This is a genomic window from Salinispora sp. H7-4, from assembly GCF_013416675.1.
GTDB classification, from domain to species: Bacteria; Actinomycetota; Actinomycetes; order Mycobacteriales; family Micromonosporaceae; genus Micromonospora; species Micromonospora vitiensis.
The window spans coordinates 5,395-52,752 of record NZ_JABZED010000049.1 but is presented as its reverse complement, the minus strand read 5'-3'; the positions used below and the strand labels follow the sequence as shown (position 1 = coordinate 52,752).

At 69.0% G+C, this 47,358-nt stretch carries 33 protein-coding genes and 4 pseudogenes; 14 read left to right on the top strand and 23 right to left on the bottom strand.

Features of this window, described 5'->3' with window-relative positions; genetic code table 11:
* From H0524_RS18300 to H0524_RS25020, 3 genes and pseudogenes are all read left to right on the top strand, one after another.
* Window positions 1-164: pseudogene (locus H0524_RS18300) on the top strand (branched-chain amino acid ABC transporter substrate-binding protein); the annotation flags it as partial.
* A 242-nt stretch (window positions 165-406) separates the two neighbouring features.
* A pseudogene (locus H0524_RS18295) lies at window positions 407-1,618 on the top strand (IS3 family transposase).
* Window positions 1,615-2,124, top strand: coding sequence for a hypothetical protein (locus H0524_RS25020; protein ID WP_255436056.1), 510 nt, complete (start codon window positions 1,615-1,617; stop codon window positions 2,122-2,124). The pseudogene H0524_RS18295 and the gene H0524_RS25020 overlap by 4 nt, the downstream one beginning before the upstream one ends.
* 278 nt (window positions 2,125-2,402) lie before the next feature.
* On the opposite strand, the gene H0524_RS18285 is transcribed toward H0524_RS25020, so the two are convergent.
* From H0524_RS18285 to H0524_RS18275, 3 genes are all read right to left on the bottom strand, one after another.
* On the bottom strand, window positions 2,403-4,604 hold the full coding sequence (locus tag H0524_RS18285; protein WP_180199743.1) for a tachylectin-related carbohydrate-binding protein: 2,202 nt from the start codon (window positions 4,602-4,604) through the stop codon (window positions 2,403-2,405).
* A gap of 199 nt (window positions 4,605-4,803) precedes the next feature.
* Window positions 4,804-5,574 (bottom strand): hypothetical protein, encoded by a 771-nt coding sequence (locus H0524_RS18280; RefSeq protein WP_180199742.1) that lies wholly within the window; start codon window positions 5,572-5,574, stop codon window positions 4,804-4,806.
* Between the two features lie 56 nt (window positions 5,575-5,630).
* Window positions 5,631-9,125 carry an ALF repeat-containing protein gene (locus tag H0524_RS18275; RefSeq protein WP_180199741.1) on the bottom strand — a complete coding sequence of 1,165 codons (3,495 nt, stop codon included), beginning with the start codon at window positions 9,123-9,125 and terminating at the stop codon, window positions 5,631-5,633.
* 704 nt (window positions 9,126-9,829) lie between these two features.
* Here H0524_RS18275 and H0524_RS18270 point away from each other — a divergent pair.
* Window positions 9,830-10,315, top strand: coding sequence for a hypothetical protein (locus H0524_RS18270; protein ID WP_180199740.1), 486 nt, complete (start codon window positions 9,830-9,832; stop codon window positions 10,313-10,315).
* Between the two features lie 449 nt (window positions 10,316-10,764).
* Entirely contained in the window at window positions 10,765-10,944 is a 180-nt protein-coding gene (locus H0524_RS18265) for a transposase (RefSeq protein ID WP_180199739.1), read from the top strand.
* A 675-nt stretch (window positions 10,945-11,619) separates the two neighbouring features.
* Here the strand turns inward: H0524_RS18265 and H0524_RS18260 are convergent.
* The 3 genes and pseudogenes from H0524_RS18260 to H0524_RS18250 all read right to left on the bottom strand — a co-directional run bounded on the left by H0524_RS18260 (window position 11,620) and on the right by H0524_RS18250 (window position 14,841).
* Complete coding sequence (locus H0524_RS18260; protein WP_180199738.1) at window positions 11,620-13,257, bottom strand: FAD-binding oxidoreductase; 1,638 nt, start codon at window positions 13,255-13,257, stop codon at window positions 11,620-11,622.
* Window positions 13,258-13,383: 126 nt separating this feature from the next.
* Window positions 13,384-14,066 (bottom strand): annotated as a pseudogene (locus tag H0524_RS18255) (DedA family protein).
* Between the two features lie 94 nt (window positions 14,067-14,160).
* A complete protein-coding gene (locus tag H0524_RS18250) occupies window positions 14,161-14,841 on the bottom strand; it encodes a methyltransferase (protein WP_180199736.1) in 681 nt (226 codons plus the stop codon).
* 185 nt (window positions 14,842-15,026) lie between these two features.
* Between H0524_RS18250 and H0524_RS18245 the strand changes: the two genes are divergently transcribed.
* Window positions 15,027-15,230, top strand: a complete 204-nt coding sequence (locus H0524_RS18245) for a cold-shock protein (protein WP_018727301.1) — start codon at window positions 15,027-15,029, stop codon at window positions 15,228-15,230.
* Between the two features lie 788 nt (window positions 15,231-16,018).
* Window positions 16,019-17,878, top strand: coding sequence for a trypsin-like serine protease (locus tag H0524_RS18240; RefSeq protein WP_375372012.1), 1,860 nt, complete (start codon window positions 16,019-16,021; stop codon window positions 17,876-17,878).
* A 109-nt stretch (window positions 17,879-17,987) separates the two neighbouring features.
* Here H0524_RS18240 and H0524_RS18235 read toward each other — a convergent pair whose 3' ends face one another.
* Complete coding sequence (locus tag H0524_RS18235) at window positions 17,988-19,643, bottom strand: CocE/NonD family hydrolase (RefSeq protein WP_180199734.1); 1,656 nt, start codon at window positions 19,641-19,643, stop codon at window positions 17,988-17,990.
* 4 nt (window positions 19,644-19,647) lie between these two features.
* A complete protein-coding gene (locus H0524_RS18230; protein ID WP_018727299.1) occupies window positions 19,648-20,175 on the bottom strand; it encodes a MarR family transcriptional regulator in 528 nt (175 codons plus the stop codon).
* A gap of 143 nt (window positions 20,176-20,318) precedes the next feature.
* Here H0524_RS18230 and H0524_RS18225 point away from each other — a divergent pair, with 143 nt between their 5' ends.
* Window positions 20,319-22,445 (top strand): MMPL family transporter, encoded by a 2,127-nt coding sequence (locus H0524_RS18225; protein ID WP_180199733.1) that lies wholly within the window; start codon window positions 20,319-20,321, stop codon window positions 22,443-22,445.
* A gap of 45 nt (window positions 22,446-22,490) precedes the next feature.
* Here H0524_RS18225 and H0524_RS18220 read toward each other — a convergent pair whose 3' ends face one another.
* Entirely contained in the window at window positions 22,491-23,330 is an 840-nt protein-coding gene (locus H0524_RS18220; RefSeq protein ID WP_180199732.1) for a lytic transglycosylase domain-containing protein, read from the bottom strand.
* 52 nt (window positions 23,331-23,382) lie between these two features.
* Complete coding sequence (locus H0524_RS18215; protein ID WP_180199731.1) at window positions 23,383-24,798, bottom strand: DedA family protein; 1,416 nt, start codon at window positions 24,796-24,798, stop codon at window positions 23,383-23,385.
* 142 nt (window positions 24,799-24,940) lie between these two features.
* Here H0524_RS18215 and typA point away from each other — a divergent pair, with 142 nt between their 5' ends.
* Both typA and H0524_RS18205 read left to right on the top strand, forming a co-directional pair.
* A complete protein-coding gene (typA, locus tag H0524_RS18210; RefSeq protein WP_180199730.1) occupies window positions 24,941-26,809 on the top strand; it encodes a translational GTPase TypA in 1,869 nt (622 codons plus the stop codon).
* Window positions 26,810-26,871: 62 nt separating this feature from the next.
* A complete protein-coding gene (locus tag H0524_RS18205; protein WP_180199729.1) occupies window positions 26,872-27,720 on the top strand; it encodes a serine hydrolase in 849 nt (282 codons plus the stop codon).
* A 51-nt stretch (window positions 27,721-27,771) separates the two neighbouring features.
* Here H0524_RS18205 and H0524_RS18200 read toward each other — a convergent pair whose 3' ends face one another.
* Together H0524_RS18200 and H0524_RS18195 are read right to left on the bottom strand one after the other, a co-directional pair.
* The gene (locus H0524_RS18200; RefSeq protein WP_180199728.1) at window positions 27,772-28,569 is read right to left on the bottom strand and encodes a tyrosine-protein phosphatase; all 798 of its coding nucleotides are present in this window, start codon (window positions 28,567-28,569) and stop codon (window positions 27,772-27,774) included.
* Window positions 28,570-28,712: 143 nt separating this feature from the next.
* Window positions 28,713-29,711, bottom strand: coding sequence for a TerC family protein (locus tag H0524_RS18195; protein WP_180199727.1), 999 nt, complete (start codon window positions 29,709-29,711; stop codon window positions 28,713-28,715).
* A gap of 470 nt (window positions 29,712-30,181) precedes the next feature.
* On the opposite strand from H0524_RS18195, the gene H0524_RS18190 reads away from it, so the two are divergent.
* Window positions 30,182-30,481, top strand: a complete 300-nt coding sequence (locus H0524_RS18190) for an antibiotic biosynthesis monooxygenase (RefSeq protein ID WP_180199726.1) — start codon at window positions 30,182-30,184, stop codon at window positions 30,479-30,481.
* Between the two features lie 301 nt (window positions 30,482-30,782).
* Here the strand turns inward: H0524_RS18190 and uvrB are convergent, their stop codons facing one another.
* The gene (gene uvrB / locus H0524_RS18185) at window positions 30,783-32,885 is read right to left on the bottom strand and encodes an excinuclease ABC subunit UvrB (RefSeq protein ID WP_180199725.1); all 2,103 of its coding nucleotides are present in this window, start codon (window positions 32,883-32,885) and stop codon (window positions 30,783-30,785) included.
* Window positions 32,886-33,178: 293 nt separating this feature from the next.
* On the opposite strand from uvrB, the gene H0524_RS18180 reads away from it, so the two are divergent.
* Window positions 33,179-34,624, top strand: a complete 1,446-nt coding sequence (locus tag H0524_RS18180; RefSeq protein ID WP_180199724.1) for a hypothetical protein — start codon at window positions 33,179-33,181, stop codon at window positions 34,622-34,624.
* A 58-nt stretch (window positions 34,625-34,682) separates the two neighbouring features.
* On the opposite strand, the gene coaE is transcribed toward H0524_RS18180, so the two are convergent.
* The 3 genes from coaE to H0524_RS18165 all read right to left on the bottom strand — a co-directional run bounded on the left by coaE (window position 34,683) and on the right by H0524_RS18165 (window position 38,469).
* Window positions 34,683-35,693, bottom strand: coding sequence for a dephospho-CoA kinase (gene coaE / locus H0524_RS18175; protein ID WP_180199723.1), 1,011 nt, complete (start codon window positions 35,691-35,693; stop codon window positions 34,683-34,685).
* Between the two features lie 166 nt (window positions 35,694-35,859).
* The gene (rpsA, locus tag H0524_RS18170; protein WP_180199722.1) at window positions 35,860-37,440 is read right to left on the bottom strand and encodes a 30S ribosomal protein S1; all 1,581 of its coding nucleotides are present in this window, start codon (window positions 37,438-37,440) and stop codon (window positions 35,860-35,862) included.
* A 219-nt stretch (window positions 37,441-37,659) separates the two neighbouring features.
* The gene (locus tag H0524_RS18165; protein WP_180199721.1) at window positions 37,660-38,469 is read right to left on the bottom strand and encodes a class I SAM-dependent methyltransferase; all 810 of its coding nucleotides are present in this window, start codon (window positions 38,467-38,469) and stop codon (window positions 37,660-37,662) included.
* A 180-nt stretch (window positions 38,470-38,649) separates the two neighbouring features.
* Between H0524_RS18165 and H0524_RS18160 the strand changes: the two genes are divergently transcribed.
* Window positions 38,650-39,228 carry a dihydrofolate reductase family protein gene (locus H0524_RS18160; RefSeq protein WP_180199720.1) on the top strand — a complete coding sequence of 193 codons (579 nt, stop codon included), beginning with the start codon at window positions 38,650-38,652 and terminating at the stop codon, window positions 39,226-39,228.
* On the opposite strand, the gene H0524_RS18155 is transcribed toward H0524_RS18160, so the two are convergent.
* Entirely contained in the window at window positions 39,225-39,920 is a 696-nt protein-coding gene (locus H0524_RS18155; protein WP_180199719.1) for a helix-turn-helix domain-containing protein, read from the bottom strand. The two genes, H0524_RS18160 and H0524_RS18155, sit on opposite strands and share 4 nt — an antisense overlap.
* A gap of 144 nt (window positions 39,921-40,064) precedes the next feature.
* Between H0524_RS18155 and H0524_RS18150 the strand changes: the two genes are divergently transcribed.
* Window positions 40,065-40,496: a DUF3140 domain-containing protein gene (locus H0524_RS18150; protein WP_180199718.1), complete on the top strand. Its 432-nt coding sequence runs from the start codon at window positions 40,065-40,067 to the stop codon at window positions 40,494-40,496.
* A gap of 7 nt (window positions 40,497-40,503) precedes the next feature.
* Here H0524_RS18150 and polA read toward each other — a convergent pair whose 3' ends face one another.
* The 6 genes and pseudogenes from polA to H0524_RS18120 form a co-directional block, all read right to left on the bottom strand.
* A complete protein-coding gene (polA, locus tag H0524_RS18145; protein ID WP_180199717.1) occupies window positions 40,504-43,203 on the bottom strand; it encodes a DNA polymerase I in 2,700 nt (899 codons plus the stop codon).
* A 170-nt stretch (window positions 43,204-43,373) separates the two neighbouring features.
* Window positions 43,374-44,084, bottom strand: a complete 711-nt coding sequence (locus H0524_RS18140) for an ABC transporter ATP-binding protein (protein WP_018727281.1) — start codon at window positions 44,082-44,084, stop codon at window positions 43,374-43,376.
* The gene (locus H0524_RS18135; RefSeq protein WP_180199716.1) at window positions 44,074-44,997 is read right to left on the bottom strand and encodes an ABC transporter ATP-binding protein; all 924 of its coding nucleotides are present in this window, start codon (window positions 44,995-44,997) and stop codon (window positions 44,074-44,076) included. Before H0524_RS18135 ends, H0524_RS18140 begins: the two co-directional genes overlap by 11 nt.
* Entirely contained in the window at window positions 44,987-46,156 is a 1,170-nt protein-coding gene (locus tag H0524_RS18130; RefSeq protein ID WP_033666026.1) for a branched-chain amino acid ABC transporter permease, read from the bottom strand. Before H0524_RS18130 ends, H0524_RS18135 begins: the two co-directional genes overlap by 11 nt.
* Complete coding sequence (locus tag H0524_RS18125) at window positions 46,153-47,127, bottom strand: branched-chain amino acid ABC transporter permease (protein WP_026322764.1); 975 nt, start codon at window positions 47,125-47,127, stop codon at window positions 46,153-46,155. The genes H0524_RS18130 and H0524_RS18125 overlap by 4 nt, the downstream gene beginning before the upstream one ends.
* A 67-nt stretch (window positions 47,128-47,194) precedes the next feature.
* Window positions 47,195-47,358, bottom strand: a pseudogene (locus H0524_RS18120) (branched-chain amino acid ABC transporter substrate-binding protein); the annotation flags it as partial.

Below are 47,358 nucleotides of genomic sequence, written 5' to 3'. Positions count from 1 at the left end.
GTGCGGATCTGCTGGCATGGGTCGACTCGTACGACAAGGAGGGGGTTTCGAAGTCCCTCAAGTTCGATGAGAACGGTGACGTGGACGAGTCCCGGGTGGTGACGTGGGCCTACGAGATCAAGGACGGTGAGCTCACGGCCCAGCAGGAGATCAAGCTAAGCTGAGCCAGGATGACCGTCGCGCGGCCGGGGCTTTCCCCGGCCGCGCGATCAGGTCGGCCCTGACGATCGGCCAGCACCGCGGCGACGCGGGTGGGGGCAAACAAACAGTGCAGCTTCTCGAGCCGTTGCGGCACAAGGAACTTCGGGCGGCGTGGCTGGGACATACGATCAACATTGGGGTCTGCTGCACCGATAGGTGACATCTGAGTTGGCTTGCCCTGTGGGCGGGCTGGAAGGATGTTGCTGTGCCCAAGCCCTACCCCCGAGAGTTCCGTGATGACGTCGTGCGGGTGGCCGTGACCGCGAGCCAGGCGTGACGGTCGAGCAGATCGCGAAGGACTTCGGGGTCCACCCGATGACGTTGTTCAAGTGGCTGCGTCAGGCTGACGTTGACGCGGGAGTCAAACCGGGCATCAGCGGCGGCGAGTCAGCCGAGCTACGCGAGGCCCGCAAGCGGATCCGCCTGTTGGAGCAGGAGAACGAGGTTCTGCGTCGGGCCGCTGCTTACTTGTCGCAGGCGCATCTGCCGGGAAAAGGCTCTACCCGCTCGTGAGCGAGCTGGCCGCCGACGGGATCCCGTCGCGGTGACGTGCCGGGTATTGAACATCGCTCGTCGGCCCTACTACCGGTGGCTCGGTCGGCCCGTCGGTGACGCCGAACTCGTCGCCGCTCATCGCGCGAACGCCCTGGTCGATGCCCACCGCGATGACCCGGAGTTTGGGTACCGGTTCCTGGTCGATGAGACCCGCGCCGCCGGCCAGGCGATGGCGGAGCGCACCGGGTGGAAGATCTGCTCGGACAATGGCTGGTGGAGCGCCTTCGGTAAGCGCAAGAAGCGCGGCAAGGGTGGCACGGTCGGTCCACCGGTTCACGACGACCTCGTGCAACGGGACTTCACCGCCGACGGCCCGAACCGGTTGTGGCTGGCCGACATCACCGAACACCGCACCGGCGAGGGCAAGCTCTACCTGTGCGCGATCAAGGACGTGTGGTCGAGGCGGATCGTCGGCTACTCCATCGACTCACGGATGAAGTCCCGCCTGGCCGTCAACGCGGTGCACAACGCCGTAGCCCGACGCGGCCGGGTGGCCGGCTGCGTGCTGCACACCGACCGGTTGAACCCAGGCAGTCTCGCAGCCGAAAGTTCGTCCACGCCCTGCACCAGCATCACATGACCGGATCGATGGGCAGAGTCGGCGCCGCCGGCGACAACGCCGCCAGCATGGGAGGTCAACGTCGACGTTGCGGAGGTTGTGCGTATGGAATCGTTCTTCGGGTTGCTGCAGAACAACGTCCTCGACCGGCGTAGCTGGGCCACCCGGCAGCAGCTCAGGACCGCGATCGTGACCTGGATCGAGCGGACCTACCACCGCCGCCGACGACGACACTCTCTGTCCCGGTTGACCCCTATCGAGTACGAGACCATCATGACCCCACCGGCCAGTCAGGCCGCGTGACTGAAACTGTCACCTATCGGTGCAGCAGACCCTTTGGCGACGCGGTATTCGGGGTCGCTACCGCACTGTTCCTGCTACCGCGACCCGATGCCACCCGCGCCATCAGTCTGGTGCTGGCGATGGTCGCCCTGGGCGGCGTGGCGCCTGTTCTCGTCGGTGGTGTCCTCGTGGACCGCCGCCGCCGTACCGTCATGATCATAATCTCTGATCTGATCCGGCTTGCGGCCCTCGCGGCGATTCTGCTTGCCGACCCAGCGGCTCCGCTGCCCACCTTACTCACCGCAGCGCTCGTCATGGACCGTCATCTGGGCAGGCAACGCGCTGCGTGCGATAGTCGAATCCCATCACGGCAGCAAGCCCACCCGAGCAAGGATTCTATTACTGACGGTTACACGATTCTGTTGTGCACGATGTGGAGGATGACCAGCGCGACCGCGCTCATATTAACCACACGTGCCCGGCACCTAGATCACGGCCGGGCAGCCGCTGCCGCCGACCTTGTTTAACGAGTTACCTGTTAGAGATACACGACCATGCTAACCGGACAAAACAAGGCGGCACTTGCATCTACCACCAGACGCGAGACCCTACTGCACTGAGGGCTCGACATATTGGAAATCAGCTAACCATTGAAGCTACTACTGGCCGACATCGATTCTGATGCCGGCCAGTAGCTGAGATTGCTTCAGTAGTGTCGTCAGCCCCAAACCCTGCGATTGCACTGCTCAGGCTTTCTGTTGCAATGCTCTCTAAAAAGGGGCACCGCCACGGGCGGTGTGCCGGGTTACCAGCGGCGGGTGTTGTCGGGCCAGGAGTTGTACGGTTGGGCGGAGAGGATGGGGTCCCAGCCGCTGCTCGTGGTGCCGGTTGGGGTGTACGGGGTGATGTCGGTGCCGCTGCCGTTGAACGGGGATGTGTCCAGGTAGCCGGTCACCACGCCGTTGCCGTCGCGTCGGTAGTAGAGGCCGCCGCCGGGTGAGAACAGTGCGGTGGCATTGCCCCAGCCGCTGGTGGCGAGGTCTGCCCGGCTCCAGTCGTTGGTGCCGACGGCGGTGTAGGCGATGAGGGCGCCGGCGTTGGTGGTTGCCAGCAGGCGTCCCTCACCGGTGGCTGCCAGGGTGGGTACGCCGAAGCCGCTGCTGACGATGGTCGTTCCGTTGATCAGGTCGGTGGCCGGGTTCGCGGGTTTGGCCTTGGTCACGGTGTATCGCAGCCACTTGCCGCCGGCGCGGCCGAACAGGGAGCCGTGCCCGTCGTAGACCAGCAGGTCGTGGGTCCAGCCGCCACCGAGACGCTCGGCGGTGCGGGTGAAGGTCAGCGGTTGGGTGCCGGTGATGTCGACCCGGTGCAGGCTACCGGTCTCGGTGGTGACCAGCAGCGTGTCCGAGTTGAGAGTTGCCAGCGCTTTCGGCGTGAACCCGAGGGTCTGTTCCGACACGGTGCTGGCCACCTTCGCCCCGGTGACCGGGTCCAGCGCGGTGTAGGAGATCCGACCGTCTGAGTTCACCCCGTACACCGACACCAGTCCGGTCCACGGCCGCGCCGACAGCAGTATCTGGTCCCAGCCGCTGCTGCTGACCGGATCGTTCGGGAAAGACTGGATGTCACTGCCGCTACCGTCGAACGGATTCACGTCGCGGTAGCGGTCCAACCGACCGCTCGAGGTCCGCGCGTAGTAGTGGCCACCACCGGGCGAGAGCAACTGCGTCGGGGCCGACCAACCACTGGCGGCCAGATCGTCCCTGGACCACGCCTCGGCACCGCTACCGTGAATCGTGTACGACAGCAGCCGGCCGCCCGAGGCGTTACCCAGGATCCGTCCCGCACCCGGCGACGTGATGGCCCTCAACCCGAACCCGGTACCGATCACGGTGCCCCGGCTGATGTGCTCCGCGCTACTCGGCTTCTCGGTGGTCAACGTCCGACGGCGAAGCTCACCGTTGTCGAGGATGCCGTACAACGACCCGTACCCGTCATAGGTCAGCCGGTCATACGGAGACCACCCGCTCATCACCCAGGTGGCAGTGAAGGTCAACGGATCCGTTCCGGTGACATCCACCCGATGCATCTTGCCATCAGGATCGGTGACCAGAATGGTGTCCTCGTTCAGCGTGGCCATCGCCTTCGGAGCAAAACCGAGGCTGGCAGCCGACTCCCGGTCCGCCCGCAGTTCACCGGTAGCCGAATCGATCACACTGTAGGTCAACCGACCATCGTCCAACACACCGAAAATCTGCACGTCAGCGGTCTGCTCACCGATCCACGCGCCAAGGTCGTCAACCCGGGTCGCGGTCGCCCCGTCCCGGGTCTCCGTCTCCCCCAGACAGCCCTTCTGCCACGAGGTACTACTAACGGCCACCAGTACGGGCGCACCCGCAACATCGCGGAACACCGGCCCCCCGGCATCCCCCTTACACACCGTCGCCCCAGCCGACGCCCCCACCACACCAACAGTGGCCGCAGCGACATCCTCAACAGTGAACGCCGCAGCATGCAGACGATCCGGCACCCACTCGGTGGCCGTACGGCCATACCCCGCGACCATCACCGTCTCACTGACCCCGGGAGCAGTGTCGGCAAGCCCCACCGGAGCAACATCGGTAACCGGCGCGGACAGACGCGCCAAGACCAGGTTCCGATCCGGATGCGGCACCACCGCCACCACCGCACGCTCCTGACCCGCCGTCCCCGTCAGGTCAGTACGACCAATCACCGCACTAGTAGGTTTCCCCGGCGCCCCCCGAACCACCGGCCCAACACCATCACTGACACAGCTCTTCGCCGTCAACAACCAATCCTGAGCGACCAGCACACCCGTACACGCCCGATCACCACCAAACACCACCCTGGCAGTGAACCCATACGCCCCATCCGGAACCGGATCAGAACCACCAACAGCCCGAGCAACACCACCACCCAACACACCAGCAGCAAGCACAGCCCCGGTCAGGGCCGCACCCCAACGACGCAAAACATGAACTGACAAGATATTTCCTTACGGAAGAGTCGTGACATGAACCGGCGGGAAGCCTGCCGGCATACACCTCTGTATCGGCGCCAACGTGGCAAGATATCGGGTAAACACGCATCCTGGCACTGCTGGATCTCAAACAGCAGCACGCCTCAAAACGAGATGCCGGATTCTTCAGAGCTCCACTTCATAGATATCGACAAATCACCGGGCATTAGTCCAAAAAGTCAGGAGCATCCATCTCCTGGATCTCGATGATGCCGGGCCAGTATCGGTCGACCGGGTCGCTGCCACGGCGTAGCCAGAGGGTCGTGCCGTCGACGGTCGTCGCAGTCTCGATGACGTGGTCGGCATCTGCCTCGATGCGGCTGGTTTCGACGTGGCCCAGGCCGAGGCGCTCCACCTCGGCCTGCAGGTCAGCGTGGATGACATACAACAGAGCGGCCCGGCCCGGATCCACACAGGCGCCGGCGGGCTCGACACGGGCCAGCCACGGCTCGAGCGCCTCCACGGTCCCGGTGATGGTGGTCGCTTGGACGGTGACGAAAAGCCGGCCGACGACGTCGGTCTCGGCCGGCTCGATCTCCAAGGTGCGGTCGGGGAGGAGACCGATGCCGTGGGTAGCACCTTCCCAGCCCATCTGCTGGTCGGCCCGGTCGATCACCAGCCGGGTGGCCGGCAGGCCAGACGGGGGGCCCAAGGTCTCCGCGTAGCGGACGTTCGGCGAGTAGACGAAGTCCTGTTCACGCCAGCCGAAGCGGTGCAGCAGCGGGCCTGCCATGGCGTGCATGGCACGCGCCTCGCTCGCCGCGACGAGAGAACCCGACAACAGCAGGTCCGCACGTTCGTCGTCGACATCGAACCCGTCAGCGCCGATCTCGTCAGCGAGGGGGGCGTATCGGCGCAACGCTTCAATGGCGCTCACGGTGCCGCGTTCCAGCCGGAGCATCGCCTGCATCCCGAACGGCGGCTTGTCCTTCGCCACAATGTGCTCCTTATCGAGCTGGGGCCTGGCAAATTCGGCCCCAGCTATCCAAACCGTCAGTGGGTGACTCGGCCGGTCGGCGATATGTTGGCGTGATCTGGGTCCTTGCCGAACAGGTCGAGGCTACCCTTGCCATACTTAAGCTGGACATCCCACTCCAGCTTAGCTGGGTCCCAAACCCACCGATAGCCGTAGGAGTCCACGTAGCCGCCCCCTTTCCTGGCCGGATTGGCAGGATTCCAATGCTTGGGCGGAACGAAAACGATGGGACCGTCGACGGGCAGGCGGAGCTTTTCCACCGCAGCACGGTGACCGGGTTTTTTGGCATAGTACTTCCCTGCGTCCTTTAGCAGCTTGTCCATCGTACCCAGAGCATAATTGGCCCGCGCCACGCCAGCGTACTGCATGTTGTGTGCCAAGTCTTTAAGAAAACCCAGGTCTTTCGCCCTCGCGGCGAGATGGTCCAAGCCCTTGAGGTTCTTACGGACCTTGGGGCTCTTGGCAAAGCCGTCGCCAAGGTACGGGACCAGGGAAACGGCTGAGAGACCGGCGCCCAGCCAGTCGCCGTTCCAGGCCGAGATTCCCGCGGAGACACCGTCGGCGATGCCAGTTGGGTCGAGAATGCCGATCAGATCGAGAACGAGCTGAGCGATCTGTGAATCGCTCAACAGCGGCGCTGCGTCCATCGGTTGGGTCTCGACGGGAGTTCCCGAGTCGGGCTCGTCGGGCACGGGCGGCGGGGTCGGGTTCGGGTCGGAGGACACCCAAGAATCGGTCAACTCCTCCGCTGCGGTCTGCACCGCCTCCAGCGCGATGCTGGCCGCCTCGGCTGCGCTCTTTCCGGCCGCGATCGCCGCAGCGTGGGCCTGCGCCGCCGCCTCGTATGCCGCGTTGGCGGATGAACGCGCGGACGCGGCCGACGAGGTGGCCTGGTCCGCTGAGCGCTGCGCGTCGGCGGCTGCTGCTTTGGCGTCGGCCGCCGCGTTCTTGGCGGTCCGCGCCGACGCCGCGGCGGCGTCCGCTGACTGCTTCGCCGAGGCCGCTGCGGTGGCCGCCTGGTTGGCGTAGATCTCGGCCGCGTTCGCCGACTCGGCGGCCTGGTTCTTGTACTCTTCCGCGTCGCTGGCGGCACCGTTAGCCCGGGCCGCCAGTTCCGCGGCGAGCGCCGCGTCCCGAGCGGCGAGGTTTGCCGACTGCGCGGCAGCGGCGATGATGGACTGTACGGACGACACATGCGACGCTGTCTGCTCGTCGCGAAGCTTGGCGCGGTACTGCTCGACGGCCAGGAATTTCTTGCCCATCGCAGTCGTGCCGGCCAGCGCCACCTTCGCGGCGGCCTTCACCTCGGGTCCGCCGGACGCGGCGATGTCCGCGATCGCGACCTGGTCGTCAGTGGCAGCCGCGGTGTCCTTGCCCGTGCGCAGGAACTGGTAGACATCCTCCGGCGTGCCCCTGAGCGCATCCTTGCCGGCCGCGACCGTGGCCGGCCCTCCGGCGGCGATGAGGTTCGAAAGCGCGATCTGATCCTGCAACGCTCGGCCGGGGTAGTCCGGGAAGTTGAGGAACTGGACGATCTCGGCGTGACTCTTACCGAGGACCGCCTTGGCCGCCTCGGCCAGAGGCGAGTTCTCCGGATCCTGCTTGACCAGCTCGAGCACCCGAGCACGGTCGTCTTGGGTGGCGGCCTCCTCACGGCCGTTGGACAGGAAGGTCCGCATGCTCTCGGCATCGCCGGCTAATGCCTCCTCAGCCGCCAGCGCGGTCCAAGGCCCACCCTCCTCACGCAGCAAGATTGCGGCTCTACGGCCGTTGGCCAACATGGTCTCGGTGGAGGCACCGCTCGCGCTCGCGGCGGCCAGCAGCTCCGCCGCCTCCGCCGAAACCCGCTGCGCCTCCGGCACATCGGCCATCACATCGGGCTGTTTGGCCTGCTCGATGGCTCGGGCAGCAAACGCTTCGGCAAGGGCGTTGGTGGTGTCCGTGGTGAGGCTCTGCTCCTCGGCCTCACGCGCGGCCTGTTGAACCGCCTCCGCCTGTGCGGCGGCGGCGGCCGCCTCCTCGGCAGCCTCCAACGCCGCCGTCGCGTGTTGGTTGGCCTTGGCAGCGGCTTCCTGGGCGGTTCCGGCGAAGTCGGCCGCTTCCTCGGCGGCGTCGGCAGCGGCGTCGGCGTGGGCAGCCGAGCGCTCGGCATACGTCTTCGCCTGGCGTGCCGCCGTTGCGGCTGTGCGGGCAAGCGACTGCGCCTCGTTCGCGGAACGGGTGGCCGACGCTGCCAGCCGCCGTGCGCGGGCTGCCTGCTCCCGAGCCCGGGCGGCCTCGGAGTCGGCGACAGCAGCGTGCCCAGCGGCCTCGTCCGCGGCGGCAGCAGCGTCCCCGGCATTGCCCACCGCGCTCACCGCGGCGGCAGCAGCATCAGCGGCAGCATCAGCCGCCTCCACGGCCACGTTGATAAAGTCGATGATGCCCTTGACCTGGTCGGCCGCGGCGCGGGCCTGCTGGGCAGCACTACGGGCGGCATCGGCCTTAGTCTTGTCGCCCAACGCAGCCGTCGCTGCGTTGTAGGCGCGGGTGGCGGCCTGCCCGGCGAGCGTCGCGGCGTTGGCGGCCCGCGCGGCGGATCGGGAAGCGACCTGGGCGGCATGACGCGCGGCGGAGGCGGCGGTGACCGCGTCCTGGGCCGCGTCGGCGGCCCGTCCCGCGGCATCGGCAGCACGACCGGCTGCGGCGGTGGCCTTCTTCGCGTCGTCCTTGGCTGCCGCGGTCTCGGCTGCGGCCTTTTCCGCCGCCTTTTTCGCAGCGGCAGCAGCAGCGACTGCCTTATCGGATGCCTTGCGTGCCGCGAGCGTCTCCTGAGCGGCAGTCTCGCGCGCCGCGCGGGCGACCTCAGCGAGCTGGGAAACCGTCATGATTTCCTGGTCGCGTGCCCTCGCGACATCCTGGCCGCGGAGCAGAAAGTAGCGGATGTCCTCCGTGGTGCCCTCGAGCGCGGCCTTCCCGTCGGCCTGGACCTGCGGCCCGCCAGTGGCGATGATATCGGCGACCCGGACTCGGTCGTCCTGAAGTGCCGTCTCGTAGGAGGTGCCGAGCAGGAACGCGCGTACGGCCTCTGGCCCGGCGTCAAGGGCTTGGCGGCCCGCCTTGCCGGTGGCAGCGCCGCCTGCGGCGATCGTGTCGGAAACCCGGACTCTCAGGTCCTGTTCGAGTGACTGTTGGTAGCCACTGTCCAGGAAAGCGTCCACCTCCGCGTCGGTGCCCCCGATGACGGGCTGGGCCGACTTGGCCATAGCGGGGCCGCTAGACGTAACCAAGTCATCCAGCCGTGCGCGCTCGTCCAACGCGTGGGCCGCGTGCTGCCCGTCGGCGACAAAGGCGCGTACCTCGTCATCGGACCCGGTTAGGGCGGTCGCGGCTGCACGAGAGAGAACCGGCCCGCCTTCCCTGAGCAGAGTGACGGCTTCCGCCCGTACAACTTCGATGGGTTCCTCGACCGCATTGGCCGGGGCCGGCACGAAGGCGACCGTGACCGCCGCCGCTACGGCAACGCTCAGCATGGCTCGTATTCGCATAGTCTCCCCCCACAGTGCGCTTATCTTGGCCAAAAAGGACAATTTCGCGCAGCAAATCAGTGATGCCGCGCTGACGATAGCCAACGCTTCCAAACTGTAGCCAGATGGGTTCCATGCCTATCGCAGTAGCAGGCATCGCCAGGGCTGCCGCGACACCGTGGCCCGTTCGCTATCCCGCGGCTGGGGACTCGTCAACCCCCGAGGGCTACGCGGACTAGCCCGGCGGCTGTTATCAACAACACCAGCCCAAAAGCCTCTCATTCATCTGTCCAATGAGGCGACGAACAAGCATTCGGCGGCGGTTCTGGGCAGCACGGACATAGCATCTGTAACGGACGACTTGTGATTTGAATATGGATCACCGGCAAACAGGATCTTGCGATGGAATCGGTCCCAAGAGGACTTCACGTGATCACCCGACCTGCCAGGATCGACGTGACCAGGGCGCTCCCGTGCTTCTACCAGGCGCTTCGGGCGATGATGTGGCTCCGCATGGGTGAGGCGCGGCTGGCAGACGCTGCGTCACAACACAGCCACCCACACCAGGCCGACACCACCGTCCGCACCGCCCTTCACCTCACATTTTCGAATACCGGCGCCTACCGCACTCCTGCTGAGATCACGTCACCTACGATGCTCGGGATGCCACCCTCAATCCCGGGTGGCACAGCCACGAAAGGACAGTGATCGTGCACGCTGCCCACAGGAACGCCGCGGTCGGAGCTCTCGTTGGAGCCGTGGCGCTCGGCGGCTCGCTCGCCTACGGCGTTTCCGCCCGAGCGGAGGAGCCCATCTCAGAGCCCTCTAGCCTGGTAGAGGACTACAGCTACCCGGGCGCGGCTCAAATCGAGGCTGACAAGCAGATCAAGCTCATCAAGGGCGATGGGAAGATCATGCTAGCCGAGTGCGGCTCCGCCGACGATCTCATCCAGGTGATGTCATACAACAGCGAATCCGAGCCCAAGTACTGCTTCGAGGTACTCGGCCCCAGCGGGATCCTGGCCCTGGAGATACCGAACGTCTTCTTCATCTGGGCCGGCGACGAAGAGGTTACCGCCACCGTCACGGTCGACGGTGTTGAGAAGGACCCTGTAGTCGTAGGTGCGAACGACGGCGAGCCCGTCGGTAACAACGATCCGGACAACCATGCCGTCCTACTCGAGCTCCGGGTCTGACCTGCGGCCTAGCGTGGCCGCTGCAAGACCGGCCCATCGGTCTCTAGAGATAGATACTAGGACTCCTCTGCGGACCCATTCTCGGCAGGCAAAGGGTGAGTTGTTCTACGGGAGCTACTGAGGTCATCCCAGTAGGGGGTCGCCTACTGAAAGTCATGTAGTGCGGTCGTATTCGGCGTGGAGGATGACCGGTGCCGCAGCGACGGTCATCCCGACCCCACCACGGGGTTGGGGCTGATGTTTCGCAGTGCCCGGAAGGCCAGCTTGAGCAGGGAGTTGCCACGCTCGCCCAGGGCCTGTGTCGAAGTCGGCTGTGGGTGCCCGAGGGTGAGAAGTGTCGGCGTGGCGGTGGTCGATAAGTAGCGAGGTCCCCGGTAGATGGTTCATCGACGAAGAAGACCATCAACACGGGGACCTCGTGGCCACTGTAACGGCATGACCTGACCGACGTGCAGTGGGCGACGCCGGAGCCGTTGCTGCCCGTGGGACGTAGGCCGGGTCGGCCGTCTGCACGGACGAAACGACAGCTCATGGGTGGAACCAGGCGACGGACCCGAGTGGGTGCGCCGTGGTGGGACATACCGGAGTGCGACGGGTCCTGGTCGGCGACGTACGCGGTGCCAGCGTGACTGGACCTGGGCGAGGATCCTGACCACGTTGCCGGCGGTGGCCGACGAGGCTGGGCGGCGCGGGACCATCGCGACGATCCCGTCGAAGGTCGACCAGGACGCCAACCGGCATAAGTACGGGTCCAAGGGTGGGCTCGGGCGCCCATTTTTGTGAGTTGTGCTCGCTGGTGGGTCGGATTGGGTGCCGGGTGGAGATCATTGCGGCGTTGCGCCCACATCTGGCTGGTCTACGGTTGGAGGCGGTGGTGGTGGTCCGGGCGCCGCCGGAGTCAGGATCAACGCGGGGACGTGGACGGTACGGGCGGCGTGTGGAGCCTGCGGCACGTAGTCGACTACGGTCCATGTCGCTACGTGCAACGGTTGGCTGATGTCGGACTTGGTGGCCACGAGGCACTGGTCGCGTTGATGGTCCGCCGGTTCGCCTGCTTAAACGGGGGGATGTCGGCGGCGGACGTTCGTTGAGCTCGGGCTGGACTGCGTACGGACCTTCCACCTGGAGTGCCCGGGTTGACCCGATGGTACGCCCGGCACACCGTCGAGGCGGCAGGCGGCCTGGAAGCGGTCGCCCTGGCGTTGCGTGGCCGGTCTAGCAGCCGGCTGGCGCAGCGATTGGGGTGTCCGTGTCCCGTACGACGTTGATTCGGATGATCTGGCGGATGCGCGACCTGCAGTTGGTCACACCGACAGTGCTGGGCGTAGACGACTTCGCCCGCCGTCCAGGAGGACGCCGGGGTTGAGCACCCACGATGGATCGAGCGCGGCCTTCGCGGCGTGCAGCGCCAGCGACACCGGCTCGGGGCGCTGCTGGTCGTACCAGGGTCGGTGGTCGCGGCCGACGGCGTGGTGGTGGGTGATGGTGCCCCCGGCGGCGAGCAGCGCCGCGGAGACGGCGGCCTTGATCTGATCCCACTGGGCCACGGTGCTGCCCCACCGGCCGGCGGCGTAGACGCCGAAGTAGGGTGCCGGCCCGTCCGGGTAGACGTGGGTGAACCGGCAGGTGACCACCCCGGTCGCGCCGACCTCCCGCAGCGCCGCGCCGACCGCGTCGAGCACCGCGGCACGCAGCGCCGGATAGCGGTCCCAGGTGCAGGCGGTCTCGAAGGTCTCCACGATCATCGACCGGGCCGCGAGGGCGTCCCGCTGGTACGGCATCCGCAGGAACGACGACCGCCAGGTGTCGGTGGCGCCGCTCCCCCGGGATGCCGACGCGTCGCGTTCCCGGGGCGGCTCGGGCAGCGTCCCACCGTGGTCCCGGCACAGTGCGACGGCCCGTTCCAGCGCGGGCCCAACCGGATGGTCCGCGGACTCGAAGCCCAGCACGAGCACCCCGCCGCCGGTGGCCGCGCCGGCGTTCAGCAGCGCCTCCGCCGGGTCGAGCAGCCGGCAGTTGCTCGGGTGCAGCCCGGACTGGGCGATCGCCCGGGTCGCCGCGACGGCCGCGTCGTGGTCGTCGAAGTGCACCGCCGCGTCCGCCCGCCACCGCGGCCGGTCCTGCACCCGGAGCCACGCCTCGGTGATGACGCCGAGCGTGCCCTCCGAACCGAGGAACAGCCGGTCCGGTGACGGCCCCGCCCCGGAGGCCGGCAACCGTCGGGACTGGCTGATGCCGGCCGGGGTGACCACCCGCAGCGCCTCCACCAGGTCGTCGATGTGGGTCAGGACCGTCGCGTAGTGCCCGCCCGCCCGGGTCGCGAGCCAGCCACCGAGCGTGGAGAACTCGAACGACTGCGGGAAGTGCCGCAGGGTGAGGTGCTGCGGGCAAAGGTATTCCTCCAGCGCCGGCCCGAACACGCCAGCCTGGACCCGCGCCGCCCGGCTGGTCCGGTCGACCTCCAGCACCCGGTCGAGCCGGCCGAGGTCGAGGCTGACCGTGCCGGGGTAGTCGTCGCCCACCCGGGGCTCCACCCCACCGACCACCGAGGAGCCGCCACCGTACGGGACGACCGCCAGGCCGGAGCGCGAGCACCAGTCCAGCAGGTCGACCACGTCCTGTTCGGAGGTGGGGCGGGCGACCAGGTCCGGCGGGTGCCGGACGTCGCCGTGCAGGTTCCGGACCACGTCCCGGAACGCTTTTCCGTGCGCGTGCGCCGCCCGGTCGGCCGGCTCAGCTGCGCAGAGGTGCGACAGCGCCGTTGGCGGAGTGACCCGCGCCGGCGCCAGGTCCAACTCGGCCACCGGCGGCGGTTCGTGCGGGGTCAGGTCAACGTCGGGTAGCAGGGCCCGCACCCGGTCGGCGAGCTGCCCGGCCTCAGCACCGGTGACCGCGTCCTCCACGTAGCCCCAGCCCCACCATGAACGACGCTTCACGGGCATCCAGTCTCCCCACCGTCACCGTCACCGTCACCGTCACCGTCACCGTCACCGTCACCGACGTCGATGCACCGAACCTACTCGACTGAGGTCGTGACCGGTATCCCACCGCCCGGCTCCGCTGACAGGTCAGCCACGGTCGTGACCGGACCCCGGCACCGCGCCGGTCCCGGGTGGACGGACCCGGCACGGGCCGGGTGCCCGTCGTCGGGCAGTTCCGGCAGCAACCGATGCCGAGTCACCGCCAACACCCCGGTGGCGAGCAGCAGACCGACCAGCATCGTCACCACCATCGGGCTGGGTGCACCGGGCAGCAGCCCGGTGATCGACCGGGCTGCTGTGCCCAGCACCAGGTAGAGCCCGCCCCACGCCGCTGCGCCGAGCGCCGCGCAGCCCAGAAACCGCCGGTAGGACATCCGCAGGCCACCGGCGACCAGCGGCAGCAGCGCGTTGAGGACCGGCAGGAACGGCGCCACCAGCACCATCTGGCCGCCACGGCGGCGCAACATGTGCTCCGCCGCCGCCCACCGCTGTTCGCCGATCCAGTCCCCGACCCGCCCGCGCCGCAGCCGGTCAGCGAGGTGACGGCCGACCAGGAAGCTCAGTGACCAGCCGGCCAGGCAGCCGACGACCACGGTGCCGAGCACGGCAAGGCCCGCGGTGGGGCCCTGCACCCCCACCGCCGCGAGGATCGCCAGGTCTCCGGGCACCAGCACCCCGAGCAGCGGTACGGCATCGAAGACCATCACCAATCCGAGCGCCCCCAAGAGCAGGAGAGTGGGGAGCTCTCCGATCTGGGCCAGCCAATCCATGCCCAACACGTTAGGACCACGTCGCCTCCCCGGATATCCGGAGGGGCCCCCAGCTGACCCTGATTCCCCCGCTCAGGGTCACCGTCGGCGTCGGTCAGCGTGGCCGCAGCACCTGCACCCGCCGCACCGGGGAGTCGGCGGTCGGCTCGGTGGTCGGCACCAGATACTCGGCGACGACCGCCATCCCGTGGGCCGGCACATGCCCGCGGCCCGGCTCACCGACCAGTACGTCGACCTCGGCGGAGACGGCGCGGCGGAGGAAGGGCAGCATCCGCGCCGCCGTCGCCCCGTCGTACAGGACATCGCCGGCCACCAGCAGGTCCAGCTCGGCGGGGGTGTCGTCCAGCAGGTCCCGGTCGGTGGCCGCGATCCGCACGCCGTTGGCCCGCGCGTTGACCGTGACGGCGGCGACCGAGTACGGGTCGGTGTCGACGGCCACGACCTGCGCGGCGCCGGCCAACGCGGCGGCGACCGCGACCACCCCCGAGCCAGCGGCCAGATCGAGTACCCGGCGACCCGTGACCAGGTTGGGGTGGTCGAGCAGGTGCCGGGCGAGGGCCTGACCGCCGGGCCACACCGACGCCCAGTACGGCGGGGGCAGGGTGTGCCCGGCGCGGGCTTCCATCCGCGCCCACCAGACGATCGGGTCCTCGGCGAGATGCAGGCGCAGTTCGGGCACGAACGGCACGGGTAACAGTCGCAGCCGGTCCAGGCCGTGGCCGGGCGCAGCGATCTCCCGTTCCAGGTCGACCAACGCGGTCGCGGCTACGCCCACCGGGGCAGCATGCCCCAGTCGGGTAGGCCACCGTGCGGGTTTGGCAGGTCCGCCCCGGACCGGTCATTTCGTTGCCTACGGCACTTCGTCCAGCAGATTCGCGCGCGGCCCGCTACTGTCGGGAAGGTACCGGGCGATCATCGGCCGCCGGCCGGGGTTCGCCCGCTTGGAACAGGGAGAGATGCATGGCAACCGGCAGCGTCAAGTGGTTCAACGCAGAAAAGGGCTTCGGCTTCATCGAGCAGGACGGCGGGGGGCCGGACGTCTTCGTCCACTACTCGTCGATCTCGATGAGCGGTTACCGTGAGCTGAACGAAGGCCAGAAGGTCGAGTTCGATGTAACCCAGGGCCAGAAGGGCCCGCAGGCGGATAACGTCCGCCCGGCGTGACCCGGCGCGGTGACGGCGGTCGGACCAACCGGCCGCCGTCACCGTCCGTCATTCCAGAGCCATACAAATCAGACAGTAGTGTATAAACAACCCCGCTGGCTCCAGCGGTAGGTAGCTAGCTCATCCCTTACCGCCAGTCGTAACGACACCCCCGCCGCGGGTTGGGGCTCAAGTCCGGTCAGCGGCGCGAAGTCATTCCCATCCGCCGCGCCCCGACACCACCCGGACAACCCGCAGATCGCCCCCTCCGGCACACCAGCTACCGCGGCTGCCCAGAATCTGGCGGCACCATCGTCTCGCTTCGGACTGCTCGAGCACGCCGCAACACCGCCACCGCCCGCGGGCCGGCGCTCTGCACAGCTGCGTCCTGCCGTCGGGAAAGGCGATGCCGCTGCCGCCCCGGAGGCCAGGGGCTTCGCATCTCCCGCGTTGCACCACGCAGCGCAGGAGCGACCACCCAACCCTGTTGCGGCGACAGCATAGATCTGGTTCCCGGTGGCCACGGCTCCTCTGGCCGCTCCTCCACGCGCCGGTGCAGGCAGCTTAAGGTCCACTATGTTAGGTCTTGACGCAGTCCGATCAGTTTACAACCTGCACCAACCAATTGGCCCTCTTAGCCCTAAATCTGGGAATCACTATAACTTCACACCCAACTATTATGAAAATTGCATCAAGGGATGAAAATCTTGGCCATAGGCCACTCAAGGTGGGGCACAAAATTCTTAGGGGTGTGATCTAAGCTGACCGAGGAACGCGCCAAACCCTCGCCAGCGCTCGGGGGTCGGAGCTTGGTCCTCCACGCCCCCCACACACCTTTCACGGGAGAACTCTTGTCACCACATCACCGACGCCGTTGCGGCGCAGCGTTACTCGGAACCACGCTGGTTGCCGGATTGTTGAGCGGTGGCTCAGCCAGTGCGGTCGCCGGGAGCGACCCGGTCCCAGACGGCGCTCACAGCTTTACGGCAAAAATCACTTTCGGCGACATCTCTGCGTGCAGTGGAGCCCTGATAGCACCAAATTGGGTTGTGACCGCGAAGAGCTGTTTCGTCGAGGGGGGAGCGCCCGTTGCCGCTGGGGTGCCCACCCAACCGACGACCGTGGTTGTTGGTCGTACGGACCTAACAGCGCCTACCGGCCACGAAACCCAGGCGGTCTCGATCGTCCCACACCCGGACCGCAACCTCGCCCTGGTTCGGATTTCCAGGCCGATGGTCGATATTCCAGCTATTCCGATTACTGCCGCTGAGCCAGCTTCCGCCGAGACACTCACGGTCTCCGGATACGGTCGGACCGCGACCGAGTGGGTACCGAACCGGCTACATGCCGCCCCATTCACGGTCCAGGAAATTGATCCCGAACTCATCAGCATTGATGGCGCCACGGCTGACGCGACGATCTGTAAAGGCGACGCGGGAGGCCCCGTGTTCCGAGAGAACGACGGCGACCCGCAGCTCGTAGCGATCAACAACACGTCCTGGCAGAAGGGCTGCTTGGGCGAGACAGCAACCCAGGACGGCGCGACTGGCACTAGGGTTGACGACCTGGCCGACTGGATCCAGGAAAACACCCCAGCCGGCTGCAACGCAGCGGGGTGGACCACAACCGACACTCAGGTGAGCCAGGTTGTCCAGTTCGGGGACTACACCGGTGACTGCATTTCCGACCTGATCAACCAGAATCCCGGTGGGACGCTCCGGGGCTGGCACGGCACCGGCGACCTGTCGGCGGACAACCGACTGTTCGTTGGATCAGATGTCGCAGTGGGTAGCGGCTGGAGCACTTCGTTGGCCCCACGCATCATCACCGGCGACTTCAACGGCGACGGCCGCACCGACCTCATACACCAAAACGCCGTCGGCCACCTCCGAATCTTCCCCTCCACCAGCGACCTCACCGCCGACAACAAACTATTCACCGACTCATACATCGTCGGCAGCGGCTGGACCACCACAGCATTCCCACGCATCATCACCGGCGACTTCAACGGCGACGGCCGCACCGACCTCATGCGCCAAAACGCCGCCGGCTACCTCCGCATCTTCCCCTCCACCGGCGACCTCACCGCCGACAACAAACTATTCACCGACTCATACATCGTCGGCAGCGGCTGGACCACCTCGCTGGCGCCACGCATCATCACCGGCGACTTCAACGGCGACGGCCGCACCGACCTCATACACCAAAACGCCGTCGGCCACCTCCGCATCTTCCCCTCCACCAGCGACCTCACCGCCGACAACAAACTATTCACCGACTCATACATCGTCGGCAGCGGCTGGACCACCTCGCTGGTCCCACGCATCATCACCGGCGACTTCAACGGCGACGGCCGCACCGACCTCATACACCAAAACGCCGCCGGCTACCTCACCGCCTTCCCCAACACCGGCGACCTCACCGCCGACAAAAAGCTGTTCACCGACTCATATGCCGTCGGCAGCGGCTGGACCACTTCGCTGGCCCCACGCATCATCACCGGCGACTTCAACGGCGACGGCCGCACCGACCTCATACACCAAAACGCCGTCGGCCACCTCCGCGCCTTCCCCTCCACCGGCGACCTCACCGCCGACAACAAACTATTCACCAACTCATACATCGTCGGCAGCGGCTCGACCACCACCGCATTCCCACGACTCTTCTAACCTGACCCTTAACCTGCCGGGCGCCGGCTCCCGCCGCATTGGTTAGAGATCACGTTTAGGGCAGCGGTGGGCGGCCAGGCCAGAAACTGGCCTGGCCGCCCACCGCGGCCTACCACTCGCTCGGCACGTCCCGCGCAATGGGCAGGACCACCGCCGACGGGTGCTGCGGATCGTGCAGGATCTCCCGCCATCCGGCCTGCAGCGTGATCGCGGTACCGAGCGGCTCGCCGGTGCCGGGGTTGCGGGCGTACCGGGGATGGGCCCCGCCACAGATCTGCACCCGCAGTCGGTGACCGGCGGCGAACCGGTGGGCAACCGGCCACAACGGCACCGCAACGCGGACCGCGCCCGTCGGATCGGCCGCGAAGGCGGTTGGGCTGACTCGGACCAGCCCATCGCAGATGTTCCAGGAGCGACCCCGACGGTCCACGTCGCAGAGTCGCACGAAGACGTCGAGATGAGGAAGCTCACTTCGGACGAAGACCTCCGCCTCGACCGGTCCGATGATCTCCATCGCCACCGGCAGGGCCACGCTGGTCCAGGTCAGTACATCCGGGCGAGCCTCGACTCGCCGGTTGTCGACCGGGCCGGCCTGCTGCGCCACCAACAGCGGGCCCCCCACCGAGGGGGTGGGGTCGGCCGGGTCGTACCAGAAACCGTCCGGGGCTGAGGCCGGCGACGGCGCGGCGCGCAACTCGCCCTCCGGGTGCAGGTACCAGGGAGTCGGCGTGGCTGGGGGCGGCCAGTCCGGCAACTCCCGCCATCCGCCGCCGGACCCGCCGACGTGTAGGCGAACCGGGGCACGAGCGCGCCCCGGGTAGTTACCCAGGTGTTCGTCGAGCCAGTCCAGTCCGTCGCGGAGCGCGGCGACAAAGAGCCCCGGACTGCCGTGCGTCCACGGCCCGACCATGAGCCGGGGCGTGGCACCGGCGTCCCGCAGGGCCGCGAAGTCGCGCAGCTGGGCGGGGAGAAAGATGTCGTGCCAGCCAGCGATCATGGATACCGGGGCGCGCACCTCGGTGAGCCGGTCGCCGAAGAACCGGGCCCGCCAGTAGGCCGCGTCGGGGGTGTGGTGGCGCAGCCACTCCTGGAAGAAGGGCACGGTCACCCCGGTGGCCACCCGGTCCGCCTCGGCCAACGGCAGGTGGGACAGGCCGGCGACGAGCCGGGGCTGGCCACGGCGGAGTTCCCACTGCCGGGCGAGCCACCCGACGGTCTGCGCCTGGAGCAGCTCGACCCAGGTGAGCACGGTGTCCAGGGCGAAGGACTCCCCCGGGTACGTCGAGTCGCGGGTTCCGGAGGCGGCCACCACCGCGACCATCGCCCGGAGGTCCGCCCCGGCGTCGGCGGCGACGGCCCACTGGACGAAGCCCTGGTAGCTGACCCCGAACATGCCGAACTCGCCGTTCCACCAGGGTTGCCGCCGTAGCCAGTCGAGGGTGTCGAGGCCGTCCTCGCGCTCGTGGACCAGCGGGTCGAACCGGCTGCCGGAGCCACCGGTGCCGCGGCAGGACTGGATCACCACGTGGTAGCCCCGCTCGCCGATGAGCCGGCCGAGCAGCCGGATCGGCCCGCCCCGCCCGTACGGGGTGCGGATCAGCACCGTGGGCGCGGTCGGGCGGTCCGGGGCGTAGTGGTCGGTGCGTAGCGACACGCCGTCGCGAACCCGGACCGGGATGTCCCGGGTCAGCCTGACCCGGCGGGTCCGCGACGGCGGGAGGCGCAGCGCGGCCGTGGCGGCCCGGGTTGCCAGCGCCGCGAACACGGCCTCAGCCGTTCGCCCGGCGGGGCTCGGGCCGGGCGGCCCGGACCGCGTCGCGGTGTTCACGGAGCGTGGCGCGGACGGCCGTGACGAAACGGTGGACGGTCTCCAACTCGTCGTCGGTGAAGCCGAGCATCACCGCGTCGGTCCGGCGGCCGAGCGGTCGGAAGAACTCCCTCGCCACCTCGGCACCGCGGTCGGCGTAGTGCACCAGGACCTTACGCCGGTCGGTGGAGGTGCGGTCGCGGCGGACGTGGCCGGCGCGTTCCAGCCGGTCGAGGAGGGCGGTGACCGACCCGGAGGAGAGGTCGAGTTGTTCGCCGAGGCGACCTGGGGTGATCGGGTCACCGTGTAGTTCGGCGTCCATGACGGCGATCAGGGCCTGCAGGTCGGTGGCGCCCAGGCCGTGCAGGTGGGCGAAGGCGTGGCCGACGTGTTGGGCGTCCACCGCGTACCGCCGGAGCTCGTTGGTGATCTCCGCGATGAGTTGCTCGCGTCGGGTGTCGCGTCGCCGGTAGCTGCTCTGACCTGCCACGTCCCGATTTTCCCCTCACCCTGGTGGTGTGGTTGCAGCATAGCGGAGAGACCGATAATCTCGGCTGTCGAGATACTTGGTAATCGCGTATTCCCCCGATGTGAGTACCCGAGCCGTCATTCCGTCGAGCCCACGAGGAAACGATGTCCGTCTTCACCCACGTCGCGCGGGGCAGGTGGGCCGCGTGGCTCACCGTGCTCGCCGCGATCGTCCTCGGCGCCGCCGTCTTCGGGCTGCCGACGCCCGACAACCCCGCCCCCGTCTCCGCCACCGGCCTCTCCGACCAGTGGCAGTCCACCCAGGTCGAACGGCTCCAGGAACAGCTGCCCGCCAGCGAGGTCCAGCCGGCTCTCATCGTCGTCAGCCGCACCGACGGCGGCGCACTCACCGCCGCCGACCAGGAGACCCTCACCGGGCAGAGCAACGAACTTCGCCGGTTCGCGGTCAATGGGCAGGTGCCACCACCGCAGGTAGCCCCGGACGGCTCGGTCGCCCTGATCGCCGTGCCGCTGTCCACCACCGAGGGGCAGGAGCGAACCGTCGAGACCATCGACGAGCTGCGGGCAGTGCTGGCCGAAACCCCGGACGACCTCACCATCGACGTCACCGGGGCGCCGGCCTTCACCACCGACCTGACCCGGGTCTTCGACGGCGCGGACACCACCCTGCTGGCGGTAACCGCCGCCGTGGTGGCGCTGCTGCTGCTGATCACCTACCGCAGCCCGGTCCTCTGGATGGTGCCGCTGGCGGTCGTCGCCGCCACCGAGCAGCTCACCCTACGCGCAATCGAGACGATCGTGCCGGCGGTCGGGATCAACCTGCAGTCGGGGGCCGTCACCGGCATCGCCAGCGTCCTCGTCTTCGGCGCCGCCACCAACTACGCGCTGCTGCTGATCGCCCGCTACCGGGAGGAGCTGCGCCGCGAGGCGGACCGCTTCACGGCGATGCGAACCGCCCTGCGTCGCACCGCGGAACCCGTCCTGGCCAGCGGCTCCACCGTCGTCCTCGGCGTTCTCACCCTGCTGCTGTCCGAGCAGGAGAACAACCGGGCGCTCGCCGTGGCCTGCGCCATCGGCGTCGTGTTCGCCATGTTCTCCGCGCTCTTCGTACTCCCGGCCGCCCTGGTGATCTTCGGCCGTGGTCTGTTCTGGCCGTTCGTCCCGCGCCTCGGCAGCGCGGTCACCGAGGGACGCCTGTGGGGACGGCTCGGCGGCGTGGTCCTGCGCCGCCCGGCCTCCGTCGCGGTCCTGGCGACGCTGCTGCTGGCCGGTCTCGCCCTCGGCGGCCTGGGCATCCGCACCGGGCTGTCGGAGACCGAGCAGTTCCGGGTCGAACCGGAGGCGGTCGCCGGAGCGCAGACCCTGGCCACCGCGTTCCCTGCCGGGACCACCCAGCCGGTCGCGGTGCTCACCAACCCGACCGCCATCGCTGCGGTCACCGCGGCCGCCGCCAGAGTGCCCGGCGTCGCCTCAGCCCAACCGGGTAGCACCGGCGCCACCGTCGCCCAGGTCGACGTGGTGCTGACCGCCGAGCCCGGCACCGCCGCCTCCGACCAGACGGTACGGGAACTGCGCACGGCGGTCGCGGCAGTACCCGACTCCGCCCCACCCGCGGTCGCCGACACCGGCCCCTTCGACGGAGCCCTGGTCGGCGGCGCCGTCGCCGCCGGCTACGACACCGCCGAGGCCAACACGCTGGACCTGCGACTGATCCTGCCGATCATCCTGCTGCTGGTCGCCGCCGTCCTGGTGCTGCTGCTGCGCGGCCTGCTGGCCCCGGTGCTACTGGTACTCACCGTGATCGCGTCGTTCTTCGCCAGCCTCGGGGCGGCGTGGCTGCTCTTCGACCACGTCCTGGGCTTCCCCGCACTCGACAGCGGCGTGCTCCTGCTCGCGTTCGTGTTCCTCGTCGCCCTCGGGGTGGACTACAACATCTTCCTGGTCACCCGGGCCCGGGAAGACGCCCGCCACACCGGTACCCGGGACGGGATGCTCTCGGCTCTCCGGGTCACCGGTGGCGTCATCACCAGCGCCGGGGTGCTGCTCGCCGCGGTCTTCGCCGTCCTCGGCGTACTCCCGCTGATCCTGCTCACCCAGATCGGAGTCATCGTCTGCATCGGTGTCCTGCTCGACACCCTGCTCGTCCGGACGGTGCTGGTCCCCGCCCTGGTGTTCCTGCTCGGCGACCGGTTCTGGTGGCCCGGCCGCCCACCGGCCGTGGCCCACGGGCAAACCCCGGCCACCCCGGCGCCGGTCCCCGCCCACGACTGACGGCCCTCGTTCGGGCGCCACGGCGTGGGCGTGGTGCCCGAACCGTCAGTAGGCGAGGCAGACGCACTCGGTCATCAGCGCGCGGACGTTGCCCACATACCGCGGATTCGGGATGGTGATCGGACCCTCCCCGCTCGCCACCGCGGCGTGGCCGTAGTTGTAACTGGCGATCACCGTGTTCAGCAGGCACGAGTTCAGCTCGGCCGAGCAGAGCGCGGCGTCCAGCCGGTAGTCGCCGTCGAAGTACAGGTCGCCGATGTACTTGGTCAGCCAGGCCAGGTAGTTCACGCCGAGATAGGCGTTGTCGCGGTAGTCCCAGACGTCGTAGCTCTGCCCGAACCGTTGGTTCATCCAGTCGGCGGTCTCGGGCATCACCTGCATCAACCCGATGCCACCGTCACAGGCGACGATTGTGGACTGCCAGCCGCTCTCCTGCCACGCGGTCGCCTTCACCAGGGCCGCCGGAATCCGAATGTCCGGTGCGGAGGTCGGCCAGTACGTCTTCGCCGCGGCCTTGGTAAGTGCCGACCTCGCCTGCGTGCGGGAAGCCGGCGTGCCCTCGTGGCTGGGTGGGCACCCCGTCGGCTCCAACTCCGGCGGCGGAGGTGGGGCCGGCGGCTCCGGAGCGGATTTCGCCGCCGCCTGGGACGACGCGGTGGCGGTGGGCTTCGCTGCGGACCCACCGCTGGCGGAACTGCTGGGTGTGGCGCTGTGGCTCGGCGCGGCACCCAACTCCGTCCGCGCGAACGGGGTGGCGCTCGGCGAGGGCTCCGTGGTGCTGGCCGCCACGCTCCGGTCGTCCGTCGCCTCGCCCCGCTCCCCCGCGCACCCCACCGTGAGCAGTACAACAGCGAGCGCACCCACGCCGATCCGAAACATCTTCATGCCCCCTCCGACCGACGCAAGGTAGCAGTTGTCGATGCCTACCGCCGTCCCGTCACCCGCCGGAGACCCCCTGCGGTGGACGCGACTCGGCTGCCGCCGGGCCCGGCGAGTCGCCGACGTCCGAGGCCACCCCGACCGCCCGGTCCCGGGTCACCCACGCCACCATGAACACGGCCGTCCAGGCTACCCCCAGCAGCACCCCGGAAAGCGCGCTGCTGGCGGTGCTCAAGCCGAGGTAGAGCCGGGCGCCACCGACCCCCACCACCCCGACGGCAGCGCCGGTCCAGGCGGCGACCGCGACCGGCCAACGGGCGCCCCGGGACAGCAGCCACGCGAGGGTGCACAGGCTCGCGGCGACCACGGCGGTCTGGGTCGGAAACAACACCGGCGGGCCGGACCGGTCGGGTTGCACCACGTCGGCGGCGACCGCCAGCACCACCAACGGCATGCACGCGCCGACGGTGCCCACCACGCTGAGCAGGTCCGCCCGCCAGGGTCGCTGCCGCCAGGCGACCCCCGCCGCCACCACCGACACGAACAGGATCACCACCGGGCCACGCAGCGCCGAAACGGCGGCCAGCGCCACCTCCACCGCCTCCGGCGTACGACGGGCGGCGAACCAGTCGGCGACGGCGCCGTCCACCACCGACAGCCCGCTCCGCCGGACCACCGCGCCGAGCACCCAGGCGATGGCGAGCCCGGCCAGGAACAGCAGCAGTAGGCCGGCAACCAGGTTCAGCAGCAACGTCCACCCGGGACCGAGGGAACGGGCGAGCAGACCGAAGAGCGCCCCGTAGCGACGGGTCAGCCCGCGCACCGGGGGCAGGCCGCCGGCGCGGGACAGCAGCGCCCGTACCGGGTCCGGGTTTCGACCCAGCCAGCGCCCGGCCAGCAGCACCGCCAGCACCGCCCCGAGCAGCACCAGGACCGCGCCCGTGGCCCGGCCGAGCAGGTGCGAGACCGTCTCGTACGACTCGCCGGCCAGGTTTCCGGCGATCACCGAGCCTCCCACCCAGGTCACCACCCCACCCAGATTCCAGGGCGCGAACCGTCGGTACGGCATCTGCCCGGCCCCGGCCAGCCGGGGCACCAAGGTCCGGGCGAAGGCCACCCAGCGGCCGGTGAAGACGCCCCGGCCTCCCAGTCTTCCGAGCATCGCGTCCGCGCGGCGCCACCGGTGGGGCCCGATGCGGGCACCGAACCGGCTGGCGCGCAGCCGGGGCCCGTACCGGCGACCGGCCCGGAACGCCACCGCGTCTCCCAGCACACCCGCGGCGATCATCACCAGCAGCGCCGGCCCCAGCGGCAGGGTTCCGGTGTAGGTGAGGAAGCCGACCAGCAGCAGAGTCGCCTCCCCGGGCATCAACAACCCGAAGATGAGCGCCGTCTCGGCGGCTACGATCAACGCTGCGACCAGCAGGATCAGCCCAGGTGGCAGCTCCTGCAGCCGGCTCAGTACCTCATTCACCCGGGCCCCTGGTCACGAGGGTCAGCTTGCCAGCGGTCGAGCGCGAGTTACAGGCGTTTCGGTAGAGATCCGGGATACCCCGGGGAAGACCCCGGATGACCCCGACGCCGCGCCGGATCCGCGCAGACGGAAGGATGGAGGCATGCAGCTTCGCACCGACCTCCGCAACGTCGCCATCATCGCCCACGTCGACCACGGCAAGACCACCCTGGTTGACGCCATGTTGCGGCAGGCTGGCGCCTACGGCGCCCGGGGTGAGGTGACCGAACGGGTGATGGACTCGATGGATCTCGAACGCGAGAAGGGCATCACCATTCTCGCGAAGAACACCGGCGTGCGGTACCTGCCGGCCGACGGCTCCGACCCGGTGACCATCAACATCATCGACACCCCGGGGCACGCCGACTTCGGCGGCGAGGTGGAGCGCGGTCTCACCATGGTCGACGGCGTCGTGCTGCTGGTGGACGCCAGTGAGGGCCCGCTACCGCAGACCCGGTTCGTGCTCCGCAAGGCCCTCCGGGCGCGGATGCCGATCATCCTGGTCATCAACAAGGTGGACCGGCCCGACGCTCGGATCAAGGAGGTCGTGGACGACACCTACGAGCTCTTCCTCGATCTGGACGCCGACGATGCGCAGATCGACTTCCCGATCGTCTACGCCTGCGCCCGGGACGGTATCGCCTCCCTCACCCAGCCCGCCGACGGCGCGGTCCCACAGGACAGCCACAACCTCGAACCGTTGTTCCGCACCCTGCTCGACACCATCCCGCCGCCCGCGTACGACGAGCAGGCCCCGCTCCAGGCGCACGTCACCAACCTGGACGCCTCGCCGTTCCTCGGCCGACTCGCCCTCTGCCGGGTTCGGCAGGGCACGATCGCCAAGGGGCAGACCGTCGCCTGGTGCCGCACCGACGGCAGCAGCCAGCGGGTGCGCATCTCCGAGATGCTGATGACCGAGGGCCTGGAGAGCAAGCCGGCCGACTCCGCCGGGCCGGGTGACATCATCGCCGTCGCCGGCATCCCGGAAATCATGATCGGGGAGACGCTCGCCGACGCGGAGGACCCGCGGCCGCTGCCGCTGATCACCGTTGACGAGCCGGCCATCTCCATGACCATCGGCACCAACACCTCCCCGCTGGTGGGCCGGGCCAAGGGCGCCAAGGTCACCGCGCGGATGGTCAAGGACCGGCTGGACCGGGAGCTGATCGGCAACGTCTCGCTGCGGGTCCTGCCGACCGAACGGCCCGACGCCTGGGAGGTACAGGGCCGCGGCGAACTGGCCCTGGCCATCCTGGTCGAGCAGATGCGCCGCGAGTCCTACGAGTTGACCGTCGGCAAGCCGCAGGTCGTCACCAAGGAGATCGACGGGAAGACCTGCGAGCCGGTGGAGCGGCTGACCATCGACGCGCCCGAGGAGTACCTGGGCGCGATCACCCAGCTGCTGGCCACCCGCAAGGGTCGGATGGAGCAGTTGGTCAACCACGGCACCGGCTGGATCCGGATGGAGTGGCTGGTCCCGGCCCGGGGTCTGATCGGATTCCGCACCCAGTTCCTCACCGAGACCCGGGGCACCGGCATCCTGCACCACGTCTTCGAGTCGTACGAGCCGTGGTTCGGCGAGCTCCGGACCCGCAACAACGGCTCGCTGGTCGCGGACCGGACCGGCACCGCCACCTCGTTCGCGATGATGAACCTGCAGGAACGCGGCACCCTCTTCGTCGAGCCGAGCACCGAGGTGTACGAGGGCATGATCGTCGGGGAGAACTCCCGCTCCGACGACATGGATGTCAACATCACCAAGGAGAAGAAGCTCACCAACATGCGCTCGTCAACGGCCGACGAGACGGAGAAGCTGATCCCGCCCCGCAAGCTCTCCCTGGAGCAGGCCCTGGAGTTCTGCCGCGAGGACGAGTGCGTCGAGGTGACCCCGGCCGCGGTGCGGATCCGCAAGGTACTGCTCGACCAGACGCAGCGGGCCCGGGCGACGGCCCGCCGCAAGCACGCCAGCTGAGGGCCACGCCGGGGCGCCGACACCGCGAGACGCGCGGCGGCGCCCCGGCGTACCCTCGGTAGGTGATCTTCGTCGGTCTCGACGCGCACCTCGACCGGATCCCCGCTACCGTCTCGGCCTACCTGGCTCGCCTCGACGCGGCCCCCACCTGGACCCGGCACCCGGACACCACCCACTACGCGGCCAGCACGATGAAGGTGGCCGTGCTGGTGGCGCTCTACCGCGACCTGGCGGCCGGGCGCCTCGCCCACGACACCGCCGTACCGGTCCGCAACGAGTTCGACTCGGCCCAGCCCGGCGCCGCTCGGTTCGCCTGCACCCGCCCCGCCCGAAACGACGACGACGTCTGGGACCGGCTCGGCGGTACCGCCCCGCTACGTTGGCTGGCCGAACGCATGATTGTCCGATCCAGCAACCTCGCCACCAACCTGCTCCTGAAGCAGGTCGGCCTGCCGGCCGTCGCCGACGTCTGGGCCCGGGCCGGAGCCCGGCACAGCGTCACCGGCCGCGGCATCGAGGATTTCGCCGCCCGTACGGTCGGCATCACCAACCTGGTCACCGCCGCCGACCTCGCCGCCCTCCTGCGCGGCCTGGCGCTCGGTGCCACCCGGCCCGGCCCGCTGGCGACACCCGAAAGCTGCGCCGCCATGCTCGACCTCCTCGTCGCGCAGGAACACCGCGAGGATCTCGCCGCCGGCCTGCCCGCCGGCACCCGGATCGCCCACAAGAACGGCTGGGTACGTGGGGTACGGCACAGCGTTGGGGTCGTCTACCCCGCCGACGCGCCCCCGTACGTCCTCGCCGTCTGCAGCACCAGCGACCGCCCCGACCACAGCCCGGACGAGGTTGCCCGCCAGCTCCTCGCCGACATCTCCGCCCGCGCCTTCGCCCACCGCCACCAGCTCGGCTGAGCCGCGCCGCCACCTCTTCGGCGGGCCGAGCTCACCCCGCCACGGTGGAGGTCACTCCAGCAACCGCGCCCGCAACGTCGCCACCAGTTCGTCGTCCACCCCGAGCCCGTCGCGCAGGTACGACCCGAACGACCCGTACACCCGCCGCGCCTCGTCGTACCCGGCGTCCAGGTACTCGTCGCGTACCTCCAGCACCGGCCGCACCACGGTGACGTCCAACTCCGGGCTCCGCCGACGCATCCCGGCGAGGAGCACCTCCCGCAGGCTCTCGGTGAGCACATTGTTGGCGAGGTAGTCCGCCCGGATCGTCGCCTCGTCCACCCCGAGGGCGTGCAGCAGTACCGCCGTCAACCAGCCGGTCCGGTCCTTACCCGCCGAGCAGTGGTAGAGCAGGGGCAGGTTCGCCGCCTCCGCCGCCAACCGCACCGCCGCACCGTAGCCGGCCCGCGCCGACTCCCCGGTCACGAACCAGCGGTAGATGGATCGCATCGCCGCCGGAGTGCCCTCCTGCGCCAGTTCCGCATACGCGCTGAGGTCGTGACCGAGCAGCACCGCCGACACGTAGGTGAAGACCGGATGCGTCACGTCGTACACCGGCAGGTGGATCACCCGGGGGTCCCCCGGCAGCCGATCCGGTGGGGCCACCGCCGCCTCGGTGGCGTCCCGCAGGTCCACCACACAGGCCGGCATCAGCTTCGCCAGCACCGGTAGGTCCTCGTCGGTAAGCCGCCCCAACGCCGGGGTACGCAGCAACACCCCGCTGCGCACCCGACGGCCCCCCGCACCGACCAGACCGCCGAGGTCCCGCGCGTTCGGCGCCCCCACCAGCGCCAGCTCCCGGCCGGTCACGCCGGTGCTCCACTCCGTTGGCGGACGCCACTCGCCCGCACCACACCCGTCTCGATGGTCCACTTGTCCACGCAGTCCCCAATCACCCGCCGGTCCCCTCCAGGGTGCCCGATGGCGATCACGGCGGGGTTCCGGCGTGGCTCTCAGTCGCGGACCTCAACCAGGTTCCGGCGTCGGTCCCGGGACGACTTCACCAGGCTGGCCACCGTCGCCAGCGTCAAGGTACCCAGGATGACCGTCAGCGAGAGCCAGATCGGGATGTGCGGGGCCCAGCCGACGTGCTCGCCTCCGTTGACGAACGGCAGGCTGTTGTCGGCCAGGGCTTCCAGTACCAACTTGACGCCGATGAAGCCGAGTACCACCGCGAGGCCGTAGCTCAGGTAGATCAGCCGGTCCAGCAGGCCGCCGAGCAGGAAGTAGAGCTGCCGCAGACCCATCAGGGCGAAGACGTTCGCGGTGAACACCAGGTACGCCTCCTGCGTGATACCGAAGATCGCCGGAATCGAGTCGAGCGCGAAGATCAGATCTGTGGTGCCGATCGCGATCATCACGACCAGCATCGGGGTGAACACCCTCCGCCCGTGCTCGTACGTGGTGAGCTTCGCGCCGTCGTAGTCCCGCGAGATCGGCAGCGCCCGACGGCTCCACCGGATCAGCAGGTTCTCGCTGAAGTCGTCCTCATCCGAATCGCCCTGCCGAGCGAGGTTGATCGCCGTGTAGATGAGGAACGCGCCGAAGATGTAGAAGACCCACGAGAACTGGGAGATCAACGCGGCGCCGGCGGCGATGAAGCCACCGCGCATCAGCAACGCGAGCACGATGCCGATGAGCAGGACCTTCTGCTGGTAGATCCGCGGCACACCGAAACGGGCCATGATGATCACGAAGACGAAGAGGTTGTCGACCGAGAGGCTGTACTCGGTGAGCCAACCGGTGTAGAACTGCCCCGCCGCGCTCGGCCCGGAGACGAGCCAGATTCCCGCACCGAAGACCAGCGCGAGGGCGACGTAGAAGCCGACCCAGAGACTCGACTCCCGCATGCTCGGTTCGTGTGGGCGACGACCGATGATCAACAGGTCGATGATGAGAATCGCGGTCAGTGCGACGAGCGTCCCCGCCCACACCAGTCCGGACACGTCCAAGGCTCAACCTCCGGCAGACACGCAACAATCGGCACACCGTACGCCCGGGGAGGGCGGGGTGTGCCGATGACGCCGACTATGGTGACTGTCGGAGGTCTCTTCCGCCACCTCCCCTTCCGGGATGATGACCGATGGGGCCGGGCCAAGCCACCAGGTTCGCGCTCGACCGTGCTGACGACTCCATCACGGGGGAATACTCCCCTCCGCCGTTCATTGTCGCCCACCTCGTGGCGCCACCACACAGCGGGCGGCCGGTGTCCCCCGTATGCCCACCAAGCCCCTGGTCATGGCGGGGCAGCGGGGCGCGGCGCAGCGGGGCAGCGGGGGTAGCCACCGCGCCGGAGCCTGTCGAGTTGCCCAGCGAGAAGAGCCGAGGAGCCCGGGCTGGTGGGCGGCGGCCCGGTTCACCCTCGGCAGATCTCGGCTACCCGGACGCCGAGCTGGCTGCGCCACCGTGCGAAGCTGCACACATGGTGCTCGAAGTCGCGTTGATCGACGTACTGCCAGGACATGAGGATGCCTTCGCAGCCGCGTACGCCAAGGGACACTCGGTGCTCGCCGATACGCCCGGCTGCCACTCGGTGCGTATGACCCGCGGAGTCGAGTCACCATCCCGCTTCGTACTGCTGGTCGAGTGGGACTCGGTCGAGGCGCACGACCAGAACTTTCGCGCCTCCGACCGGTTTGTCCGGTGGCGGGAGCTGATCGGCCCGCACTTCGCCAACCCGCCGCAGGTCGAACACTTCACCGACGTGCCGGGCGGGCAATGAGTGCTCCGAGGACCGGTACCTCAGCGGCCACGCCGGTCGACAGGTGACCCAAGCAGTGACCCGGCGCCGGCGAAGGCTGTCACACCCAGCGCTTACGGTATCGCCACCCGCGCCGACCGCTGGCCCCGATGCGCTCGGGGGCACCGGGTCCGGTTGGTCGCGCCGCGCCACCCGGGTGCACGTCGCCGGCCTGGTAGCCGGCGGCATGCGCCCGCCAAATCCGACCGGTTAGTCACGCCGTGCCCACCCCCGAACCACACCCCGGCGACCGGCGGCATGCACCCGCCACGTCAGGCATGGGTCACGACACTCCCGCCGCATCCATCCCGCGCAGTTCCTTCTTCAACTCCGAGATCTCGTCACGTATTCGGGCGGCCAACTCGAACTGCAACTCCCGGGCAGCGGCGAGCATCTGGCCATTCAGCTCCTGAATCAGCTCCGCCAGCTCCGCACGGGCCATTCCCTCCCGGGCCGGTCCGGCGGCGGCTCGGCTGCGGCTACGGGTCTCCTTCACCGGCGCCTTGCCGCGGGAGAGCTGCCGGGCCGCTCCACCGACCCGGTTGTCGGTCTCCTCCGCCTCCCGGTAGATGTCGTCGAGAATGTCGTGAATCTTCTTGCGCAGCGGCTCCGGACTGATGCCGTGCGCCTCGTTGTGCGCGATCTGCTTGGCCCGGCGCCGGTTGGTCTCCCCGACCGCCTCCGCCATCGATGGAGTGATCTTGTCGGCGTACATGTGTACCTGGCCGGAGACGTTACGCGCCGCCCGCCCGATCGTCTGGATCAATGATCTGCCGCTGCGCAGGAAGCCCTCCTTGTCGGCGTCGAGGATGGCGACCAGCGACACCTCCGGCAGATCGAGCCCCTCCCGCAGCAGGTTGATACCGACCAGCACGTCGTAGTCACCCTTACGGAGTTCCCGCAGCAACTCGACGCGGCGCAGCGTATCCACCTCGGAGTGCAGATAACGCACCCGGATACCGTTCTCCAGGAGGTAGTCGGACAGGTCCTCGGCCATCTTCTTCGTCAACGTGGTGACCAGCACCCGCTCGTCGCGCTCGGTACGCAACTTGATCTCGTGCATCAGGTCATCGATCTGGCCCTTGGTCGGCTTGACCACCACCTCCGGGTCAACCAGGCCGGTCGGTCGGATGACCTGCTCCACATACTCGCCCTGCGCGTGCTCCAACTCCCAGGAGCCGGGGGTGGCCGAGAGGAAGACCAGCTGGCCGACCCGCTCCAGGAACTCGTCAAACCGCAACGGCCGGTTGTCGGCGGCGCTGGGCAGTCGGAAGCCGTGGTCGATCAGCATCCGCTTGCGGGACGCGTCGCCCTCGTACATCCCGCCGATCTGCGGGATGGTCACGTGCGACTCGTCAACCACGGTGAGGAAGTCGTCCGGGAAATAGTCGAGCAGGCAGTGCGGCGGGCTGCCGGGCAGTCGGCCGTCGATGTGCATCGAGTAGTTCTCGATGCCGGAGCAGAAGCCGACCTGTCGCATCATCTCGATGTCGTACGTCGTCCGCATCCGCAGCCGCTGCGCCTCCAGCAGGCTGCCCCGCTGCTCCAGCTCGGCCAGCCGCTCGCCCAGCTCGGCCTCGATGTCGCGGATCGCCCGCTCCATTCGCGCCGGCCCGGCCGCGTAGTGGGTGGCGGGGAAGATCAGTAGGTGGTCGACCTCTCGGACCACATCACCGGTGAGCGGGTTGAGGTAGTAGAGCCGTTCCACCTCGTCCCCGAACAGCTCGATCCGGATCGCCAGCTCCTCGTAGGCGGGAATGATCTCCAAGGTGTCGCCCCGCACCCGGAAGGTGCCCCGCTGGAAGGCCATGTCGTTGCGGGCGTACTGAATGTCGACCAGCCGGCGCAGTAGCTGGTCGCGGTCCAGCTCCTGACCGGTCACCACCCGGACGGCCCGGTCCAGGTACTCCTCCGGGGTACCCAGGCCGTAGATCGCCGAGACGGTGGCGACCACCACCACATCCCGGCGGGTGAGCAGCGACATCGTGGCCGAGTGGCGTAGCCGCTCCACCTCCTCGTTGATCGAGGAATCCTTCTCGATGTACGTATCAGTCTGCGGAATATACGCCTCGGGCTGGTAGTAGTCGTAGTAGGAGACGAAATACTCCACCGCATTGTTGGGCAGCAGCTCGCTGAATTCCTTGGCCAGCTGGGCGCAGAGGGTCTTGTTCGGCGCCAACACGAGCGTCGGGCGCTGCAACCGCTCAATCAACCACGCTGTGGTGGCGCTCTTGCCGGTGCCGGTCGCGCCGAGCAGCACCGTGTGCCGGTCACCACGCCGGACCCGCTGCTCCAGGTCGTCGATCGCGGCCGGCTGATCACCGGCCGGCTGGAAGTCACTGACGACCTGGAAACGGCCGTCCAGCCGGGGAATGTCGAGCGCCATGGACCCACCGTACGCTCGGTGGCTGACATTTCGGGACGACCACCATCCCCGATGATCACCTCCGATATTTCCGTTGTCGGCCCCCACCTGGCGAGCTACGCTTCTCGGGTAGGCCGCTCGCGGCGGCCGACCGGGCCGGCAACGGGCCTAGAACGGCCCCCCACCCCCGGCACCGGGTCGCAGCACCCGCATTCCGGCGTGCGCACCCGACGTGGTCGCGCTGACCGCGCTGACCGGCCGCCGCGAGCGCACATCCGCGTCACCAGTTGCCGGTCGACGCCGTTCAACATCCCGTGGAGTCCTCCGCCCGCACCCGCCGTACCCCCCGTCCCCGCCGTACCCCCCGGCATCGGCCCACGCCCGATACCCAACCCACCCCGGCCGCCTCCGACGACGCCCAAACCGGCCAGCTTCCCCGGATCACCGGCCGCCGCCGGACCATCCTCCGTACGCTCGCCGCGGTGGCCCTGCTCGCCGCCACCGCACTGGTTCTCGGTCTGAGCTGGATACCCGACCCAGCCGAGCCATCCCGCCAGCCGACCGCCGACGAGCGAACCCGACTCGCCGCGGTACGGGTCACCAACTACCGCGATCTGCGGGCCGGTGTACACCTGACGGCCGGGACCGGAGCCGCCCGGGTCGACCTGGTCGGCTGGGTCGACTGGTCCCGACCGCTGCTCTACCTCGATCTCGGTGGTCCCGGCCTCGGCGCCCAACGGGGTCTGCTCCAGGCGACGCCCGCAGTGCTGCTACTCCGCCCGGACTCCACCACCCCGACATCCCCGTCACCGGCGCCCCCGCCCCTGGTACCCCCGGCTGATGGGTGGCGGCTAGCCGCCCCGCCGACCGCCGACCGCCTCCGGCCGCTGCTCGACCTGCTCTTCGCCCTCGCCACCGACCGGGCCGATCCACCAGTCGGGGAGACGGCACGGTGGATCGCCAACGCCGACGGGACCGACGTCCTCACCGCCCGGCTGCCGCCGGCCCCACCCGGCGCACCAACACCCCCGCCCGCCACCGAGGTTCACTGGTGGGTGGATCGGGAGGCACGGCTACACCGGATGGAGGCCCGGCTCCCCGACCTCGGCTCGGTCACCGTACGACTGAACCGCGCCGACCGACCATCGCTACGTCCGGTGGCGGCCCTCGGTGGACAGGCCGGTACCCCCCGGCCGCTCAACGCTGCCGAACGCCGCCGCCTGACGTCACTCCCCACCCAACTCCGCGCCGCGGGCGAGGCGCGCGCCACGCTCACGGCACTGCTCGGCTCGGCAGCCAACCTTCGGGGGACGGGATGGATCAACTGGAGCCGACGCAGCGCGTACCTCGCGGTGGATGACCTTGACGCCCCACGTCGGCGTACCCTGCTCCGGCACGAACATGGACGCACCACCCAAACCGAGCTGCCAGTAACCGTCAAGGCCGGGATGGACCCGGTGCCGCCACCGCTGCCCGTCCCCACCAGCGGCTGGGAACCCGCTCCCGACGCCGGGCTCGCGGCCCTGCTCGACGCCGTGCTACGCGCGGCGACCCCCGCCGAGGCGGGCACGGCGCACCGGATCCGGGGCGACCGGCTGACCGGCGCCGAGCTCGATGTGGTCGAGGTGGTGGCGGCCGTCGGCGAACCGGTTCGCTACTGGCTCGACCAGTCCGGGCTCCCCCACCGGCTCCAGTTCCCGACGGCGGCCGGTACCTGGGCACAGGTGGACCTCACGTTCGAGGACGGTGCCACGGGCTGACCCTCTCGACACGCACCGATCGGGCGGAGGCGCTACGCGGGTCAGGGCCGCCGGCCCGTCACGGCCGCCCGCCGGGCCCGCCCGCCGCCCGGACGTACAGGCGCACCGGGCGCGCCGGGTCAGCACTGCCATGCACCCGTTCCGGCCAGCCTGCCGCATTCCGTCCTGACTCGGGCAGCCGGGGAAACCCGGCATCCGCGAGTTGCTCGGCCAGCGCTCCGTCCGCGTCGTCCAGGCACGGCACGGTGAGCTGGATGACGATCACATCCATTGAGTCCAATTCTGGAATCGCCATCGAGCCGATGTAGTCGATCGGCAGGTCCGCGGGGGTGACAGCGCGGTGGATCCGGGCGGCCAGCCGAGCGTACTGCTCGGGCTGGGCCAGGTCGGCTTCCACGCGCTCGGTCCGGGGCAGGTCGGCCTCCATGCGCTCGCTCCGGGGCAGGTCGGCCGCTCGCCGGTCGCGGAGATTGACCGCGTAGGGCAGCAGTCGGTCGGCCCAGAGCGCGTCCACCGCGCGGTGCAACTCGTCGCGGGTCCCGTCGTTGGTCAGCACCACGTCCGCTACTGCTCGGCGGCGATCGTCGTCGGCCTGCGCGGCGATCCGCCGCCGCGCCTCGGCCGGTGCCATCCCCCGGTCACGGGTCAGTCGCTCCAAGCGGATCGACAGGGCCGTCTGCACCACGATCACCAGGTGGTACGTGGGGCTAAGCCCCGACTCGACCAACAGCGGTACGTCGTTGACGACGACCGCGCCGGGTGGCGCCGCGGCCACCAGTTCGGCCGTGCGGGTCCGGACCCGCGGGTGAATGATCGCCTCCAGGGCGCGGCGACCCGGTTCGTCGGTGAAGACCAGGGCGCCGAGCGCCGCCCGGTCGAGCGCCCCGTCCGGGCCGAGCACCCGATCACCAAAGGTGGCGACGATCTCCGCGAGCCCTGCGGTGCCCGGCGCCACCACCTCGCGGGAGAGCTGGTCGGCGTCCACAATCACCGCGCCCAGCCCCGCCAGTCGGGCCGCGACGGCGCTCTTGCCCGAGCCGATCCCACCGGTCAGTCCCACCATCAACACCGGACCAGTCAACCGGATCAGCCGGCAGCACGCCACACCGGCGCCCCGGCTCACCCCGGTCGGTAGAAACGGCGGAGCCCCGCCCCGGCGATCTGTCGATCACCGAGACGGGGCCCGTCGTCAGTACCGGCTCCGGTGCGCCGCGGGGCGGCCCGGAGCCCCCGGATCACTTGCCGCCGGCGAGCTTCTCCCGCAGGGCGGCGAGCGCCTCGTCGGTGGCGAGGGTGCCGGCCGGCTCCTCCGCCGGCCGGCTCGGAGCCGCGGTCGTCGTGGTGGTCGGGCTGGCGGCCGGCGGGTTGGCCGCAGCCTCGGCGTCGGCGGCGCGGGATGCCTGCACCTGCTTCTGGTGGGCCTCCCAACGCTGACGCGCCTCGGCGTACTGCTGCTCCCAGGTCTCGCGCTGCTTCTCGTAGCCCTCGAGCCACTCGCCCGTCTCCGGGTCGAAGCCCTCGGGGTAGATGTAGTTGCCCTCGGCGTCGTAGGTCGCCGCCATGCCGTAGAGGGTCGGGTCGAAGTGCTCCTCGCCCTCGACGAAGCCCTCGTTGGCCTGCTTGAGCGACAGCGAGATCCGGCGACGCTCCAGGTCGATGTCGATGACCTTGACCATGACCTCGGAGCCGACCTGGACGACCTGCTCCGGGATCTCCACGTGGCGCTCGGCCAGCTCGGAGATGTGGACCAGACCCTCGATGCCGTCGTCCACCCGGACGAACGCGCCGAACGGCACCAGCTTGGTGACCTTACCGGGCACGATCTGCTGGATCGCGTGGGTGCGGGCGAACTGACGCCACGGGTCCTCCTGGGTCGCCTTCAGCGACAGCGAGACCCGCTCGCGATCCAGGTCGACGTCGAGGACCTCGACCTCGACCTCCTGGCCCACCTCGACCACCTCGGACGGGTGGTCGATGTGCTTCCAGGAGAGCTCGGAGACGTGCACGAGGCCGTCCACGCCGCCCAGGTCGACGAAGGCGCCGAAGTTGACGATCGAGGAGACAACGCCCTTCCGGACCTGTCCCTTCTGCAGCTTGTTGAGGAACTCGGTGCGCACCTCGGACTGCGTCTGCTCGAGCCAGGCCCGGCGGGACAGGACCACGTTGTTGCGGTTCTTGTCCAGCTCAATGATCTTGGCCTCGAGCTCGCGGCCGACGTACGGCTGGAGGTCCCGCACCCGACGCATCTCGACCAGGGAGGCCGGCAGGAAGCCGCGCAGCCCGATGTCGAGGATCAGGCCGCCCTTGACCACCTCGATGACCGAGCCACGGACCACGCCGTCCTCGTCCTTGATCTTCTCGATCGTGCCCCAGGCGCGCTCGTACTGCGCCCGCTTCTTCGAGAGGATCAGCCGCCCCTCCTTGTCCTCCTTCTGGAGAACAAGGGCCTCAATGTGGTCACCGACCGAGACGACCTCGGCGGGGTCCACGTCGTGCTTGATCGACAGCTCCCGAGAGGGGATGACGCCCTCGGTCTTGTAGCCGATGTCGAGCAGGACCTCGTCCCGATCGACCTTGACGACGGTGCCTTCGACAATGTCGCCGTCATTGAAGTACTTGATGGTCTCGTCGATCGCGGCGAGGAATGCCTCTTCGCTGCCGAGATCGTCGACGGTGACCTTGGTGGCGCTCGAGGGGGCCTCGATGCTGCTCGTCATGTGGGCGGTTGCTCCGGTCGGATGGTTGTCATCACGGATGTGAGCCGCGGTGACCTGTTCGCGCAAACGGACCCGCCGCCGGGCACACCGAACGATCACTGCGCGGGATCATGATGTGGCTCCGTCGACCGCGCACCTGCTCCCTACCGAGGCACACAATCCGCGAGCGCGTCGTCTAGCCTACCCTCTGCATTACCACAGCGTGCAAGGCCTCCCACCCGCTCACCATCGCGCCACCTGCGAAAGCGGATTATCGTCGAATAACACGCCCGGCCTGTCACCCGAATCACACCGCCCCCACCGGCACCACGCCAGCCATCAGGTGGCGGGCCGCTCGGCGACGAAGATGGCGGTGCCCGGGATCAGCCGGCCCCGCAACGGGCTCCACTGACCCCAGGTTTCCTCGTGCCCCGGCGGCCATTCCGGTTCCACCAGGTCGCGAAGAACGAAGCCGGCGGCAGTCAGGTCCCGGATCCGATCACCGAGGGTACGGTGTGCCTCGATGTAGGTCGGCGCCCCCGACGAGTCCTCCTCCACGTAAGGGCGGCGGTCGAAGTAGGAGTGCACCGCGACCAGGCCGCCCTCGCCAGCGTCATCCAGAAAGACCCAGCGCAGTGGATGGGTAACCGCGAAAACCCAGGCTCCGCCGGGTCGCAGCACCCGAAACACCTCGCGCATCAGCGTCGCCGAGTCCGCGACAAACGGAACCGCACCGAACGCGGAATGTACGGTGTCGAAGACGCCCGCGCCGAACGGCAACGCCAGGGCATCAGCCTGCACGAGTGGCACCGGCACGCCCGAGCGCTCGGCGGCCAGCCGAGCCTGCCGCAACATGCCGGCGGACAGGTCGAGAGCCGTGACCTCTGCCCCCTGCCCGTCCAGCCAGCGGGAGCCCGCGGCCGCACCACATCCCAACTCCAGGAGCCGAGACCCGGCAACCGCACCAAGCAGCCGCGCCTCCGCCTCCCGCAGCCCCTCGGGACCCCACACGAGATCAACGTCCCCGAGGAAGGCGCCGTGCTCCGCCTGATAGCTGTCTGCGTCGTGGTCCCACCACCGTCGGCTCGCCGCCCGCCCCTCAGCCGGTGACACCACCCGGCGGGTGACCGCCGGTTCGGACTGCTGCATCCTGCCAACGGTACGGATCGTGGTAACCCGAGTCCGCGGCGGCCGTCGTTTTCGTCCAAGACTCCGCCGGTGGCCGTTGCCTAGCATGGGCGGCGCGCGCCACCACGGCGCGTCGGCCCGGCGCTGCGGCCGTTCGATCGACAGGGTGACGCTCGTCGCCTACTCCTGGGAGCACGAGACATGCGTGAGCTGGTCTACACCGGGTTCATCTCGCTCGACGGCGTCTTGGACTCCCCCGGCGGCGGGCCGGGTGAGGAACACCGCAGCGGCGGTTGGGTCTTCAAGGACATCGAATTCCTACCCGAGGTCTTCTCGCTCAAGGGCGAGGAGCTCAAGGAGACCTCGGCACTGATGTTCGGCCGCCGAAGCTACGAGGCGTTCGCGCCGATCTGGCGCGACTCGGACGACCACGCCGACTACCGGGAACTGCCCAAGTACGTCGTCTCGACCACGCTGCCCGACGACGCCCTCGTCCCGGGGTGGGGACCGACGACGGTCCTGCGATCAACCGAGGACATCATCGAGCTCAAGCAGAGCGCGGGCGGCGCGATATTCATCCACGGCAGCGCCGAACTCGCCCGACGGCTCTCCGACGCCGGGTTGATCGACCGGTACCACCTGCTCTGCTTCCCACTCCTACTCGGTGCCGGGAAGAGCCTGTTCAGCACGGCGGACCGGGCCAAGCAGGTACTGCACCTCCGGGACACCGCGGCCTACCCGAACGGTGTCGTCAAGCTGCTCTACGACGTCGTCCGTTAATCCAGATCCAGGGCGATCGGGCCGCCCGCGCCCGCGCGGAGTTGCCGCGCCGTACGGCCCACGTACCGGCGCAGCGCACGGGCCAGGTGCGGCTCGTCAACGTACTCGAGCCGGGAGACGACATCGGCGACCGGGGTGGTGGCGGCCAGGAGCGCCGCCGCTTCGCGTACCCGTTCGACCTGCCGCACCGCGCCTTGGGTGAGCCCGGTTGCCGCTCGGAATCGACGTTCGACGGTCCGCTGCGAGACGGACGGCCGGTGGCCTCGGAGGACCGCGGTGACGATCGGGTCACGGACTACGGCTCCGCTTTGGACCAGGCGGTCCACCAGGGCCTCGGCGTCGTCCGGGCCGGGGGTCTCCCAGCGGGCGCCCGCCAGCCGGAAGGTCCGGCGGGTGGTGTCGGGAAGCTCGACGCCGCCGTCCACCAGAGCCGGCGTCGAGACGGCCCGCAGCGACGTACCGACGGCGAAGTCGATCCCGACGAAGCTCGCGCCCTCCGGCACCGGTGCGGCGCTGGTCCTCGTCTCGGGTCCGGTGATGGCCGCGTACGCGGTACCCAGCCGCTCCCAGAACACCAGGCCCCAACAGACCGTCGCTACCGAAGTCATCTCCGCGACCCCCGTACTCGTGCCGGTCCAGACGGCGTCGATCCAGGGCGAGTCGGATACGCGCGTCTGGAGTCGTAGGGCCATCCGACCAGGATAAGGGTGGTCCCCGTACCCGCGCTGGCTCGCCGGGCGCGAACGAGGCGAACCGGCGCACCGTCGTCAGGGCCGTTTCCGCAGTTCTGGCCCGGGTACGCCAGGCGGACCGGGCCGGACAGGAGGTGCTACGCCGTGAGCCGTCGTAACGACCCGCAGCGGACCTACCAAGAGTTCACCGTGGCGGTGAACATGCGCCCCGGTGAACTGTCGAAGTGGCTGGGGACCGAGAAGTCCAAGCAGGTGGGCTGGCGGAGACGGGGCGACCAGGGCGGCGAGACGGTCGGCCACCGCTCCGGGCGACGAATCCTCGACCTGCTCCGGCGGCGACGGGGCGACCTCTCCGAGGACGACTACCGGCACATGCGGAAAGTTGTCGGCTATGTCCGCCGGCACATGGCGCAACGGCCCAGTGGCGACGTTCGGGACACCCGATGGCGATACTCCCTGATGAACTGGGGGCACGACCCGGCCAAGGGCCCGCTGCCGCCACCGGGGGGCCCGTCCCGCAAGGCGCTCCGACGGCACGGCACCCCGCCCAAGGAACGCCGGGGGCCCGGCCGGTAGCGGCCGGTCAGTGGTCGGCGCTGTTCCAGTCCCGCCCGTCACCGACCGACACCTCCAGCGGCACGGACAGCGGATACGCACCGCCCATCTCCCGCCGGACCAGCGTCTCCAGCACCTCCCGCTCCCCGGGGGCCACCTCGAAGACCAGTTCGTCGTGCACCTGGAGCAGCATCCGGGAACGCAGCCCGGCATCGCGCACCGCCGCGTCCACGTTCATCATCGCCACCTTGATGATGTCGGCGGCAGAGCCCTGGATCGGAGCGTTCAGCGCCATCCGCTCGGCCATCTCCCGCCGCTGCCGGTTGTCGCTGACCAGGTCGGGCAGGTAGCGGCGACGACCGAGGACACTCTCGGTGTAGCCGTCGCGCCGGGCCCGGGCCACCACCTCCTGCAGGTAGTCGCGCACCCCACCGAAACCGGCGAAGTAGGTCTCCATCAACGCGCGCGCCTCCTCGGCGGAGACCCCGAGCTGCTGGGAGAGGCCGAACGCGCTCAGCCCGTAGGCCAGGCCGTAGTTCATCGCCTTGATCTTGCGCCGCTGGTCGGGGGTGACCGCCTCCACCGGCACCTGGAAGACCGACGAGGCGGTGGCGGCATGGAAGTCGCGGCCCGAGTTGAAGGCGTCGACCAGGGCCTCGTCCGCCGAGAGGTGGGCCATGATCCGCATCTCGATCTGGCTGTAGTCGGCGGTGAGCAGGCTCTCATACCCGGCGCCGACCACGAAGGCCCGACGGATCCGCCGCCCCTCCTCGGTGCGGATCGGAATGTTCTGCAGGTTCGGCTCGGTGGAGGAGAGCCGACCGGTGGCCGCCACGGTCTGGTTGAAGGTGGTATGGATCCGACCGTCGTCGGAGACCGACTTGAGCAGCCCGTCAACCGTGGTCTTCAGCTTCGCCACGTCCCGGTGCCGCAGCAGGTGCCCGAGCACCGGGTGCGGGTTCTGCCCGTGTAGCCACTGCAGGGCATCCGCGTCGGTGGTGTAACCGGTCTTGATCCGCTTGGTCTTGGGAAGCCCCAACTCGCCGAAGAGGATCTCCTGCAGCTGCTTCGGGGAGCCCAGGTTGAACTCCCGCCCGACCGCCTCGTACGCACCCTGCGCGGCGGCCTTCACCTCCGCGGCGAAGTGCGCCTCCAGCTCAGACAGGTACTGCGTGTCGGCGGCGATGCCGGTGCGCTCCATGCCGGCGAGCACCCGCATCAGCGGCAGCTCCACCTCAGCCATCAGCCGGGCCGACTGCTCGCCGTCCCGCGACAGCTCCGCGTCAATGGCGTCGGCAAGGTCGAGGGTGGCCCGAGCCCGCAGCATCAGGTTCTGCTCGGCCGCGCCGTCATCACCCAGGCCGTCGAGGGTGAGCTGGCCGGTCTCCGGCAGGTCAACCCGCAGCTCCCGGTGCAGATACCGCAGGGCCAGGTCAGTCAGGTCGTAGGAGCGCTGGTCGGGCCGGGCCAGGTAGGCGGCGATCTGCGTGTCTCTGGCGATGCCCCGGATCGGCCACCCGCGGGCGGCGAACGCGAGCACCGCCGGCTTGCTGTCGTGCAGCACCTTCGGACGGCTCACATCCGCCAGCCACCCCGCCAGGGCGGCCTCGTCGGCGGCGTCGAGTCGACCGGGGTCGAACCAGGCCCCGGCCCCGGCGGCGGTCGCCAGCGCCATGCCGGTCACGTCGGCGAGGTGCCGCCGGTTGGGCCCGGTGTCGAGCGTGACGGCGAGGCCGACCGGCGTGTTCGGTGCCGCGTGTTCCCCCAGCCACGTGGTGAGCGCCCCCGGCTCGACGAGGAGCTCACCCGCCAGGTCAAAACCCGCCTCGGCTTCCGGCTCAACCGCGTCCAGGTACTGGTAGAGCCGATCCCGAAGGATGCGGAACTCCAGCGTGTCGAAAACCTGGTGCACCGCCTCCCGGTCCCAGCCCGCCCAGCGGGTCTCCGCCAGCGGCAGGGGCAGATCCAGGTCGGTGACCAGGCAGTTGAGCTCGTGATTGCGAATCACGTCGGCGAGTCGCTCGCGCAGATTCGCCCCGGCCTTGCCCTTGATCTCGTCGGCCCGGGCGACGACACCCTCGACCCCGCCGTAGGCGGTGATCCATTTGGCGGCGGTCTTCGGACCGACGCCCGGGACGCCGGGCAGGTTGTCGCTGGTCTCGCCGACCAACGCGGCGAGGTCCCGATACTGCTGCGGCGGCACCCCGTATTTCGCCGTCACCGCAGCCGGGTCCATCCGGGCCAGGTCGGAGACGCCCTTGCGGGGGTAGAGCACCGTGACGTCGTCGTCAACGAGTTGGAAGGCGTCCCGGTCTCCGGTCGTGATCAGGACCGACATCCCCTGCTCGCGGGCCTGCCGGGTGAGCGTGGCGATCACGTCGTCCGCCTCGTAGCCCGCCATCTCCACCGCCGGGACGCGCAACGCCGCCAGGATCTCCTTGACCAGGCTGACCTGGCCCTTGAAGTCGGTCGGGGTCTCGCTGCGGCCGGCTTTGTACGCCGCGTACCTCTCGGTGCGGAAGGAGTGCCGGGAGACGTCGAAGGCCACAGCGATGTGCGTCGGCTGCTCATCCCGAAGAACGTTGATCAACATGGAGGTGAAGCCGTAGACCGCGTTGGTCGGTTGCCCCGTCGTGGTGGAGAAGTTCTCGACCGGCAAGGCGAAGAACGCCCGGTAGGCCAGGGAGTGTCCGTCGACGAGGAGTAGGCGCGGCTTCGTGGCTGTCACGGTGGCGACTCTAGTCCGTGCCGCCGACAGGGCCGGGCGGCGGCACCGGGGCGCCGGCGCGGAAAGTCACGCCGGCCACCCGCTGCGTGGAACGGATCCGGACCCGGCGCGGCGAGCCGCGGCCGGTCGTCCCGGTGCGGGACGACCGGCCGCGTGGGCAGCGCCGCCGATCAGGCGACGCCCAGATACGCCTCCTTGACCGATGGGTCGTGCAGCAGGTCCTGACCGGACCCCTCCTTGACGATCCGGCCGGTCTCCAACACGTACCCCCGGTGTGCCCGGGAAAGCGCCTGCTGGGCGTTCTGCTCCACCAGCAGGACCGTGGTGCCCTGCTGGTTGATCTCCACGATGATGTCGAAGATCTGTTGAATGATCATCGGGGCGAGCCCCATCGACGGCTCATCCAACAGCAGCAACTTCGGCCGAGCCATCAGGGCCCGACCGACCGCGAGCATCTGCTGTTCGCCACCGGAGAGCGTTCCCCCCAGCTGACGACGCCGCTCCGCCAACCGCGGAAACAGCTCGAACACCCGCTCCAGGTCGGCGGCGATCCCCGCACTGTCCCGACGGGTGTACGCACCCATGTCGAGGTTGTCCAGGACCGTCATACCCGGGAAGATGCCCCGCCCCTCGGGCGCCTGGCAGATCCCCCGCCGTACCCGCAGGTCGGCTCGGAGGTTGGTGATGTCCTCCCCGTTGAACCGGATCGCTCCCCGGCTCACCGGCCGGAGTCCGGAGATCGCCCGCATGGTGGTGGTCTTACCCGCGCCGTTCGCACCGATGAGGGCTACCACCTCGCCCTCGTTCACGTGCAGGCTGATCCCGTGCAGCGCCTCGATCCGGCCGTACCGGAGGGTCAGATCGTCAATCTCAAGCAGCATCTGCGGGCTCCCCCAGGTACGCCGCGATCACCTTCGGGTCGTCCCGCACCTCGGCGGGCGCCCCCTCGGCGATCTTCTTACCGAACTCCAACACCACGATCCGGTCGGTGACGCCCATGACGAGGCGCATGTCGTGCTCGATGAGCAGCACCGTGAAACCGCGATCCCGGATCTTGCGGATCAGTTCGAGAAGTTCCTCCTTCTCCGCCGGGTTGAAGCCGGCGGCCGGCTCGTCCAGGCAGAGCAACTTCGGCTCGGTGGCCAGCGCCCGCGCGATCTCCAACCGGCGTTGGTAGCCGTACGGGAGGTTGCGGGCCAGGTCATTGGCGCGGTCGTCAATGCCGACGAAGCGCAGCAGCTCGTACGCCTTACGCTCGCCGGCCCGCTCCTCGAGCGTGTGCCGCGAGATGCCGAACACCTGGGCCGAGGAGCGCCGAACCTGCTGCCACAGCCGCACCAGGCCGTTGGCCGAATCAACCGTGGGCAGCTCCTCCGGCTTCGGCTTGACCCGGTACAGCCGGAACAACGCACCGACCACACTGGTGCGGTGCTGGGAGTCCGCACCGACCAGCACGTTCTCCAGCGCGGTCATCTCCGGGAAGAGCCGGATGTTCTGGAACGTCCGGGCGATTCCCATCTGGTTGATTCGGTGCGGCTGCCGTCCGCTGACCTGCTGTCCGTCGAACCGGACCGCGCCAGAGGTCGGCCGGTAGACCCCGGTCATCGCGTTGAAGCAGGTGGTCTTGCCGGCCCCGTTCGGGCCGATGAGCCCGAGGATCTCACCCTTGTACAGGTTGAAACTCAGATCGTCCAGCGCCACCACGCCGCCGAAGCGGAGCGTGACCCCGTCCACCTCAAGCAGCACCTCGGGCTTGACGGCGTCCTCGGGCGATGTCTTCTGCTTAGGCAACATTTGCCGGCTCCTTCGCCCTGTCCTGCAACTCGCGCGTTCGTCGCCGACTCGGCAACAGACCCTGCGGGCGCAGCAGCATGATGAGTACCAATGCTAGGCCGAAGGCGAGGACCCGGTACTCCGAGAAGTCGCGGAACCGCTCCGGCAGGTACGCGAGCAGGAAGGCGCCGACGGCCACACCCGCCATGTTGCCGGAGCCACCGACCACCACCATCGCGACGAACAGGATGGAGAGCTGGACGTTGAAGGTCTCGGGCTGGATGAAGGCCGACCGGCTGGCGAAGAGCAGACCGGAGAACCCACCCAGGGCGGCACCGATGGCGAACGCCCACAGCTTGAACTTGAACGGGTAGACGCCCATCACCGCGGCGGCGTCCTCGTCCTCCCGGATGGCCAGCCACGACCGCCCCACCCGGCTGTGCTCCAGCCGCCGCACCAGCAGGACCATCACCAGCACCACGCTCAGCGCCAGCCAGTACCAGGGCTTGATGTCGAGCAGTCCGAAGACCTTGTTGTCGGGCGACGGTGGGCCCTCCGGGCCGGGAATGCCGGGCACGCCCTGCGCCTCGCCGGCCCACCCCGAGTTCTTCGCGACGATCCGAATGATCTCGCCGAAGCCCAGCGTCACGATGGCCAGGTAGTCACCCCGGAGCCGCAGCGTCGGCCAGCCGAGCAGAACTCCCGCTACCAGCGAGAAGGCCAACGCGATCGGGATGCAGATCGCCCACGCGATCGCCCAGTCCGAGGAGAGGCCGAACTGCTCCTGCAACGCCCCCACCACCGGCGACTCGGCCGACCCGAACAGCGCCACGCTGTAGGCGCCCACCGCGTAGAAGCCGACGTAGCCGAGGTCGAGCAGACCAGCCAGCCCGATCACGACGTTGAGCCCGATAGCCACCAGGACGTACAGGGCGCAGACGAAGAGCACCCCAGCCCAGTTGGCGCCGCCGGCGATGGAGTCGGTCCGGAACCAGTCCAGCCCCGGGATGATCAGGTTCGTCCCCGGGATGTCGCCGAGGAACGGCAGGTAGTAGAGGAAGGCAACGCCCGCGAGCAGGGTCAGCCAACGCTGCCAACGAGGCAGCGCCCGCCACCGGTCGCCCATACCCCCCAGAACGTGTCGGCGCCGCTCGTTGAATTGTCGTAGTGCCTCTGTCATGCCCTCGCCTTTCCGAGAGACTCACCGAGCAGGCCGGTCGGGCGGAAGATCAGCACCACCACGAGCACCACAAAGGCGGCCACATCCTCCCAGGTGGATCGGGTCAACGTCGCCGCGTACACCTCGATGACCCCGAGCAGCAGGCCACCGAGCAGCGCGCCGCGGAGGTTACCGATACCACCGAGCACAGCCGCGGTGAACGCCTTCAGCCCGACCACGAAGCCGATGTCGAACTTGGTGATCCCGTACCGCATGTTCCACAACAGGGCCGCGGCGCCCGCCATCAAACCACCCAGGACGAAGACCAGCATGATCACTCGGTCCTGGTGCACCCCCATCAGCGCGGCGGTGTCTGGGCTCTGTGCCACGGCTCGCACGCCACGGCCGTACCGCGTCCGGTTGATGAACTGGTCCAACCCGTAGAGCATCGCGAGGGCGGAGAACACCATGATGATCTGCACGTTGGTGATGTCGGCGCCCGCCACCGAGAGCACTGTCTCCTGCTTCAGCAGCGGCGGAATCCCGATCACGAGTCGGTTCTCGGTGAATCCGCGCCCCGAGAAGAACCCTGCCATCCACAGCGCGAAGATCTCCACCAGGACGAGCGAGAGCCCGATGGCGGTGATCAGGAAGATCAGCGGCGGCGCGTTCATCCGGCGTAGTCGCCGGTAGGCGACCCGTTCGACGGTGAGCGCGGTGGCACCCGAGGCCAGCGCACCGACCACCAGACCGATGAGCAGGTAGACGATCGCCATCCCGATCGGTGGGTTGTCGGCCACCCCGAGCAACGACCAGGTACCGAGGATCGCGAAGGTGCCCACCATGAAGATCTCAGAGTGCGCGAAGTTGATCAGACGGAGCACACCATAGACGAGCGTGTACCCCAAGGCGACGAGGGCATAGATCGCCCCCTTGGACAAGCCATCAACAGTGTGCTGGGCTAGGTCGCCGAATAAGGCATCGAAATTCACGGGTTTCTCCCCTTTGGCACCGTTGCGCGGCCGGGGAAAGCCCCGGCCGCGCAACGGTCATCCTGGCTCAGCTGAGCTTGATCTCCTGCTGGGCCGTGATCTCGCCACCCTTGATCTCGTAGGCCCAGATCACCACCCGGGACTCGTCCACGTCACCGTTGTCGGCGAACTTGAGGGACTTCGAAACCCCCTCCTTGTCGTACGAGTCGACCCATGCCAGCAGATCCGCAC

What these genes read in the sequence shown, in the direction of transcription:
- H0524_RS18165 (WP_180199721.1), bottom strand. Translation starts at nt 38,469, where the DNA reads ATGCAGCAGTCCGAACCGGCGGTCACCCGCCGGGTGGTGTCACCGGCT.
- typA (WP_180199730.1), top strand. Translation starts at nt 24,941, where the DNA reads ATGCAGCTTCGCACCGACCTCCGCAACGTCGCCATCATCGCCCACGTC.
- H0524_RS18190 (WP_180199726.1), top strand. Translation starts at nt 30,182, where the DNA reads ATGGTGCTCGAAGTCGCGTTGATCGACGTACTGCCAGGACATGAGGAT.
- H0524_RS18155 (WP_180199719.1), bottom strand. Translation starts at nt 39,920, where the DNA reads ATGGCCCTACGACTCCAGACGCGCGTATCCGACTCGCCCTGGATCGAC.
- H0524_RS18130 (WP_033666026.1), bottom strand. Translation starts at nt 46,156, where the DNA reads ATGACAGAGGCACTACGACAATTCAACGAGCGGCGCCGACACGTTCTG.
- H0524_RS18135 (WP_180199716.1), bottom strand. Translation starts at nt 44,997, where the DNA reads ATGTTGCCTAAGCAGAAGACATCGCCCGAGGACGCCGTCAAGCCCGAG.
- H0524_RS18260 (WP_180199738.1), bottom strand. Translation starts at nt 13,257, where the DNA reads ATGCCCGTGAAGCGTCGTTCATGGTGGGGCTGGGGCTACGTGGAGGAC.
- H0524_RS18245 (WP_018727301.1), top strand. Translation starts at nt 15,027, where the DNA reads ATGGCAACCGGCAGCGTCAAGTGGTTCAACGCAGAAAAGGGCTTCGGC.
- H0524_RS18160 (WP_180199720.1), top strand. Translation starts at nt 38,650, where the DNA reads ATGCGTGAGCTGGTCTACACCGGGTTCATCTCGCTCGACGGCGTCTTG.
- H0524_RS18140 (WP_018727281.1), bottom strand. Translation starts at nt 44,084, where the DNA reads ATGCTGCTTGAGATTGACGATCTGACCCTCCGGTACGGCCGGATCGAG.
- uvrB (WP_180199725.1), bottom strand. Translation starts at nt 32,885, where the DNA reads ATGGCGCTCGACATTCCCCGGCTGGACGGCCGTTTCCAGGTCGTCAGT.
- H0524_RS18225 (WP_180199733.1), top strand. Translation starts at nt 20,319, where the DNA reads ATGTCCGTCTTCACCCACGTCGCGCGGGGCAGGTGGGCCGCGTGGCTC.
- H0524_RS18275 (WP_180199741.1), bottom strand. Translation starts at nt 9,125, where the DNA reads ATGCTGAGCGTTGCCGTAGCGGCGGCGGTCACGGTCGCCTTCGTGCCG.
- H0524_RS18220 (WP_180199732.1), bottom strand. Translation starts at nt 23,330, where the DNA reads ATGAAGATGTTTCGGATCGGCGTGGGTGCGCTCGCTGTTGTACTGCTC.